Annotated in this window: 59 protein-coding genes, 1 tRNA gene and 3 pseudogenes (2 of these 63 cut by a window edge); 25 read left to right on the top strand and 38 right to left on the bottom strand. The window is 63.7% G+C overall.

Going from position 1 to position 53,270, the window contains the following annotated elements:
- The 3 genes in view from NKH51_RS08565 to NKH51_RS08555 are tightly spaced (at most 42 nt apart) and all read right to left on the bottom strand, a layout consistent with a single transcriptional unit that may run on beyond the window.
- Positions 1 to 523, bottom strand: partial view of a poly(R)-hydroxyalkanoic acid synthase subunit PhaE gene (locus NKH51_RS08565; protein ID WP_254764912.1) — the 5' portion only. It extends 20 nt beyond the left edge of the window; the window shows 523 of its 543 coding nt (coding positions 1-523); the start codon lies at positions 521 to 523; its stop codon lies beyond the left edge, outside the window.
- 42 nt (positions 524 to 565) lie between these two features.
- Positions 566 to 1,051 (bottom strand): hypothetical protein, encoded by a 486-nt coding sequence (locus NKH51_RS08560; RefSeq protein WP_254764911.1) that lies wholly within the window; start codon positions 1,049 to 1,051, stop codon positions 566 to 568.
- Between the two features lie 2 nt (positions 1,052 to 1,053).
- The gene (locus NKH51_RS08555; RefSeq protein ID WP_254764910.1) at positions 1,054 to 1,377 is read right to left on the bottom strand and encodes an AbrB/MazE/SpoVT family DNA-binding domain-containing protein; all 324 of its coding nucleotides are present in this window, start codon (positions 1,375 to 1,377) and stop codon (positions 1,054 to 1,056) included.
- Positions 1,378 to 1,633: 256 nt separating this feature from the next.
- Between NKH51_RS08555 and NKH51_RS08550 the strand changes: the two genes are divergently transcribed.
- From NKH51_RS08550 to cdd, 3 genes are all read left to right on the top strand, one after another.
- Entirely contained in the window at positions 1,634 to 2,272 is a 639-nt protein-coding gene (locus tag NKH51_RS08550; RefSeq protein WP_254764909.1) for a MaoC family dehydratase, read from the top strand.
- A gap of 87 nt (positions 2,273 to 2,359) precedes the next feature.
- A complete protein-coding gene (locus NKH51_RS08545; protein WP_254764907.1) occupies positions 2,360 to 3,790 on the top strand; it encodes a phosphohexomutase domain-containing protein in 1,431 nt (476 codons plus the stop codon).
- Positions 3,791 to 3,831: 41 nt separating this feature from the next.
- Positions 3,832 to 4,224 carry a cytidine deaminase gene (gene cdd / locus NKH51_RS08540; RefSeq protein ID WP_254764906.1) on the top strand — a complete coding sequence of 131 codons (393 nt, stop codon included), beginning with the start codon at positions 3,832 to 3,834 and terminating at the stop codon, positions 4,222 to 4,224.
- Positions 4,225 to 4,256: 32 nt separating this feature from the next.
- Here cdd and NKH51_RS08535 read toward each other — a convergent pair whose 3' ends face one another.
- From NKH51_RS08535 to NKH51_RS08525, 3 genes are all read right to left on the bottom strand, one after another.
- Positions 4,257 to 5,264, bottom strand: coding sequence for a M23 family metallopeptidase (locus tag NKH51_RS08535; RefSeq protein ID WP_254764904.1), 1,008 nt, complete (start codon positions 5,262 to 5,264; stop codon positions 4,257 to 4,259).
- Between the two features lie 285 nt (positions 5,265 to 5,549).
- Positions 5,550 to 6,467, bottom strand: coding sequence for a winged helix-turn-helix domain-containing protein (locus tag NKH51_RS08530; RefSeq protein WP_254764903.1), 918 nt, complete (start codon positions 6,465 to 6,467; stop codon positions 5,550 to 5,552).
- Positions 6,468 to 6,519: 52 nt separating this feature from the next.
- The gene (locus NKH51_RS08525) at positions 6,520 to 6,954 is read right to left on the bottom strand and encodes a DUF488 family protein, N3 subclade (RefSeq protein WP_254764902.1); all 435 of its coding nucleotides are present in this window, start codon (positions 6,952 to 6,954) and stop codon (positions 6,520 to 6,522) included.
- Positions 6,955 to 7,013: 59 nt separating this feature from the next.
- Here NKH51_RS08525 and NKH51_RS08520 point away from each other — a divergent pair, with 59 nt between their 5' ends.
- The gene (locus NKH51_RS08520) at positions 7,014 to 7,835 is read left to right on the top strand and encodes a nucleoside phosphorylase (RefSeq protein WP_254764901.1); all 822 of its coding nucleotides are present in this window, start codon (positions 7,014 to 7,016) and stop codon (positions 7,833 to 7,835) included.
- 20 nt (positions 7,836 to 7,855) lie between these two features.
- Here the strand turns inward: NKH51_RS08520 and NKH51_RS08515 are convergent, their stop codons facing one another.
- From NKH51_RS08515 to NKH51_RS08500, 4 genes are all read right to left on the bottom strand, one after another.
- The gene (locus tag NKH51_RS08515) at positions 7,856 to 8,623 is read right to left on the bottom strand and encodes a mechanosensitive ion channel family protein (RefSeq protein ID WP_254764899.1); all 768 of its coding nucleotides are present in this window, start codon (positions 8,621 to 8,623) and stop codon (positions 7,856 to 7,858) included.
- A 1-nt stretch (position 8,624) separates the two neighbouring features.
- The gene (gene dacZ / locus NKH51_RS08510; RefSeq protein ID WP_254764898.1) at positions 8,625 to 9,437 is read right to left on the bottom strand and encodes a diadenylate cyclase DacZ; all 813 of its coding nucleotides are present in this window, start codon (positions 9,435 to 9,437) and stop codon (positions 8,625 to 8,627) included.
- Between the two features lie 614 nt (positions 9,438 to 10,051).
- Positions 10,052 to 10,136: transfer RNA gene (locus NKH51_RS08505), tRNA-Leu, on the bottom strand.
- A gap of 92 nt (positions 10,137 to 10,228) precedes the next feature.
- Positions 10,229 to 10,399 (bottom strand): hypothetical protein, encoded by a 171-nt coding sequence (locus tag NKH51_RS08500; protein WP_254764896.1) that lies wholly within the window; start codon positions 10,397 to 10,399, stop codon positions 10,229 to 10,231.
- Between the two features lie 251 nt (positions 10,400 to 10,650).
- Here NKH51_RS08500 and NKH51_RS08495 point away from each other — a divergent pair, with 251 nt between their 5' ends.
- Positions 10,651 to 10,959, top strand: a complete 309-nt coding sequence (locus tag NKH51_RS08495; RefSeq protein ID WP_254764894.1) for a transcription initiation factor IIB family protein — start codon at positions 10,651 to 10,653, stop codon at positions 10,957 to 10,959.
- A 181-nt stretch (positions 10,960 to 11,140) separates the two neighbouring features.
- Here the strand turns inward: NKH51_RS08495 and NKH51_RS08490 are convergent, their stop codons facing one another.
- Entirely contained in the window at positions 11,141 to 11,605 is a 465-nt protein-coding gene (locus NKH51_RS08490) for a phosphopantetheine adenylyltransferase (protein ID WP_254764893.1), read from the bottom strand.
- 150 nt (positions 11,606 to 11,755) lie between these two features.
- Here NKH51_RS08490 and NKH51_RS08485 point away from each other — a divergent pair, with 150 nt between their 5' ends.
- The 3 genes from NKH51_RS08485 (at position 11,756) to NKH51_RS08475 (ending at position 16,048) form a co-directional block, all read left to right on the top strand.
- Positions 11,756 to 14,011, top strand: a complete 2,256-nt coding sequence (locus NKH51_RS08485) for an NADP-dependent malic enzyme (protein ID WP_254764892.1) — start codon at positions 11,756 to 11,758, stop codon at positions 14,009 to 14,011.
- A gap of 3 nt (positions 14,012 to 14,014) precedes the next feature.
- Positions 14,015 to 15,532 (top strand): outer membrane protein assembly factor BamB family protein, encoded by a 1,518-nt coding sequence (locus NKH51_RS08480; RefSeq protein WP_254764891.1) that lies wholly within the window; start codon positions 14,015 to 14,017, stop codon positions 15,530 to 15,532.
- Positions 15,533 to 15,676: 144 nt separating this feature from the next.
- Positions 15,677 to 16,048, top strand: a complete 372-nt coding sequence (locus NKH51_RS08475) for a 30S ribosomal protein S8e (RefSeq protein WP_254764890.1) — start codon at positions 15,677 to 15,679, stop codon at positions 16,046 to 16,048.
- Positions 16,049 to 16,086: 38 nt separating this feature from the next.
- On the opposite strand, the gene NKH51_RS08470 is transcribed toward NKH51_RS08475, so the two are convergent.
- The 5 genes from NKH51_RS08470 to NKH51_RS08450 form a co-directional block, all read right to left on the bottom strand.
- Positions 16,087 to 17,289, bottom strand: a complete 1,203-nt coding sequence (locus tag NKH51_RS08470; RefSeq protein WP_254764889.1) for an outer membrane protein assembly factor BamB family protein — start codon at positions 17,287 to 17,289, stop codon at positions 16,087 to 16,089.
- Positions 17,290 to 17,347: 58 nt separating this feature from the next.
- On the bottom strand, positions 17,348 to 18,343 hold the full coding sequence (locus NKH51_RS08465) for a phosphate uptake regulator PhoU (protein ID WP_254764887.1): 996 nt from the start codon (positions 18,341 to 18,343) through the stop codon (positions 17,348 to 17,350).
- 239 nt (positions 18,344 to 18,582) lie between these two features.
- On the bottom strand, positions 18,583 to 18,810 hold the full coding sequence (locus NKH51_RS08460; protein ID WP_254764885.1) for a DUF7511 domain-containing protein: 228 nt from the start codon (positions 18,808 to 18,810) through the stop codon (positions 18,583 to 18,585).
- A gap of 169 nt (positions 18,811 to 18,979) precedes the next feature.
- Positions 18,980 to 21,358 carry a polyphosphate kinase 1 gene (gene ppk1, locus NKH51_RS08455; RefSeq protein WP_254764883.1) on the bottom strand — a complete coding sequence of 793 codons (2,379 nt, stop codon included), beginning with the start codon at positions 21,356 to 21,358 and terminating at the stop codon, positions 18,980 to 18,982.
- A 15-nt stretch (positions 21,359 to 21,373) separates the two neighbouring features.
- Positions 21,374 to 22,063, bottom strand: a complete 690-nt coding sequence (locus tag NKH51_RS08450; protein WP_254764882.1) for a metallophosphoesterase family protein — start codon at positions 22,061 to 22,063, stop codon at positions 21,374 to 21,376.
- A gap of 179 nt (positions 22,064 to 22,242) precedes the next feature.
- Between NKH51_RS08450 and NKH51_RS08445 the strand changes: the two genes are divergently transcribed.
- A complete protein-coding gene (locus NKH51_RS08445; protein ID WP_254764880.1) occupies positions 22,243 to 22,905 on the top strand; it encodes a 2,5-diamino-6-(ribosylamino)-4(3H)-pyrimidinone 5'-phosphate reductase in 663 nt (220 codons plus the stop codon).
- A 6-nt stretch (positions 22,906 to 22,911) separates the two neighbouring features.
- Here the strand turns inward: NKH51_RS08445 and NKH51_RS08440 are convergent, their stop codons facing one another.
- Complete coding sequence (locus tag NKH51_RS08440; protein ID WP_254764879.1) at positions 22,912 to 23,679, bottom strand: enoyl-CoA hydratase/isomerase family protein; 768 nt, start codon at positions 23,677 to 23,679, stop codon at positions 22,912 to 22,914.
- A gap of 116 nt (positions 23,680 to 23,795) precedes the next feature.
- Between NKH51_RS08440 and msrA the strand changes: the two genes are divergently transcribed.
- Positions 23,796 to 24,347 (top strand): peptide-methionine (S)-S-oxide reductase MsrA, encoded by a 552-nt coding sequence (gene msrA / locus NKH51_RS08435; RefSeq protein ID WP_254764878.1) that lies wholly within the window; start codon positions 23,796 to 23,798, stop codon positions 24,345 to 24,347.
- Here the strand turns inward: msrA and NKH51_RS08430 are convergent.
- Complete coding sequence (locus NKH51_RS08430) at positions 24,344 to 25,093, bottom strand: hypothetical protein (RefSeq protein WP_254764877.1); 750 nt, start codon at positions 25,091 to 25,093, stop codon at positions 24,344 to 24,346. The genes msrA and NKH51_RS08430 overlap by 4 nt on opposite strands.
- 555 nt (positions 25,094 to 25,648) lie before the next feature.
- Here NKH51_RS08430 and NKH51_RS08425 point away from each other — a divergent pair.
- The gene (locus tag NKH51_RS08425) at positions 25,649 to 26,182 is read left to right on the top strand and encodes a hypothetical protein (protein ID WP_254764876.1); all 534 of its coding nucleotides are present in this window, start codon (positions 25,649 to 25,651) and stop codon (positions 26,180 to 26,182) included.
- Between the two features lie 265 nt (positions 26,183 to 26,447).
- Here the strand turns inward: NKH51_RS08425 and NKH51_RS08420 are convergent, their stop codons facing one another.
- The 11 genes and pseudogenes from NKH51_RS08420 to NKH51_RS08385 all read right to left on the bottom strand — a co-directional run bounded on the left by NKH51_RS08420 (position 26,448) and on the right by NKH51_RS08385 (position 33,116).
- Positions 26,448 to 27,125, bottom strand: a complete 678-nt coding sequence (locus tag NKH51_RS08420) for a hypothetical protein (RefSeq protein ID WP_254764875.1) — start codon at positions 27,123 to 27,125, stop codon at positions 26,448 to 26,450.
- Between the two features lie 57 nt (positions 27,126 to 27,182).
- A complete protein-coding gene (locus NKH51_RS08415; protein ID WP_254764874.1) occupies positions 27,183 to 27,590 on the bottom strand; it encodes a hypothetical protein in 408 nt (135 codons plus the stop codon).
- Positions 27,583 to 27,831: a DUF7563 family protein gene (locus NKH51_RS18905; protein WP_425606696.1), complete on the bottom strand. Its 249-nt coding sequence runs from the start codon at positions 27,829 to 27,831 to the stop codon at positions 27,583 to 27,585. Before NKH51_RS18905 ends, NKH51_RS08415 begins: the two co-directional genes overlap by 8 nt.
- Positions 27,821 to 28,129 (bottom strand): hypothetical protein, encoded by a 309-nt coding sequence (locus tag NKH51_RS08410; protein WP_254764872.1) that lies wholly within the window; start codon positions 28,127 to 28,129, stop codon positions 27,821 to 27,823. Before NKH51_RS08410 ends, NKH51_RS18905 begins: the two co-directional genes overlap by 11 nt.
- Positions 28,122 to 28,382, bottom strand: a complete 261-nt coding sequence (locus NKH51_RS08405; protein ID WP_254764870.1) for a hypothetical protein — start codon at positions 28,380 to 28,382, stop codon at positions 28,122 to 28,124. The genes NKH51_RS08410 and NKH51_RS08405 overlap by 8 nt, the downstream gene beginning before the upstream one ends.
- Entirely contained in the window at positions 28,379 to 28,681 is a 303-nt protein-coding gene (locus NKH51_RS08400; protein WP_254764869.1) for a DUF8136 domain-containing protein, read from the bottom strand. Before NKH51_RS08400 ends, NKH51_RS08405 begins: the two co-directional genes overlap by 4 nt.
- A gap of 405 nt (positions 28,682 to 29,086) precedes the next feature.
- A complete protein-coding gene (locus NKH51_RS08395; protein WP_425606709.1) occupies positions 29,087 to 30,541 on the bottom strand; it encodes a hypothetical protein in 1,455 nt (484 codons plus the stop codon).
- 3 nt (positions 30,542 to 30,544) lie between these two features.
- Positions 30,545 to 30,754, bottom strand: a pseudogene (locus NKH51_RS18900) (DUF5817 domain-containing protein); the annotation flags it as partial.
- Positions 30,751 to 31,026 carry a hypothetical protein gene (locus tag NKH51_RS08390; RefSeq protein WP_254764866.1) on the bottom strand — a complete coding sequence of 92 codons (276 nt, stop codon included), beginning with the start codon at positions 31,024 to 31,026 and terminating at the stop codon, positions 30,751 to 30,753. The pseudogene NKH51_RS18900 and the gene NKH51_RS08390, both read right to left, overlap by 4 nt.
- A 374-nt stretch (positions 31,027 to 31,400) precedes the next feature.
- On the bottom strand, positions 31,401 to 31,541 hold the full coding sequence (locus NKH51_RS18895; protein ID WP_425606695.1) for an AbrB/MazE/SpoVT family DNA-binding domain-containing protein: 141 nt from the start codon (positions 31,539 to 31,541) through the stop codon (positions 31,401 to 31,403).
- Positions 31,542 to 31,757: 216 nt separating this feature from the next.
- Entirely contained in the window at positions 31,758 to 33,116 is a 1,359-nt protein-coding gene (locus NKH51_RS08385) for a site-specific integrase (RefSeq protein ID WP_254764864.1), read from the bottom strand.
- A gap of 52 nt (positions 33,117 to 33,168) precedes the next feature.
- On the opposite strand from NKH51_RS08385, the pseudogene NKH51_RS08380 reads away from it, so the two are divergent.
- Positions 33,169 to 33,270 (top strand): annotated as a pseudogene (locus tag NKH51_RS08380) (peptide-methionine (S)-S-oxide reductase MsrA); the annotation flags it as partial.
- A 60-nt stretch (positions 33,271 to 33,330) separates the two neighbouring features.
- On the opposite strand, the gene NKH51_RS08375 reads toward NKH51_RS08380, so the two are convergent.
- From NKH51_RS08375 to NKH51_RS08350, 6 genes are all read right to left on the bottom strand, one after another.
- Positions 33,331 to 33,705 (bottom strand): hypothetical protein, encoded by a 375-nt coding sequence (locus NKH51_RS08375; RefSeq protein WP_254764862.1) that lies wholly within the window; start codon positions 33,703 to 33,705, stop codon positions 33,331 to 33,333.
- Positions 33,706 to 34,088: 383 nt separating this feature from the next.
- On the bottom strand, positions 34,089 to 34,415 hold the full coding sequence (locus tag NKH51_RS08370) for a hypothetical protein (protein WP_254764860.1): 327 nt from the start codon (positions 34,413 to 34,415) through the stop codon (positions 34,089 to 34,091).
- A 2-nt stretch (positions 34,416 to 34,417) separates the two neighbouring features.
- Entirely contained in the window at positions 34,418 to 34,990 is a 573-nt protein-coding gene (locus NKH51_RS08365; protein ID WP_254764859.1) for a calcium-binding protein, read from the bottom strand.
- A 777-nt stretch (positions 34,991 to 35,767) separates the two neighbouring features.
- Entirely contained in the window at positions 35,768 to 36,229 is a 462-nt protein-coding gene (lrp, locus tag NKH51_RS08360) for an HTH-type transcriptional regulator Lrp (RefSeq protein ID WP_254764857.1), read from the bottom strand.
- Between the two features lie 180 nt (positions 36,230 to 36,409).
- Positions 36,410 to 36,973: a hypothetical protein gene (locus NKH51_RS08355; RefSeq protein WP_254764856.1), complete on the bottom strand. Its 564-nt coding sequence runs from the start codon at positions 36,971 to 36,973 to the stop codon at positions 36,410 to 36,412.
- A gap of 227 nt (positions 36,974 to 37,200) precedes the next feature.
- Entirely contained in the window at positions 37,201 to 37,560 is a 360-nt protein-coding gene (locus tag NKH51_RS08350) for a transcriptional regulator (RefSeq protein WP_254764855.1), read from the bottom strand.
- A gap of 139 nt (positions 37,561 to 37,699) precedes the next feature.
- Here NKH51_RS08350 and NKH51_RS08345 point away from each other — a divergent pair, with 139 nt between their 5' ends.
- The 6 genes from NKH51_RS08345 (at position 37,700) to NKH51_RS08320 (ending at position 43,134) form a co-directional block, all read left to right on the top strand.
- Positions 37,700 to 38,389, top strand: coding sequence for a cob(I)yrinic acid a,c-diamide adenosyltransferase (locus NKH51_RS08345; RefSeq protein WP_254764854.1), 690 nt, complete (start codon positions 37,700 to 37,702; stop codon positions 38,387 to 38,389).
- 112 nt (positions 38,390 to 38,501) lie between these two features.
- The gene (locus NKH51_RS08340) at positions 38,502 to 39,266 is read left to right on the top strand and encodes an ABC transporter ATP-binding protein (protein ID WP_254764853.1); all 765 of its coding nucleotides are present in this window, start codon (positions 38,502 to 38,504) and stop codon (positions 39,264 to 39,266) included.
- On the top strand, positions 39,263 to 40,747 hold the full coding sequence (locus NKH51_RS08335; RefSeq protein WP_254764852.1) for a hypothetical protein: 1,485 nt from the start codon (positions 39,263 to 39,265) through the stop codon (positions 40,745 to 40,747). The genes NKH51_RS08340 and NKH51_RS08335 overlap by 4 nt, the downstream gene beginning before the upstream one ends.
- A 368-nt stretch (positions 40,748 to 41,115) precedes the next feature.
- Positions 41,116 to 41,772 carry a bacterio-opsin activator domain-containing protein gene (locus tag NKH51_RS08330; protein WP_254764851.1) on the top strand — a complete coding sequence of 219 codons (657 nt, stop codon included), beginning with the start codon at positions 41,116 to 41,118 and terminating at the stop codon, positions 41,770 to 41,772.
- Between the two features lie 775 nt (positions 41,773 to 42,547).
- Entirely contained in the window at positions 42,548 to 42,841 is a 294-nt protein-coding gene (locus tag NKH51_RS08325) for a DUF7344 domain-containing protein (RefSeq protein ID WP_254764850.1), read from the top strand.
- 50 nt (positions 42,842 to 42,891) lie between these two features.
- Positions 42,892 to 43,134 carry a HalOD1 output domain-containing protein gene (locus NKH51_RS08320; RefSeq protein ID WP_254764849.1) on the top strand — a complete coding sequence of 81 codons (243 nt, stop codon included), beginning with the start codon at positions 42,892 to 42,894 and terminating at the stop codon, positions 43,132 to 43,134.
- Positions 43,135 to 43,459: 325 nt separating this feature from the next.
- Here the strand turns inward: NKH51_RS08320 and NKH51_RS08315 are convergent.
- A pseudogene (locus NKH51_RS08315) lies at positions 43,460 to 44,273 on the bottom strand (IS5 family transposase).
- 112 nt (positions 44,274 to 44,385) lie between these two features.
- Between NKH51_RS08315 and NKH51_RS08310 the strand changes: the two are divergent.
- Both NKH51_RS08310 and NKH51_RS08305 read left to right on the top strand, forming a co-directional pair.
- Positions 44,386 to 45,207 carry an IS5 family transposase gene (locus NKH51_RS08310; protein WP_254764848.1) on the top strand — a complete coding sequence of 274 codons (822 nt, stop codon included), beginning with the start codon at positions 44,386 to 44,388 and terminating at the stop codon, positions 45,205 to 45,207.
- A gap of 857 nt (positions 45,208 to 46,064) precedes the next feature.
- Complete coding sequence (locus tag NKH51_RS08305) at positions 46,065 to 47,663, top strand: cobyric acid synthase (RefSeq protein ID WP_254764847.1); 1,599 nt, start codon at positions 46,065 to 46,067, stop codon at positions 47,661 to 47,663.
- A 20-nt stretch (positions 47,664 to 47,683) separates the two neighbouring features.
- On the opposite strand, the gene NKH51_RS08300 is transcribed toward NKH51_RS08305, so the two are convergent.
- On the bottom strand, positions 47,684 to 48,073 hold the full coding sequence (locus NKH51_RS08300; RefSeq protein WP_254764846.1) for a ribbon-helix-helix domain-containing protein: 390 nt from the start codon (positions 48,071 to 48,073) through the stop codon (positions 47,684 to 47,686).
- A 168-nt stretch (positions 48,074 to 48,241) separates the two neighbouring features.
- On the opposite strand from NKH51_RS08300, the gene NKH51_RS08295 reads away from it, so the two are divergent.
- The 5 genes from NKH51_RS08295 (at position 48,242) to NKH51_RS08275 (ending at position 52,983) form a co-directional block, all read left to right on the top strand.
- Positions 48,242 to 48,925 carry a hypothetical protein gene (locus tag NKH51_RS08295; RefSeq protein WP_254764844.1) on the top strand — a complete coding sequence of 228 codons (684 nt, stop codon included), beginning with the start codon at positions 48,242 to 48,244 and terminating at the stop codon, positions 48,923 to 48,925.
- Between the two features lie 84 nt (positions 48,926 to 49,009).
- Positions 49,010 to 49,261, top strand: a complete 252-nt coding sequence (locus tag NKH51_RS08290) for an MTH865 family protein (protein WP_254764843.1) — start codon at positions 49,010 to 49,012, stop codon at positions 49,259 to 49,261.
- 261 nt (positions 49,262 to 49,522) lie between these two features.
- Positions 49,523 to 51,616 (top strand): bacterio-opsin activator domain-containing protein, encoded by a 2,094-nt coding sequence (locus NKH51_RS08285; RefSeq protein ID WP_254764841.1) that lies wholly within the window; start codon positions 49,523 to 49,525, stop codon positions 51,614 to 51,616.
- Between the two features lie 222 nt (positions 51,617 to 51,838).
- On the top strand, positions 51,839 to 52,105 hold the full coding sequence (locus NKH51_RS08280; protein ID WP_254764839.1) for a hypothetical protein: 267 nt from the start codon (positions 51,839 to 51,841) through the stop codon (positions 52,103 to 52,105).
- Between the two features lie 125 nt (positions 52,106 to 52,230).
- On the top strand, positions 52,231 to 52,983 hold the full coding sequence (locus NKH51_RS08275; RefSeq protein ID WP_254764837.1) for a peptidase M10A and M12B matrixin and adamalysin: 753 nt from the start codon (positions 52,231 to 52,233) through the stop codon (positions 52,981 to 52,983).
- A 167-nt stretch (positions 52,984 to 53,150) separates the two neighbouring features.
- Here NKH51_RS08275 and NKH51_RS08270 read toward each other — a convergent pair whose 3' ends face one another.
- Positions 53,151 to 53,270: the final stretch of a winged helix-turn-helix domain-containing protein gene (locus tag NKH51_RS08270; RefSeq protein ID WP_254764836.1), read on the bottom strand. It continues 231 nt past the right edge of the window; the window shows 120 of its 351 coding nt (coding positions 232-351); its start codon lies off the right edge, out of view — the gene reads right to left on this strand; the stop codon is at positions 53,151 to 53,153.

Below are 53,270 nucleotides of genomic sequence, written 5' to 3'. Positions count from 1 at the left end.
GGACGCGGTCGAGTTTCTCCTCGACGGCGTGTTGGCGACGCTCGAGTTCGACGAGGCGGTCACCGACTTCGACGACATCGTCCTCGGTGGCGAAGCCGAGCGACCGGAGCGTCTCCTGGGAGGCCTCGTCGGCCTGCTGCTGGAGTTCGAGCACGTCGCCGACGGTCTCGCCGGTCATCTTCGCGAACGCGGTCGTCGACATGACATCTTTGAACGCCTCGTTGGCCGTGTTGAGCCAGATGTCACGGAACTCCTCGACGTCGACATCCTCGCCCTCGAACTGATCGTTTACTCGCTCGACCATCTGCTGGGAGGCGTTCATCCAGGTCTCGTAGGCGCGGGCGTAGCCCTCGACGCCGTCGGAAATCTCGGAGTCCTCGCTGAGATCGCCGACGGTCTCGGACCAGCTCTCGACGAACCTGGCCTGTGCCTCCATGTTGTCCTCGAGCGCCTCGAGGAACTGCTCGTTCCACTGTTCGACGAACGCGTTCCAGTTTTGCGCCTGGGGTTGTGAATCTGCCATGGGTGAAAATTGACGGTGTACTGTAAAAAGCAGTGCCCCGACTTACGCCGAAACGTCGAGTTCCTCGGCGGCCTCTTCGACGTTCTCGGCGACGGCACTGACGTTCTGTTCGACCTGCTCGTGGGCGTCGAGGTAGGCGTCGAACGACGTGTCGACGACCTCGGCGTAGTTACGAGCGAACTCTTCGTAGGCGACCTCGGATTCCTCGATGGTTTCGAGGACGGCCTCGAGCGACTGGGACTGGGCCTCGGTGGCCGAATCGAAGCCTTCGTCGACGAGCTCGCGGAGTTCGTCGAACTCGGCGCTGCCTTCGGGCATCGACGCCTCGACGGCGTCGAAGTAGGCGTGGATTGCGCCCTTGGTCAGTTCGGCGTTGGACTCGAACATCGCGCCCGAGGTCTCGACGGCGTCGGCGAAGGCGCCGAGTGACGTCTGCTGGGCCTCGAGGGCGTCGTGGGTCATGCGCTGGCTCTGTTCGATGGCGGTACGCTGTGCGTCGAAGACTGCGGTGAATGGGTTCTGGGTCATGGTTACTCGTCTCGGTTGCGTTTGACGGGGACGACGATCGTCTGGACGATATCGCCCTCTTCGATGTCGAGGGCCTCCCGTTCGGGACCGGGAATGCTGATCCGACCGCCGCTTTGCACACGGGCTTTGAACGTCGCGGTACCCATGTTCATCGGGCCGAAGGCCGACGTGTTCTCGAAGGGGTTCGCCGACGTCGCCTGCAGCATCTGCTTTACCATCTCCTGCTGGGATTCGGCGACCTGCTCGCCCGCTTCCTGCATTTCCTGGATCCCTTCGGTAAACATCGCGGGCGGGAACCAGAGCGATCGGTCGGAGTCGTCCGTCATCAACAGCGTATTGGACCGCAGCCACAATAAGCCTTTCCACTCAATACCATCTCTTACCATGAGATGGAGTTTGACCCCGCTCGCTGAACTTGGGCGACACCGGTCATCCTGTTGCGGAGTCGGTAACAAAATCCGGTATCGCCGGAAAATGCGCCTGAGATGGCCTGTAAGTGGTTGTTATGGATCGGTATGGTAAGATATGTGGTATTAAAACAGCCAAAGAAGTCATATACACCCCACACTTACCCGCCCGTAGATGGTATACGAGAACACTCGAGGGGAGAACCTCACCGCGATGACGAGCGCGTGGTCGGCGATGACGCGAGGGTTCTTCCGAACCGCGACTGCAGCAAACCGTGCGGCCGTCTCCGCGATGCTCCCATTGGCCGACGGCGAGAGCGATCCGAGCACCGAACGAGTCGCCCCACCGATTCCGTCGGTCGACTACTCCGATCTCGATTGGCAGTTCGACCGTACGGTCGACGACCCCGACCACATCAGCGTCGGCGACACCGTCACCTTCGAGAAGGCCCTGACGGACGAGGATGTCCGGGCGTTCGCCGCGGTCAGCGGCGACACGAACCGCCTCCACCTCGACGAGGGCTTCGCGGCCGACACTCGCTTCGGCGAGCGCATCGTCCACGGCACGCTCGTCTCCGGACTCATCAGCGCCGCCCTCGCACGCCTCCCCGGACTGACAATCTACCTCTCTCAGGATCTCGAGTTCAGCGGCCCCGTCGGCGTCGGCGACCGCGTCTCCGCTCGCGTCGAGGTCGTCGAGGACCTCGGTAACGACCAGTACCGCCTCGAGACGGTCGTCCGCGACGAGGACGACGATGCGACCGTCATCGACGGCGAGGCCGTCGTCCTGATCGACGACCTGCCCGCCGAGTGAGGCCGGCGCGGATCGACCGCGCTCGACCAGGTCTCCGACGGGAACCGGTGCAGTGTTGCTAAGTAGCTCCTCGCGGAACGACCCCACATGACGCTTTTTGGGACGGCAGGAATCCGCGGTCCGGTCGAGGAGGTGTCGCCGTCGCTCGCGCTCGCCGTCGGCCAGGCGGCGGCCGAACCCGGGAAAACGTTCGTCGTCGGTCGCGACGGTCGGGAGACGGGCCCGGCGCTCGCGGCGGCGATGGAAGCCGGCCTCGCCAGCGCCGGGGCCGACGTTCGCCGTATCGGGCAAGTTCCGACGCCCGCGCTCGCGTTCGCCTCGCAGGGTCGACGCGGGGTCATGCTCACTGCGAGCCACAACCCGCCCGCGGACAACGGGATCAAGCTTTTCGTCGACGGCGTCGAGTACGACAGCGACGCTGAACGAACCATCGACGACCGCGTGGCGAGCGGTCAGTCCCAACTCGCTAAATGGCACGACTGGGGCGACGCCGAACGGCTGGCCGTCCTCGAGCGCTACCGCGACGCCGTCGCCTCCTACGTTCGGGAGCGGTTCGGCGGTCGCGCCGAGGGATCCGACACCGCGGCGTCCGACCCGCTCGCGGGGCTTCGGATCGCCGTCGACTGCGGCAACGGGATGGGCGCGCTCGCGACGCCGCAGGTCCTCGAGCGCCTCGGCGCGTCGGTGATCGGGGTCAACGCCTCGGTCGACGGCCACTTCCCGGGCCGCGGGAGCAAACCGACGCCCGAGACGCTCTCGGAGTTCAGCGACTTCCTCGCCGACGGGAGCGAGGTGAGCCACGCCTCGAGTGAACCCGCGACCGGGTTCGACCTCGGACTCGCACACGACGGCGACGCCGACCGGCTCGTCGTCCTCGGACCCGACGGCGACGTACTCCACGAGGACACGATTCTGGCCGTCGTCGCGGCCCGCTACACGGCCGACAGCGACGCCGACGACCCCGTCGTCGTCACGACGCCCAACGCGTCCGCTCGCATCGACGAGCGGGTCCGTGCAGCCGGCGGTCGCGTCGAACGCGTCCGACTGGGCGCGCTCCACGAGGGTATCGCTCGAGAGCGCGATCGCGGCTCGGCGGGCACCGAGATCGTCTTTGCGGCCGAACCCTGGAAGCACATTCACACCGCGTTCGGCGGCTGGATCGACGGCGTCGTCAGCGCCGCGGCCGTCGCCGCGCTCGTCGCCGAGGCCGGCGACACCGAGACGCTCCGAGAGCCGGTCACCGAACGCCCCTACCGGAAGATCAGCGTCGAGTGCGCGGACGACGCGAAACCGGAGACGATGGCCACGCTCGAGACCGCTCTCCCCGAGGCGTTCCCGGAGGCGTCGGTCGAAACGGAGTACGGCGTCCGCCTCGAGTTCGCCGACGCGTCGTGGCTGCTCGTCCGACCGAGCGGCACCGAACCGTACGTACGCCTCTACGCCGAGAGCGACACCGTCGACGAACTCGTCGACGAAGCGCGAGCGGTCATCGAGACGGCGGTCGCGGAGACCCAGTAGGAGCCGACATCCTTTGGTGGTCGCTGGTCGAACCGCTCCCTATGGACGACCTGATCGCGGCCGCTCGCGACGTACAGCAGCGCGCACACGTCCCCTACTCCGAATACCGCGTCGGCGCCGCCCTCGAGACCGCCGACGGCGAGATCTTCGTCGGCTGCAACCTAGAGAACGCGAACTTCAGTAACAGCCTCCACGCCGAGGAGGTCGCGATCGCCGAGGCGGTCAAGCAGGGCCACCGCGATTTCGCGCGGATCGCGGTCAGCTCCGGCCGCCGCGACGGCGTCACCCCTTGCGGGATGTGCCGACAGACCCTCACCGAGTTCTGCGACGACGACCTCATCGTTCTCTGTGACGAAGGCGACGGGGAGGCCCCGAGCGAGTACTCGCTGGGCGAACTGCTACCGAACACGATCAGTCAGGAGACGCTCGAGTAGCGGCCGTCACCGGATCCCCGTTTTCTGGCCGTTCACTCGGTCGACGCCACGCGTTGTCCCGCGGAGACGAACGCCCGTTCGTGGGTCGTCGCCTCGCCGTCGGGGTCGCGAACGCGCAGGTTCGCGAAGTGCACCGGGAGCCCCATCGCGCGGAAGAACGAGGGGTGGTCCTGAAGCTGGAAGTGGAGGTGGGGCTCCGTCGAGTTCCCGGAGTTGCCACACCGCGCGACCGGCTCTCCGCGCTCGACGCGGTCGCCTTCCGAGACCTCGAGGCTGCCCTCCTGCAGGTGTGCGAGCACGCTGTACTCGCCGGTGGCGTGCTCGATCGTGACGTAGTTCCCGCGGAGGTCCCGTTGACGCGGGTCCATCCACCCACCGGCGCGGTGGTAATCCCGGTGGCCGTCGCTCGCTGCGACCACCACGCCGTCGGCGGGCGCGACGACGGACTCGCCGAAGCAGTGGTAGTCCTCGGGGCGCTCGCCGTCGCCATCGTAACTCCGCCCGCGGTCGTCGGTCACGACCAGATCGTAGGCGTACCGCTGGGCGAGTATCCCCCACGAGTGAGAGGCGTCGCGAGTCGGCCCGCCGTTGACGACGGTCCACTCGCCCTCGACCGGGAGCCGGTACGCTACCTGCTGGTCGAATCGCTCGGGAGCGGGTAACCGAAGGCGATACCGAAGGAAGACCGGCACGTGGCCCGTGAGCTGTTTCACGCCCTGCCACTGGACGAACGGGTTCAGTTGGAGGACCACCATCGAGAGCAGCGGCCGCACCCCTGAGGGCGTCCCCATCGTGATCCAGTCGGTCGGCTTAGGAGCGTCGCTCGGCGACGGCACGACGCCTTTGACCATCGGCCAGAAGGCGAACAGCCCGAACAGGTAGAACGCCTCGAGGCGCTCCAGCGACGGAATCAGCGTGCCGGGAACGCCGAGAAAGAAAAGCAGCGCGAGGTTCGTCGGACTCGGCAGCCGGGAGCGGAGGCCGTTCGACCGATCGGCCGACGGTTGGTCAGCCGGCGCGTTTGCACTCGTGTTCGTCATCGTATCCGACGCCACGGCGCGAAATCGCTTCAACGCTCGGCGAACGATATTTCTCTTAGGATAGTGATACGAATCGAATCGACCCGTCCGGTACCCAGCGTCCTGGGCCGCTCGACGGTACGTGACGGCGGCCGCCGCCGAAACGATCACCGACCGGGCCGTGCCCCACTCCTCCCCGTCGCACTCCGGGTCGGGATCGACGTACATCTCGCTCGAGGAGTGCGCGCGTAGCGGACTTGAGTGTGGGGTGTCGAGGCGCCCGGCGGCCGTCGCTGCCCGTGTCCGTCACTCGTCGCCGCCCGTTTCGACCGCCGTCACGTGCCCGCGCTCGTCGACGGTGGCCGAAAGGGACTTGCCCTCGAGCGAGACCTCGAACGCGAGTCGAACCGGCTCCTCGTCGACGACGCTGATCCCCTCGTCGTCGCGGACGAACGGGAACTCCCAGACGTGGTCGTCTCGCAGCGTGAGCCCGTGGCGGCGACAGAAGGCGACGACGTCGGGATCGACCAGCAGGCAGAAGCTCGCCGGGCCGACGATCCGTGCGCCGCAGGAGTCACAGCCGGCGCGAAAGACCGGCCGTGGCGGGCCGTCGACGACGATCCCCGTCTCGATCGGGTCGTAACACTGCGGACAGACCCCGGCCAGCGCCTGTTCGATGGCCTGAAACGCCAGCAGTTCAGCGAGATCGACGATTTCGGGGAGCGTCGCGTCGGCGGCGGCGCTGGGCGGGACGCTCCACTGAAACAGGGCGTGGTCGTTCTCGCAGGCGACGCGACAGCGGCCGTCCTCGCAGGTCGCGACCGCCGGTCGCTCGCAGATCGGACAGTCGCTCTCGAGTTCGGTCGTCCCCATCGAGACGCCGGCCGTGTAGGTCCCCGCGAGGATCGCCGCCACCACCTGCACGCCGGCGTGGGTGAGCCGGTAGCCGCCGTCGGCCTTCTCGACGAACCGATCGCGGAGTTCGTTGAGGTGGTAGCGAAACCGTCCCGAGTCCCGAACGCCGACGCGCCGCCGCAGGTCGGCGAACCCGATCGCCGCCTCGTCGCTCGTCCGGTGGTGGGCGCTCAGTTCCCGCAGGATCGACACCCGGAGCGGATCGCTGAGCGCCGCGAACGCGTCGGCCGGCGCCCGGTGGTCGTCCGGACCTACGCCGTCGCTCGTCTCGCGCTCGTCGACCGCGTTGTCCCCCTGTGGTTCGGTCACGGGTTCGCCTCCGCTCGGCTTCCGTTCGCACGCTCGCGTTCGATCCTCATGTCTACGGCTCGTCCCCCTCGAGAACCTCGCGCAAAATCGTTCGGTGACACCGCTTTTTCTCCGTATTCTCGTAGCAGATCAGCGTCAGCGACTCGCCCGAGGCCAGCCGCTCCTCGAGCGCGACGATGGCCGCCCGCGCGTCGTCGTCCGTCTCGAGGTGTTCACGGTACGCCTCGCCGAATCCGACTCGGTCCCACGCGGCGTTGTGCGCGCCCTCCTCGCAGAGCCCCTGCATCTTCATGTCTTCCTCGGCGTCGCGCATCGACTCGAGCAGATCCGCGGGCGGACCGAGTTCCGGCCGGTTCTCGTCGACGGCCGCGTGGAACCACGACGTGGGCCGGCGGACGACGCCGACGCGCGTCGCGTTCGCCGGCAGGTCGGCTAAATCGTGCTGGATCGCGGCGACGTAGGTGTCCGCGAGCGTCCCCCGTTCCATACCCACAGGACGATCGCCCCGCATTTATATACGGTGGCGAATCGAACCGCCGGTGATCGATGACTCGCGACAGCGAAGACCCCAACGCCGACGTCCAGTACCACCTCGAGATCGGCCCCGACGACGTTGCCGACACCGTGTTGCTGCCGGGAAACCCCGAACGGCTCGAGAAGATCGTCGCGTTCTGGGACGACCACGAGATCCGGGGCCACCATCGGGAGTATCGGACCGCGACGGGTACGTACGAGGAGACGCCGCTCTCGGTCACCTCGACGGGGATCGGCAGTCCCTCCGCCGCGATCGCGGTCGAGGAACTGGCACGGGTGGGGGTCGAGAACTACATCCGGGTGGGGTCCTGCGGGGCGATCCAGCCCGAGATGGCCGTCGGCGACCTGGTGATCACGACCGGGGCGGTCCGCCAGGAGGGAACCACCGACGAGTACGTCCGTGAGGACTATCCGGCCGCGGCGGACGGGGAGGTCGTCTCCGCGCTCGTCGCGGCCGCCGAGCGACTGGGGTACGACTACCACACCGGGGTCACGATGAGTTCGGACTCCTTCTACGCCGGCCAGGGCCGGCCCGGCTTCGACGGCTTCGAGGCGGCCGGGGCGGACGATCTGGTCGACGAGCTCAAAGCGGCGAACGTCAAAAACATCGAGATGGAGGCGAGCGCCGTGTTGACGCTCGCGAACCTCTACGGGCTCCGGGCCGGCGCGGTCTGTACCGTCTACGCCAACCGCGAGACCGGCGAATTCAGAACCGAGGGCGAGTCGCGTGCCGCCGAGACCGCGACGCTTGCGACGCACCTCCTCGCGAAGATGGACGCCGTCAAACGCGAGGCCGGCGTCGACCGCTGGCACGCCGGGCTCTCGCTCGAGTAACGCGGCGATTTCGAGCGCGCTCAATCCCGCATCCGGACGATCCCGTTCTCGAAGACCTTCCGGTTGGGGACGATGTACTCCTCCGAGTCGTCTTCGATCTTGGTGACGAAGAGATCGACCTCCTGGACGATCCCCGTCTGCTCGCCGATCCGGATCTCGTCGCCGATCCCGTAGGGCTGGTTGAGCAGCAGGTAGATGCCGGCGGCGCTCGAGACCAGGAAATCCTTGAACGCGACGGTACCGACGATGACGACGCCGATGGCGTACACCGTCAGGAGGATCAAGAGCGCGAGGACGTGGACGCCGACCTGGCCCAGTGCGATGATGAAGGTGACGTAGAGAACGGAGTACTTGACCAGCTTCGGGATGACCGACACCTCGGGGAGCTTGACGCCCCGCAGGTACTCGCTGACGATCAGTTCGGATTTGTCCGCGACGATAAAGCCGAGGATGAGCACGAGGACGGCGATGAACAGCTGCGGGATGAACTCCGTGACGCGCAGCCAGAAGGCGTCCGTGTCGAGCAGCTGGGCGATGTGGATCGCCGTGAGGACCGCGATGCCGTAGATGAACCACGAACTCAGTCGGGCGACGATCTCGACCGTCGAGGTACCGATCGACTGGGCGGTCCGCTCGAACGGCGTCCCCTCGACGGCTTCGGGCACGCCCGAGGCGGCCAGCAGTTCCTCGTTGAGCCGGCCGACGAGGTAGCCGACGACGAGACCCAGCGCGAGCACCGCCGCCGCTATGACGGCCGGTTCGTTGAGGAACGTCTGCCAGTCCACCATATCAGTACGCCTCCGGATCGACCTCCAAAATGAGTTCTCCGCCCTTGAACGCCCGGACGAGCCCGTCGCTCTCCGAGAGTACGATCGTGATCGCGTTGGTGTCCCGCGTGATCGCACCGCCGGCCATGTGGCGCGCGCCCAACCCCTTCGGGATGTCGACGCCCTCCGCCGACGGCTCGAGGTAGCGGTACGCGGAGACGATCTTGCCGGCGTCCGAAATGACGAACGCGCCGTCGAGCCGCGAGAACTCCTTGAGCATGACGTTCACGATCGGATCGCCGACGTGGACGTGGGACTTCTCGAAGGGGTTGTACGAAAGCGGGCGGGACTTGTTCATCACCTTCCCCGCGTCGCCGACGACGAACAGCGCGCCGACCGGCTTCCCCTTCTGGCCTTTCTGTCCCAGTTCGATCGCCAACTCGAGGACCGCCTTGATAACCTCCGGATCGGCCCGGGACTTGACGAACAGGTCGTAGATCCCGGTGTGAGTCTCCGCGTCGGCGCGGACCCGAGAGACGGTATCGATCCCGTCGCCGAAGACGCTCGTCGCGCAGGCGAGTTCGTCCCCGTCCTCGATCACGCCCTGCTCTAGGGCCCCCTCGAGGCCGAAGCGAATCCGTTCGGACACGTCTTCGAACGCCAGCGGCAGTTCGACGAACGTCTCCGCGCCAACGGCGTTTTCGGTCCCGACGACGAGCACGTCGACGTCGTCGACGGCCGAGAACCGTTCGTAGTACGAGCCACTGGGTGAGAAGAGCACGACGGCATCGACGCTCGCAAAGAGGTCCCCGAACACGTCGTCTAACCCGGCCATTGGTCATACAAGTCCCCCCTGCGTGAATAAGCGTTTTGGAGCGTCTGACGCGCGTCTTTCGAACCCGTATACGCGACGAAACACCACCGCTATCGATCGATTCGATCCGTCGGTCATCGATCGGGCCCGTTGTCGGTCCGACGAGCGGATGCTTCCATCGACCGCTACAACCAGTGTGGTCGGACGTAGTCGGCGGTCGCGAGGTCCGTGGGACAGTGACCTCTTGGATGCCGCCGTCGGTTTCCTGCTACTGGCAGACAACCGACCTCGAGTAGCTGTCGTCGGCCGGTTCGTAGACGCGACCGTGGAGGTACTCATCGCTCTTCCAGTACTCGCTGATCCCGTCGTCCTCGTGCGTTCGATCGCCTCGAGGAATTCGGGGCGGCGATGCACGTGGCCGGATTCGCGGCCCAGCGGACGAGCGACGTCCTCGCGATTCAAATTCGGCACCGGGTGGTCGCCGCTCACGGACCTGTCCGCGGAAAACGCGCGAGACCGGATTCGAACCGAAGCAAGACGGTCGCTCTCGCTTCGCTCGAGCGCTGCGACTTGCAGGGTTCGAATCCGGCCTGCTCTCTCACTCGTTATCTCGCTCCGCTCGAAAACTCGTTCAGTGCGCGGGACCGGATTCGAACCGGCGGACCCCTACGGGACAGCGTCCTAAGCGCTGCGCCGTTGGCCTAGCTTGGCTACCCGCGCGCATCCTCGAGTTTTCACGATTCGAGTAAGAACCTGTCGGTCCGTGCGAGGGCCTCGCTCTGAGTCGTCGATCGACGCTCGAGCGGGTCCGGTCAGTGCTTCACCGGCTCCTCGGGCGACCAGTCCGGCGGGACGATGAACGTCACGTGTTCCGAGTCCCGGAGCTGGTGGAGTTCCGCAGCCTGTTCGGCCAGCGACCGCTCACGATAGGGCATCTCGAGCCCGCAGCCGGTACAGACGAGTTTGCAGGTTGGCTCTTTCATGGCGAGGGTGGCGAACCGACATCGAACGATGGCATCGCATGGTCCTTCGGTCGACGGCGGGTTTAGTAGTCGTCTCCTAGTGAAATCGACCGAGAACGGCCACCTCGCCGACTCGTTCGTATCGAAACGTTGCCCGTCGTAGTACGCCATTGGCGACCGCCGACGCGCACCTGGGAGTCCACTGCCTGTCGGCCCGACCGACACGGTGTCGCGACCGTACGTTTATGCCGACCGATCCGATATCGGAAGGTATGCACAGCGCCCGGGATCGCGTCGAGTACGAACCGTGGCTCGAGGAACTCGAGACCGTCGCCGACCGGCTCGAACTGTCGTCCGAGGCGCGGTCGTGTGCGGTCGATCTCTTCCTCGCCGACGTTCCGTCGTCCGATCGCTCGAAGCGGGCGGTTCTCGCGGCGAGCCTCTATGCCGGCTCGCTCGTCGCCGGCGACGGCCGCACGCAGGGGGCCGTCGCCGACGCCGCGGATGTCTCTCGACTGTCGATTCAGTCGCGCTGGAAGGACCTCCTCGAGTCGGCGGGACTCGAGCCCCCGCGCTGGTAACGATCTCGTACGACCGACCGTTTCAGCCGATAGTGCCGCGCTTATTGCGTGTAAGATGGAACTATGCGATGAAAATGGCGACTCTCGAGTCGTTGGAAATATCCGGTCGCAACGGCCGTTGGTCGGGTACGCCGACCGCGTGCCGGCCGGTCGCTCGGTCACGCCGCCGGTCCTGCGTCGGTCACCCGTCGACGACGTTCCCGTGTTCGTCGATCTCGCCGTTGACGATACGCGTACTCGAGATGATGTCGTCGTCCTCGGCCAGCACGTGCGGGACGACGACGACCTCCAGCGGATCGTGACCGTTCTCGCGGCGAATCTCGTTGATCCGCTTGCCCCCGCCGCGCGTCTCCGGCGAGACGACGAGGTAGTCGAACTGCGGTTCGGTAGCGATCCCCGTCGGTTTCTCGAGCTTTCGAACCTCGAATTCGCGGTCGTGGTCGACCGCGATCGACGCGAGTTCGTCCTCGAGGTCCGCCTTTCGGTCGTCGAACGATCGAACGTGCCGTTCGACGGCGCGCGTTTTCGGCGCGAGCTCGTCGCTGGTCAAGCCGACGGTCACGTCTCCGAGTTCGAACGCCCGTTCGAACAGCCGTCGGTGGCCGTCATGTACGGGGTCGAAGGTCCCACCAAGCGCGACGTCCATACCCCACGTCACATGCGCGGTGCGTATAAAAGGGTCGAATCGATATATTTTCTCGCCGGGCGGCGGTGCACGCTATCCGAACTCTGTTGTCGACGATCGTCGAAACTCCCCTTCGCATTGTTTTTAGTAGTCGCCCGCAGTGTCCCCGATATGGGATTAGACGAGGACGCATTGGAGTACCACCGGACGGATCCACCCGGAAAGATCGAGATATCGACGACGAAGCCGACGAACACGCAGCGCGACCTCTCGCTCGCGTACTCACCCGGCGTCGCCGCGCCGTGTCTCGAGATCGACGAGGACGAGACCGACGCCTACACCTACACCGCGAAAGGGAACCTCGTGGGCGTCGTCTCGAACGGCTCGGCCGTTCTCGGGCTCGGCGACATCGGCGCGCAGGCATCGAAACCCGTCATGGAGGGGAAGGGCGTCCTGTTCAAGCGCTTCGCCGACATCGACGTCTTCGACATCGAACTTGACGAAGCAGACCCCGACAAACTCGTCGAGGCGGTCAAGATGATGGAACCGACCTTCGGCGGGGTCAATCTCGAGGACATCAAAGCGCCCGAGTGTTTCACCGTCGAGGAGCGCCTGCGCGAGGAGATCGACATCCCCGTTTTCCACGACGACCAGCACGGTACCGCGATCATCTCCGGTGCGGCGCTGTTGAACGCCGCCGATATCGCCGGCAAGAGCCTAGAGGAGCTCGAAATCGCCTTCTCCGGGGCTGGCGCGAGTGCCATCGCGACGGCCCGGTTCTACGTCTCGTTGGGTTGCAAGAAGGAGAACATCACGATGTGTGACTCCTCGGGGATCATCACCGAGGCCCGCGCGGCGGAGGGCGATGTCAACGAGTACAAACAGCAGTTCGCCCGCGACGTGCCCGAGGGCGGTCTCGCGGACGCGATGGAGGGCGCGGACGTCTTCGTCGGCCTCTCGATCGGCGGCATCGTCAGCCAGGAGATGGTGCAGTCGATGGCCGCCAACCCGATCGTCTTCGCGATGGCCAACCCCGACCCCGAGATCGACTACGAGGCGGCCAAAGACGCCCGCGACGACACGGTCATCATGGCCACGGGTCGCTCTGACTACCCCAATCAGGTCAACAACGTCCTCGGGTTCCCGTTCATCTTCCGCGGCGCGCTCGACGTTCGGGCTACCGAGATCAACGAGGAGATGAAGGTTGCCTGTGCCGAGGCGCTGGCCGAACTCGCCCGCCAGGACGTGCCCGACGCGGTCGTCAAAGCCTACGGCGACGAGCCGATCCAGTACGGTCCCGACTACATTATTCCCAAGCCAGTCGATCCCCGCGTCCTCTTCCGCGTCGCGCCGTCGATCGCCGAGGCCGCGATGGAGTCCGGTGCCGCCCGAACCGAGATCGACTTAGAGGCCTACGAGGAGGAACTCGAGGCCCGCCTGGGCAAGTCCCGCGAGATGATGCGTGTCGTCCTCAACAAGGCCAAGAGCGACCCCAAGACGGTCGCGCTCGCGGAGGGCGAAAACGAGAAGATGATCCGCGCGGCCTACCAGATTCAAGAGCAGGGGATCGCCCTGCCGGTGCTGATCGGCGACGAGGACGAGATCCGACAGACCTCGGCGAACCTCGGCTTCGATTTCGATCCGACCGTCGCGGACCCCTCGGTCGGCGACTACGAGGAGTACGCGGAGCGACTCCACGAACTCCGCGCCCGCAAGGGGATCACACGAAGCGAGGCCGGCGAACTCGTCGAGCGCGACTCGAACTACTTCGGCAGCGTCATGGTCGAACAGGGCGACGCGGACGCGCTTCTGACGGGGCTCTCGCATCATTATCCGTCGGCGCTGCGGCCGCCCCTGCAGGTGATCGGCACCGACGAGGATGTCGACTACGCGGCGGGTGTCTACATGCTCACCTTCAAGAACCGCGTCATCTTCGTCGCCGACGCGACGGTCAACCAGGCCCCTGATGAAGACGTGCTCGCGGAAGTCACCAAACAGACCGGCAAACTCGCGCGCCGGTTCAACATCGAACCCCGCGCCGCACTCCTCTCGTACTCGAACTTCGGCAGCGTCAACAACGAAGGTACCCGCAAGCCGCGCAAAGCGGCTGCCATGCTGCAGGACGACCCCGAGGTCGACTTCACCGTCGACGGCGAGATGCAGGCCGACACCGCCGTCGTCGAGGACATCCTCGAGGGCACCTACGGCTTCTCGGAGCTCGATGAGCCCGCGAACGTGCTGGTCTTCCCGAACCTCGAGTCGGGGAACATCGGCTACAAACTGCTCCAGCGCCTCGGCGGGGCCGACGCCATCGGCCCGATGCTGGTCGGGATGGACAAGCCGGTCCACGTCCTCCAGCGCGGCGACGAGGTCAAGGATATCGTCAACCTGGCCGGCGTCGCCGTCGTCGACGCCCAGCAGGAGTAACGCGTGAGCGAGCCCGCCGCTCCTCGAGACGGTGACGCCGGTCGGGACGCGCGATCGGATCGGCATGCCGACGACGCGGCAGCCAATCGTGTCCGCTCCGAATCCGATCGGGACCGCTCCGGAGCCGGCGGTGCTCGAGTCACCAGGCGGACGCTTCTCGGGGCTGCAGCGACGGGCGGAGCCGTTGGTCTCGCCGGTTGCACCGCCCGTCAGTACCGAGCGCCGCCGGACTGCGGACCCGTCGCGACCGCAGCCGAAACCGCGGCCGGCTACGTCCCGCTCCCGGCCGACGACGAGATCTCGATGTTCCGCCGGGGCTTGCGACGGTACGGCTACTACCCCGACGAGACCGTTCCCGACGCGGTCCGCAAGGCGTGGTCGTTCCCGGTCAACCGCATCGGCCACACCGCGGCCAAGTCGACGCCCCGGCCGACGCCCGACGGCGAGACGATCCTCATCGCCGGCGATACGGGGATCATCCACGCCGTCACGCCGACCGGCGAGCACAGGTGGCGACTCGAGACGGGTGCCGGCCGGAGCCTCGGCTTCCACGGAACGCCGGCGATCGTCGGCGACACCGCTTACATCGGCGGCTACGACGGCGAACTCTACGCCGTCGATATCCCGACCGGCGACATCGTCTGGCACACCCGGACCCGCGATTTCGGCGACGCGATCGCGATCGGCTCGAGTCCGGCGTACGTCGATGGCTCGCTGTACGTGCTCACCGAGCACAAGAACCCCGCCAGCGGCGTGCTCTGGGAGGTCGACGCCGCCACCGGAAACCCGACCTGGAGCGACGACCGCCTCTGGGGAATGCCCCACCCCTCGCCCGCGATCGACTGCGAGACCGGCCGGCTCGTCACCGGCTCGAACGACGGCGTCGTCTACTGCTGGGAGTTCCCGAGCCTCGAGTTCGCGTGGTCGTTTCAGGCGGGCGGCGAGGGCGGTCCCGACGGCGACCCGATGGCGGGCGGCCGCTTTCGCCTCGGCGCGCAGATCAAGGGGACGATCCCGGTCTACGACGGCGCGGCGTTCGTCGGCTCGTGGGACGGCCGATTCTACCGGCTCGACCTCTCGGACGGCAGCGAGGAGTGGTCGCTCGACACGGGTAACGTCGTCATGTCGAATCCGGCGATCGACCCCGACTCGGGAATCGTTTACATGGGCGGCGACGACCACTACGTTCGTGCGTTAGACGCCGCGAGCGGCGACGTGCTGTGGGCGACCGATGTCGGTGGGCGCGTCATCGGCTCGATCACGGCTACCGCCGAGTCGATCCTCGTCGGTTCCTACGATGCCCACCTCTACGCCCTCGACAGGGAGACCGGCGACCGGCGCTGGCGTGTCGAAAACCGCGGCCACGTCACGGGCGGTGCGATCCCGCGCGGCGATCGGATCTACTACGCCGAACGCGGCGTCTTCTCGAACTACTACGACGAGGACGAGGAGACGGTGCTCGAGGAACCCGGCCAGGCCTACTGTTTAGTGCCGGACGAACGAGCCGATTCGGAGCGCTAGGGAACGCCGATCCGGGCCTCGAGCGTGGTGCCACGATCGACCCCACCAGTGACGGCTCGCTCGAGTTCGGTGCGTTGCTCGTGGACATGAAACACGCCGCTCGGAAAGAGTGCATTCAAGTACGCGCCGGCAGTGTGGTCGGATATGCAAGATCAGGGACGCTCTACGCGCAAGCGAACCGGTGGTCGATTGAAGAACGTTCGAAAGCGCCGCAAGGACGAACTCGGCCGACTGCCGACGGAGACTGAGGTCGGCGAGCCGCGCTTCCGGACCGTCGACGTTCGGGGCAACGGCACGAAGACCCGCGCGCTCTCGACGGACGTCGCGAGCGTCAACAAGGGCGACGAAACGGTCTCCGCGGAGATCGAAGACGTCGTCGAGAACGACGCCAACCCGAACTACGTCCGCCGGAACATCATCACGAAGGGCGCCGTCATCGAGACCTCCGAAGGGCAGGCTCGCGTCACGTCTCGTCCCGGCCAGACCGGGCAGGTCAACGCCGTCCTCGTCGAGTAACTGGTTTCGACCGCGGTTTCGTTTTCACTCGTCGCTAGTTACGACCCCCCGAGCACGACGATGTTACCGTAGTCGTCGCCGTAGACGAGCGTCCCGTCGGCCACAGCCACCGACCTCGAGACCTCGTACTCGGCGTCGTGCGTCCAGCGGTTCGAGCCGTCTTCGATGTCGAGCGCGTGGACCATCGCGTCCCAGGTGCCGACGTAGAGGACGCCGTCCGCGACGGTCGGCGACCCGCCGACGCGGCCGACGTCCGCCTGCCAGCGGCGTTCGCCGGTCGCTGCGTCGAACGCTCGGATCAGGCTCCCCCGCGTGTAGACGGTGTCGCCGACGACGGCCGGCGTCCGAACGGTCGCGGTGGCCGTCGCGGTCCACAGCTCGTCGCCGGTCGCGGCCTCGAGTGCGTAGAGCGTGCCGTTGTTGTCCCCGACGTAGACCGTGCCGTCGACCACCGTCGGTGCGTTCGGCCCGCCGCCGTTCTCGACCCGGAATTTCCAGCGCTCGGATCGATCGGCGGTGTCGATCGCGTAAACGTAGTCGTCGTGACTCTGGATGTAGACGGTCCCGTCGGCGACCGTCGGCCCTCCTGCCACCGGCCCCGCGGTTCGGAACGACCACAGTTCGGAGCCATCGGTCGATGACCGCGCGTACAGCCGGTCGTCGCCACAGCCGACGTACAGCGTCCCGTCGGCGAGCACGGGACCCGCTCGAGTTGGCGCTGGTAGCTCGACCATCCACACGGGATCACCGGTGATCGCGTCGACCGCCTGGAGCGATCCGGCTCCGGTTCCGACGAAGACCGTTCCGTCGACGACTGCCGGCGGCGTCGAGATCCCGCCGCCGGTGTCGACGGACCACTCGAGGCTCCCGTCCGCGAGCGAGATAGCGTAGAGCGAGCCGTCCAGGCTCCCGACGTACGCGACGCCGTCGCCGATAGCCGGTTCGGCGGCGATCTCGTCTCCGGCGGTGTGCGAGCCGCGGACTGTCGCGGAAGCGCGGGGGCCTCCGCCGGTACCGGCGGTGCCCGTGTTCGCCGCGTCGTACTGGACTGTCGGCCACTCGGTGGCGGTCCTATCGACGCCCGTGCCTTCCGTCTCGCCGTCGTCAGGTCCGTCGCCGGGACCGCTTTCGACGACCGGATCATCGGAACCCGTCAGCGTCGTGCAGCCGGCGATCGATACTGTAACGCTGCCCCCTACCAGCCCGAGGACGGACCGTCTGTTCGTCCGTTCGCTAGTCACAGCGGCCGTCTCGAGCGGAAGTACTTAGCTTGTCTGAACGTTCGGGAGCAGCGGAAGATCAGGGACGGGGAGCGGCCTTCTGCAACGCCGTCTCGGCGATGTTCCCGCCGTAGTCGGCGCTCCGGGACAGCGAGTCGACGATCAGCCCCAGCGATTGTGCCTGTGCCGGCTCTAAGTCGCGGAGTATGTCGTCGATCCGTCGGGTGTGTTCGTCGATCTCGAGGACGGCTGCAAGGGCGTCGTGGCCGAGTCGGTTGGCCTCGTCGGCGTCGTCGGCGAACAGCGCGTCCATCGAGCCCTCGAAGACGGTCGCGGCTTCGGCGTGGAGTCCGTGGATAGCGTCTGCGACATCGGCGGGGAGGTCGTCGAGTTTGAGCGCGATATCGCTGATCTTGACGGCGTGGTCGGCGATCCGCTCGAGCTGGCGGGCACTGGAGTGAAAGTCGAAACAGTCCTCGCGGGAGACGCCCAACTCTTCGACGGCCCGCGGTGAGCGCAACGTCGCGCGGAAGATCCGCGAGACGACGAGCCAGAGGCGGTCGACGTCGTCGTCGCGCTCGATCACGTCTTGTGCGATGTCGTCGTCGTTCTCGATCAGCGCCGTCACCGCGTCCTCGAGCATCGATTGGGCGATCAGGCGCATGCGCGTGACGGCGTTGACGATCGACAGCTCGGAAGAGTCGAGTAAGTCCTGAATGACCACGCTGTCGCTGGTCTCCTCTAACACCTCGACGCCGACGAGCCGCTGGGTCGCATCGCGAATGGCGCTGCGTTGCTCGGTCGTGATACGACCGGCCTCGAGGCGGATGATGTCGAAGCCGCTGACGTACATCGTCATCACAGCCCGTGTCAGCTGTTCGTCCGCGAGTCCCGAGACGTCCAGCGTTCCCTTCTGGCGTCGCGTATCGCGCTCGGGTGTCAGGAGAAGTTCGTCCCCTTCTGGATAGAATTCGACCGTCGTCCCGCTGCTGACGTCGTTTTCGGTCGCCCACGTCTTCGGGAGCGAGACAGTAAACGTCGACCCGCCCGTCACCTGAACCTTTCGCGTCTCCATGCGCCCCGATTCCTACTGCAACAATATAAATCCACTAGTCTATAGAGAGATACAGATCGTCCTCCTTGGTACCCCTATGTCCGTTTTATGGGCATTTTCGGTATCCATCTGTTCGTAATGCTCAATCGATAACTGTTACCAAACATATATCTATATAGTTGGCGAAAGTCTCTGTCTCTACCGCAGCGTCGACCAGCGATCGGACGACAGCCACCGCCTGGTCGGACCGTCGAACCCGCCTATCGAGCGTCCTCGAGATCGACGAACGCGCCCACGTCAGCCGACAGCCAGGTAGTCACCCGCTCCGCTTCGGAGCACTCTCGGGGGACGACCGTACAGCGGTCGGGCCGGTTCTCGTACTGCACCACGACCGACTCGAGGGCGACGTCGTCGCCTGCGTACTGCGTGGCCGCTGCCAGTCGTTGTCGGGTGGACCGATCGTCGTAACCGCCGGTGGATCCGTTCATGAGTTTCGGGTCGCGTACGTGGAGCCACCCACGACGCGTACTAAGCCGCTGCTAATTGTGATATTGAGCGATCCATACCAGTGCTGGGGCCTCCGTACGAGGGGGTCGCCGGTCGGACGTTTCCTGCCGAACGATGGGGTATCAATCGGGACGGCGGTCGACCGCCCGCTCACCCCCAGAGATCGCTGTCGCTCAGCGCGGCCCGCATCAGCGTCTCGTGAACGTCGGTCGACGAGCCGCCTTCCGCTCGACACCGGTCGTACGTTCCGTCCGACCGCATCACCCACCTGTTCCGATCGTCGGCGAGCAGCGTCTCGAGGATCCCCTCGAGGCGGCGCTGGAGTCGCGGCTCCTCGATCGGCGCGATCGCTTCGACCCGATTGTCGAGGTTACGGGTCATCCAGTCGGCAGACCCGATGTAGTAGCGGTCCTCGCCGCCCGCCCGGAAGTAGAAGATCCGCGAGTGCTCGAGGAAGCGACCGACGACGCTGTAGACATCGATCGTCTCGCTGACACCCTCGAGGCCGGGCCGGAGTCGGCAGATGTCCCGCACGACGAGGTCGATGTCGACGCCGGCCATCGACGCCTCGTAGAGTTCGCGGACGATCGCGGGGTCCTCGAGCCGGTTCATCTTGGCGACGATACGCGCCTCCTCGCCGTTTCGCGCACGCTCTGCTTCGGCGCGGATGAGTTCGACGAACCGATCGCGCATGTTCCCCGGCGCGATGAGCAGCTTTCGATAGTCGCGGTACATCGAGTGGCCCGTGAAGTAGTTGAATAGCCTGACGAGGTCCTGACCGACATCGCTGTCGGCGGTCAGTAAACCGAGATCCTCGTAGCGCTTCGCGGTCTCGGAGTGGTAGTTGCCGGTTCCCACGTGCGAGTAAAGTTGGACGCCGTCGTCTTCTTCGCGGACGACCAGCGAGGTCTTCGTGTGGGTCTTGTAGCCGATCGTCCCGTAGGCGACGTGGATCCCCTCCTCTTCGAGTTTTTTCGCCCACTCGAGGTTGTTCTCCTCGTCGAAGCGAGCTTTGAGTTCGACCATGACGGCGACCTGTTTGCCGTTTCGTGCGGCCTCGAGCAAGCTCTCGATGACCTGTGAGTCGCTTGCGGTCCGGTAGATCGCCGCCTTGATCGCGAGCACGTCCGGATCGTTCGCCGCGGCGTCGAGAAAGCGCTGGACGGTCCCGTCGAAGGAGTGATAGGGGTGGTGGACGAGCACGTCGCCCTCGCTGATCACGTCGAACACGTTCCGGCCGTCCGCATCACGCCGGCCCAGCCGCGGGTGGGGCTGTGGGGACCACTCGGGGAGCTTGAGTTCGGGCCGATCGAGGTCGGTCAGGTCGGCGAAGTCGCGGTAATCGAGCGGCCCGCCGAGGCGGAATACCTCTCTGTCGTCGAGGTCGAGTTCGCGCATGAGGATCTCGAGGATCTTCTCGGGTGCGTCGGGTTCGATCTCGAGGCGGACGGCGGTCGCGAACCGTCGCTCCTCGATGACCTCCTCGATCATCTCGATCAGGTCCTCGGCGACCTCCTCGTTGCGCCGGACCTCGGCGTTGCGCGTCACCCGGAACAGGGCGGTGTCGACCACCTCGACATCGGGAAAGAGCAGATCGAGGTTCGCCCGGACGACGTCCTCGAGGAGGACGTACCGCGTGTCGTCGCCCAGTTGGACGAACCGGAGCTGGTTGCGCGGGATCTTCACCCGCGAGAAGGTCAGCTCCGCGCCGGGCCGCTCTCGGGTGAGGACCGCGAGCGAGAGGCTCTGGTTCGAAATGAATGGGAACGGATGGGCTGGGTCGAACGTCAGCGGAGTCAGCGTCGGCAGAACGGAGTTCTCGAAGTACTCGCGGAGCTTCCGGCACTCTGTGTCCGCGAGATCGTCGTAGTCGACGATCTCGATCCCGGCGTCGGACAGTGCCGGTCTGATCTCCTCGCGGTAACACTCGGCCTGGCGCTCGAGCAGCGGACGGGCCTCCTCCAGAACTTCCTCCCACTGCTCGCGGGGCGTGCGGCCGTCCGGCGTCTCCTCGGTGACGCCGGCCGCGATCCCCTGTTTCAACCCGCCGACGCGCTTGCGGAAGAACTCGTCTACGTTCGTCGTGACGATCGCGAGGAACTTCACGCGCTCCAGGAGCGGGTTCTCCTCGTCCAGTACCTCGTGGAGGACGCGCCGCTGGAAGGCGAGTTCGCTGAGTTCGCGGTTCAGATAGTACGACGGATCCGAAAGGTCGATCTCGTCCGTCGCCGGGCGCGAGTCGTCCGCGGCGACGACCGGCAGATCGATCGTCTCGGGGTCCGCCACCGCGTCGACCGGAGGATCAAACTCGCTCTCGTCGAGTCCGTCGGACCGTCCGGTGCGAGCGGCAGCGTCGGCGTCCGTCGTGGCTGGCCGCTCGGTCGCGCCGTCTCGGCCTTCGGGGCTGGACTCGTCGTCGGACCCGGACTGGAACGCGAACGTCGCCTCCTCGTCGGCCGCCACGTCGTCTTCTCCGTCGTCCGGTACCACTGGCTCCTCGTCGGTCGCTGTCGAGTCTCGTTCGTCCATTCGGAATCCCCCGATTCAGTCCTCGAGCGCGACGATCTTCTCCGACGAGCGTTCCTCGTGGTCGGCACCCGGAACGCTCAGGAACCGATCCCGGCGAACGTCGTAGGCCGTGAGACGGCCGCCGTAGACGCAGCCGGTGTCGAGGCCGACCGCCCACTCCCGATCGACCGGTTCGGCGAGCACGGTGTGACCGAAGAAGACCCGCGGCGGTCCCTCGTAGCTCTCGAACCAGAACGGGCCGTCGTAGCCGTCCCCGTTCGGCGAGCGCATCGTGAGCACCTCGTCGTCAGCGTGAGCCGACAGCGGCCGGCTCGGATCGACGCCGCCGTGGACGACGAGCCCGCCATCCCAGGCGATCGCCGTCGGCAGCGACTCGAGGTACTGTAAGTCCACCGCGTCGAGCGCCGGCAGCGAGGCCTCGCCCTCGATCAGCTTCCGCTCGTTGTTTCCGCGGACCGAAATCAGCCGCGACGACCGCCTGACGCGGTCGAGCACGGCCTTGCTGTCGGGCCCCTTTCGCACCAGATCGCCGACGAACACGACGAGATCGTTCCCGCCGAGATCGAGCCGGTCGAGCAGCGCCTCGAGGGCGTCGGGACAGCCGTGGACGTCGCCGACCACGTAGACGTCGCCTCGGCTCTCGAGGGAGAGCTGCCGATGGTCGAGCGGTACCGGATCGTCGGACGCGGGGGTATCGATCGTCACGTGTTATGCGTCGGGACTATTTGGGAAGACGGGATAAGTCGTTTATATGTTCGCTATACCGTCCTATATAGCAGCGTATAGTCCGCGGAACCGGCTACGCGATCCGGCCGGCGCGCAATACTCGGCTCGCACGCACCGAGACACCGGAGTTCTTTAGGGCAGGCGACCCAGGCAGAGGTATGCACGTCGTCGTCAACGCCGCCGCGAGCGCGGACGGCAAACTCTCCTCGCGTCGGCGCGAGCAGATCGCCATCAGCGGCGCGGAGGACTTCGCGCGGGTCGATCGGCTCCGGGCCGACAGCGACGCCGTCGTCGTCGGCGTCGGCACCGTCCTCGCCGACGATCCCCACCTGACGGTCAAAGACGAGACACTGCGTGCCAAGCGCCGCAAGAACGATCGGCCCGAAAATCCGGCGCGGGTCGTCGTCGACTCGAGCGGCCGCACGCCGACCGACGCCGCCGTCCTCGACGACGCGGCGACGACGTACCTCTGTCTGAGCGAGGCCGCATCCGTCGACCGACGCGCGGCCCTCGCCGACCGCGCGGCACTGATCACGGCGGGCGACGAGCGGGTCGACCTCCTCCCGGCGTTCGCGGCGCTGCAAGAACAGGGCCTCGAGCGGATCATGGTCGAAGGCGGCGGCGAACTCATCTTCTCGCTGTTCGAGGCCGGGCTGGTCGACGAACTGCGCGTCTTCGTCGGCCCGAAACTCATCGGCGGCCGCGACGCGCCGACGCTGGCCGACGGCGACGGATTCGTCGCGGAGTTCCCGTCGCTCGAACTCGCGGAGGTCGACCGGCTCGACGGCGGCGTCCTCCTGACGTGGCGCGTCGCCGACTAACGCTTTCTACTCGAAGTCGGGTTCCCGGTCCTCGACGAACGCCGCCATTCCCTCGCGCTGGTCGTGCGTGCCAAAGAGGCTCGCGAAGGCGCGCTTCTCGTAGTCCAGTCCGCTCGTCTGCGAGCCCTCGAGGCCCTGGTTGATCGCCCGTTTCGCCGTCTGCATCGCGAAGGCCGGCTGCGCGGCGATTCGGTCGGCCAGTTCGGCGGCGACCTCCGCTAGGTCCTCGTCGGGGACGACCTCGCCGAACAGGCCGGCCTCCGCGGCCGACTCGGCGTCGAGCCGTTCGCCGAGGAAGATCATCCGGCGGGCGGTTTCGTCGCCGACCAGGCGCGGCAGCCGCTGGGTCGCTCCCCAGCCGGGGATGATGCCCAGGTCGATCTCGGTGTTGCCGATCAGCGCGGACTCGCTCGCGACTCGCAGATCGCAAGCCAGCGCCATCTCGCAGCCGCCGCCGAACGCGTAGCCGTTGACCGCCGCGATCGTCGGCGCGGGGAACGCCTCGAGCGCGTCGGCCACGTCGTGGCCGAGTTCGCCCCAGTCCTGTGCCGCTTCGGCCGAGAGATCTTGCATATACTTGATATCCGCACCGGCGATGAACGCGTCGCCGGCACCCGTCAGAACGAGCGCGCGGGCGTCGTCTGCGGCTTCCGCGAGCGCTTCGCCCATCGCCTCGAGCGTTTCGACGTTCAACGCGTTGAGCGCGTCGGGGCGGTCGACAGTCAGCGTCGCTACGTCGTCGTTCCACTCGAGTCGGACTGTGTCCCAGGACATGTGCCGGCGTTCAGCGGCCACGGTGAAAGGGGTTCGGACCCCGGTAGTCGGGGCCGATCGGCGGCCACGGGTACCCACCCGTCACACCTTTCCTCGCGCGCGGCCTACGAACGGCCATGGAACGAGCAACGTTCGGCGGCGGCTGTTTCTGGTGCGTCGAGGCGGCCTTCGAGGAACTCGCGGGCGTCGAATCGGTGATCTCGGGGTATGCCGGCGGCCATACCGAAGATCCCAGCTATCGGGCGGTCTGTTCCGGCAAAACTGGTCACGCCGAAGTCGTCCAACTCGAGTACGATCCCGACGACGTCGCCTACGAGGACCTCCTCGAGGTGTTCTTCACGATCCACGACCCGACGACGAAAGACCGCGAGGGCCCAGACGTGGGCTCGCAGTACCGGTCGGCGATCTACGCCCACAGCGACGACCAACTCGAGACTGCCCGGGCGTTCGCCGCGGAACTCGAGGCAGAGGGCCTCTACGACGGGATCGTCACCGAGATAGAGCCCCTCGAGACGTTCTACGAGGCCGAGGAGTACCACCAGAACTACTTCGAGAAACAAAGAGCGGCAGATGGAACTATTGAGGACGCCTACTGCGCGATGCACGCGGCCCCGAAAGTCGAGAAGGTCCGAGAGAAGTTCAAGGAGAAGGTGACAGCCGAGAACTAACCATCTCCTTCACGGATTTTCGCTGCGTCCTCGTCGTTTTCTTCACTTTCCTCTGTTTCTTCTTCCGTATCATCGCCTTCGAACTCCCGCTTATGGACTAATTCCTCCATACATACATCGAAGAACCGCTTTAGTCCCTCACTCTTAGACCAGCCCGAACTCGATAACGCCGGGATGAAAACTTCATCCAGCCAGCGCTCATAAACACGATTGTTCAGGTCATTCATAAGTCGTAACGTGATTAGGCTTCCTGTGACGTTTTTCCCATCAAGGACGCTTCCGTTCCACGCGGCTTCCGCGAACAGCTGTTCGCGTGGTGCTTTAGGGTCTGGGTCCGTATACGCCAGAACTTCGACTGCAGTTAACCGGACGGACACTGAGATAGCGAGTAAAACCGCGAGAGCCATCGCTACCAGTGGTGGTGCAAGAAGTCCCGCTCCGGCGACCGCGAGCGCCAAGACAGACTCTCCATCGGAAAAGTGAGATTCGGTCTGCCGCCAGTTCTCCTCAACTTCCGCCACGAGATCCTCGTGAGATGCTTCAATCTCAATGTTCTCGGAAACGTATTCGGCTATCCGTCCTACGTGGTCCTCGCGCCACTTCCTCGCATCCTCTACGCCGATGATTCTGTCGAATATCCACCAATAGGCCCGGTGTATAGGTGCGTATCTTCCGATACTCCCAACGAGGCCCGCGAGCCGCGAGAGCGGCCCAAGAATCAAAGACGCGATAACATTTCTTATCATGTTGTAGTATTATTACTATTATTGGCGAAGTCTTCTACTGTCCTTCCGGCAGAAAGAAAAATCCATAACTGCTGTGGCGAATTTTTTCGGAAATCATTTGATACCGGCTTTCTCGGATAGGTTCGCTGTTGTTCGCTCATGTTCATCTACACATGACTGTCTTCTACACTGAACAAAGTTTGATGGCTTGCCATCGAAAGGTAGGAAAGGTGTATCCGTTTCCTTAGCCGCCCGCTCAACGGCTATAGAGTCCGGTTCCCCATCATTAATCCATCTTATGGATTAGACACGTACTGTATGTGATACGGAGAGACGATGGCGAGCCGAATAAGATCGACGACCGCCGAGATGGATCTGGTCGCGGCCGATACCTAAGCCAAAAAGGACGACAGCGACGCTGACGACGATAGCGATGACTGACGCCGGTCGACTGCGAGTTCATCATGGAGAGAAATGTTATTTATATCAAAATTTCTCCCGTCCCATGAGATGGTTTCACAATCGGGGTCAAGGATAGATCAAACGGCGGAGACTTAACAGTGAGGCCGATATGAGATGACCAACGCAACATCAGACCGGTTCCCCACCGCCGGGGAGCGACTCCCCGAGATCATCCGCGAAGTCAACCACGCCGACGACGTTGAGATCCCCCCAGACGCCATCGACGCCGCCCAACAGCTGGCCGATGTCGTCGGTGGCGAACACGTTGAGTGGCCGCTCACGTCGCGTGGGGGCGGTCCCGGCGTCGTCGCGACCAGTTGCATCTACGTCGCCGATTACGCCGTCCGCGGCGAAGGGCGGGTCACACAGGAACGCCTCTGCGAACTCGCGCCGGGGTCGCACCCAACCGTCCGGAAATACTACCGCGACGTACCCGCGGTGTTCTTCGAGCACTCGACCACCTCCGATCGCCGCCACCTCGATCGCATCCCGATCGACTATAACGGCCCAGACGTGAGCGTCCTCGACGTGCTCCGCGTCTTCAACGCCGCCGAACGCGCCGGCATCGGCATCCGGAATATCGACCTCGGCGCCGAACCAGCCGCCATGCGCAAACTCGCCAACGCACTCGAGGAGGTGCAAGTGTGATGGAGGTTGGCAAACCGGTGATGTTCGACCCCGCCCCGCTTTAGATGTGGTTACAACGGCCCCTCCCCCGCCGACGAAACTGAATCCGGCTGGTTCTGCTGACCTAGTCACATTATATTCAATATTCCGGTGATAGATATCAACGCCGTCGATCACTGGAGTCCGCTCGTGCCCGGAACAGCGACGACGACGAAGACGATGGCGAGTCGGACGAGATCGACGAGGGCTAACCGCGAGCCCCAGTCGAGCGTGATCTAATTCCGGGTTAGACAAGCCGCGGATCGCTCGGGATCTCGTCGCTTTCGAGCAGTTCGTCGACAGCCGATTCGTCGTCGAGCCCAAGCCGGCGGCTCGCTTGCCGCCTGAGCGCGTTGCTATGCTCCGGCAGCCGGTCCGATACCGTCCGGGATTTGGCCAGCGTCTTCCGAACTTCTCTCGCGGCGGCGGGATCGTCACGCTCGAGATCGGCCAGCGCGTCGGCGGCCGACGCCGGCTCGTCGTCACCGTCGCCGGCCTTAAGCTCATCCTGCGTCGGACGCGTCGTCTCCGGGTTTTGCACGAGTGCATCGGGCTCCGAATCTGATTCGGCGAGCTGCATCGCTAACTGCTGGACGCTGAGGACCGACGCATCACGCACGCCCGTCGAGGACACGGCGGGCTCGAGCACGTCGCGAATCGCGTCGAGCGTCTCCGCAGCGACTACGCGTGGTTCGCCGTCGCACCGCTCCGCCGCGACGAGAAGGTCATACTGCTGTTCTGTAAGCGTCAATGAATCTTCAGACATGTCTGGTTGAAGTGAAACCGCAGATAGTTCGCGAGCAATACGAGAGAAACGCGTCGCCGAACGCGGGGGTCCTGCCCGCGATCGGAGCGCGTCTATGACTTCCGAATCGAAGACTGGCCGCTTGCGGCCGCGGTCTCGAGACCGCGCTTGAGCAGTCACTGCTCGTAGGGACCTGACCGTCTCGAACGTGGCCGCTCGAGGTCATCGGTCGCGTGGTCATTTCTCGGCTCCCGTCGCCGCCACGAACGCCTGCACTCGCTCGAGGTCGTCCATTTGCTCGAGTTCGGAGATCGGAACCCGCTCGACCCGCCGGAGATAGCGCGTCGCCAGTTCGGCGACTTCCGCGATCGATTCTCTCTCTCGGCGGTACGTCTCCGCCGGGACGATCTCGACGCCGTCGTCGCTCGGCAGGATGACGACGTTCTCGGGATCGTGGCCGCGAGCCAACAGGAGACCCTTCGCGTAGATCGCCCAGTCGTCCGCGTCGAACGCGTCCGTGCCGTTGCCGTCGGAGATCGTCTCGACCAGCGCCGCGTTGAGGTCACGCTCGTCCTCCGATACCGACGATACGTCGGCCGGCTCGATTCGCGGCCGGTCCGGTCGGAGTGGCTCGTCGTCAGTCATCCGCGGTCCTCCCGTCGTCGGCGATCGCCGCCTCCGATCGCGACGTGAACGTCGACGCTCCCGTGGTTGACCGCTCGATTCGAGCGCGTCGGGCCGGATCCGCCGCCGCACCGGCTGATAAGTCGGCGAGCGTCATATCGGGGCAGTCGATACACGAGCGAACCCGGCCCGCGTCGTCGCCGAAGACACGGGCGAACTGGTCAGAGACGTGATTTCCGCAGTTCTCGCATTCACGGGTCATCGTCGTCACCTTCGTCGTCGCGCTCGAGATAGCGCGCCCGGAATCGCCGGGCGAGAAGCGTCCGGCTCGCTGGCTTCGCAAATCTCAGCCGTTTCGCGGCGTCATCGGTCCCATCGATCTCTGCCGCCGCGAGATCCGCGTACGTTCGCGCTACCTCCGCCCGATTCGCCGATCGAAGATCGTCGGAGGTCGGTTTCGCGCAGTCCCACTCCCGCGGCTCGTCTCGCTCCCGAGAGCGCCGCCGGACGTTTCGCGTTCGCCGACGGCCGGTCACGTCGTCCGAGTCGGCGTCACTCATCGTCATCGTCACCGTCGGTCACGTCGTTCGAGTCTCCCGCGGTCGCGTCGGGGATCGCTCGCCGAATCGTGATCGTGCCGCCGCCCGACCCGAACGCCGATTCGTTAAGGATCTCGTAGTCGGCAATCTCCGGCCTGTTACCCGCGTCGTCGACGCAGATATGCGATACCGTGATATTCCAGTCGCGTTCGGTCTGCTCCAGTTCACGGATCCGCTTCTCGAGCGACCGCGTGCTCGTGCTCCGTCGCGTCATTCGCCACCACCTTCGATCGCGGAGAGGCGCTCGTCGAGTTCTTCGAGTTTCTTATCATTTAAGCACTGACGACGAACGTTCACGGCGTAGGCCAGCGTCTTGACCCACCCCTGCCGGACGCGCTCGTTTTCCGGCGATCGAACACGTCCGCTCTCGATCTTCCGACGGGCTTCCGCGATCGCTACGTCCAGATCGTCGAGAATCGCATCGTAGTTGTCGGCGTCCGTCGCGTCGATCGCCGAGCCTCCCGCGGTCGCGTCTGCGTCGGCGTCCGTCGCGTCGTCGGCGTCGGCGCTCATCGCCGCCCACCCCGTGGGTCGGCAACGTCGCTCTCGGTGGTTCCGGCCGTTTCCGACCGCGTCGTGGCCGATCGCCGCTCGTCTATCTCCCGCTTATCCGCGGGGGCGTCGCCGCTCGGCTCGTTCGCGTCGGTTTCCGTCTCGCCGACGGCGTCCGTGGCGATTTCGAGAGTCCGAGCATATGACCGAACGTCGTCGGCGATACTGTCCGGCACGAGAATAACGCGGTGAGGATCTCGGTGAGGATCGTCAGATGGCATAGATATACAGATTGGGTCGCTGTATCGCGGTTCTTGAACGTGTCGTATCTCGAACCGGACGGTCAAAAGGGTTTGGTTCTCACATATATGGGCTCGCGTAGCGGGCGATCTTGCCAACGGCCGCGTCGGCCCGCCGGGCGCGCCATTATGACCGGAGTTCCGCCGAGCCGTTCGTCGCTGCTCGCGTATTCGTGCTAAAGTACCACGACGCGATCCGTATCGCGTCCGGGTTCGCCATCACCGTCTCCGGCACGTCCAGCGTCGACGGCTCGAGATCGTCGGTCGACTCGTCGGCGTCGCGGTAGGCGTCGGCGATCACGAGTATGTCGTCGGCGTCCGTCCGCGCCGCCGTCTCGAGCGCTCGAGCCCCTTCCTTCAGATACGCCGCCGGAGGGCACCCCGCGTCGTCCGGCCCGTCGCCGAGCCAGTACCACGAGCCCGTCTCGTCTACCGCGATCGGCTCGACCGTGACTTGGTGGCCCCGTCCCACGGTTTCTTCTTCCTGCCAATACGTTTTCACGTCTTCTATTGGTATGTCGGCAGCGTCGACGCCGAACAACGCCGAATGCGGATGTCCCACGCCGTGTTTCGTCGGCTCGAAACACGTTATCGACGGCGGGATCCCGCCGTCGAGCCGCCGCCCCAGCCATTTCCGGAGGTTCGTCACGTCGTCGGTTAGCTCCGCCGCCCCGTCCGCGATGCTCGGGAATCGCGACGGCTTCGTCGTCCCCGTCAGTATCACGCCCCGCTCGTATTTCTCACCCGCCCGATCGAACGCTTCCGACAGTCGTGCTCCCGGCTTTCGCGCCCGAGCCCGATCCGTGAACCGCGTCGGATCCGGCTCCTCCAGATCACCGATCCCGGCTCGGTACGCCCCGAGCGAACCGATTAGGCACGCCCACGTCGTCGTCTCGATCGTCTGGCGACGCGATACCATTCCTGCCGCTCTCGATTTCGCCGTTGAGCGCGACGCCGTCGACTGCGGAAGCTTTTGCACACTAACGGTATCAAGCGACGAATGCAGTGCGGATTCGTCGATCGACGCCCACACGAGATCCGCCGCCGTCTCGCGGTTTTCGAACGTCGGTTCGTCACCGTCGTCATCGACGACGACCGAGTGTGTCGCCGTCGGACGGACCACATCGACTCCCGACAGCCGCTCACATTCGCGTCGAGTCCACCGCCAGTCGGCGTCGCCCGACTCTACGTCCCGCCCGAAGACCACACGGGCGAGCCAGACGATCGGCTTGCCGTCTCCCGATCTCTCGTCTCGGAGGAGCCGCTCGAGTCGCGCCGACTCATCGCCACGGGGTTGCTCGGCAAATCCGGAACTTCGTGATAGGGCGGGACCCTGACATCGTTCGGATGGCTGATACGCTTCCGCGAAGTCGTCGAGCCGATCTTCGACCGGCCCCTTCCACAGATCGGAGAGGATCGGGCGGTCGCCGACGCGGTCGGCTCCCCAGCGCCAGTCTGTGAACTCGGTGTCCACGAGATGCTCGTACCGATCCACCCAGAGCATCTCGTATCGATCTCCGAGATCCAAGAACGAGTCGAGCACCGCGAATGCGTCGTCTTCGCCCCAGCGAGCCGCGAGCATCGACGCCCGGATCTCGCAAGCGTACTCGAGATCGTCCGTCTCAAGGATTTTTCTACGTTTTTCGTAGAGTTTGCTGGTGCCGCAGCGGGGACACTCCGTTTTCTCCGGGTGGGCACGTTGGATGTCAATGAGCCAAAACCATTCACAGTCGGAACAGCTGACAACCGCGACCCGTTCGTGTTTATCGCTTGCTCTCGTCGTCGCCGCGGTCATCGCCGCTCACCGTTCTGTTCAACCGAGTCTTTGAGTCGATCAGCCGTTTCGATCGCAAACTCGGCGAAACCAGCCAACGTCGTTACATCGATCTCCCGGTCGAACTCGCGATCGAAATCAACGTCCTCTGCGATCCTTCCCGTTGCGTCGAAGAACACACTCCACGGGATCGGCCGCAGTCCCGTCGCGCGCTCGTAGGCCGCCTTCGCTTCTTCGAGTTGCTCGTAACTGATCTCCTGTTCGTCGGCCGTGCTATCGACCGCTTCCGCCATGTCAATTGAAATATCCATTATAGATAGTATGTACTGACCCGTTCCACGTCGGAACAGGCGATTCACGGCCCGACAGATCAGAAAGCAGACGTGCGTTCTGTCCTCCACACCGATCGATTTACGTCGATAGGTGACGATGAAAGAATCGCACGACCACTGGTCTTAGTCGGATCGTGGCTTAGCGTAACTGCCGTTGCCGCAGAAGCTGGTCCCTTCTGCGGCGTTCATTCGGATTAGCTTATATCAGATATATCATTTATCCTTGAGTTCCAAGAGATGGTGCGCGATCCATTCACAAGGGAGGTCGCTCTCAGTGAGTTGCTCGAGAGCCTCGACCTCGGCGTCCGAAAGATCGAGCTCCGTCGCTAACCCGATCACGACGTATCGACCTCCTCGAGCGGATGGATTTTAAGAACGATCCAGTCTCCATGCTCGAGTCCGAATTCTTCCCGGATGTCCTTCGGTATCGTAACTCGACCGCGATCTCGTAGACGAGTCGGCGTCGTGCGACCCATATCTGGGTTCGGGCGGAACTGTCTATAAAGCCGCTGATTCTTCCAACTATTTTCCGTTCTCCCACTTATGAGGCGAAATATTAGTTGAAGTAGGTGATGGTATAGGTGTTCTATAGTGGAACCCCTAGAATCCCACGACCAGAGACTGCCCTACCACGGGGGTTGTAGCGGTGGCGGTGGCAGGGGATATAGATTCGACTGCCGAGCCAGATTTCCCTACGCGGATTCGGATTTCTCGAGCAACGCCTTCTTGACTTCGGGATCGTCGAGCAGTTCATCGACGATCTGGAGTTTCTCGACCGTCTCGGCATCGTCTGCGTCGACTTGCTGATAGGAGTTACGTACGTCCTCGTTGGCCCGTTCCATCATCTTCTCCGCGTCGGGGGTATATTCGAGTCCGCAATACGGACAGAGCCGTGCGTCCGCGGGTGGATTTTCTCCGCAGCGGGGACATACTTCCGGCGTGAGCTCGCTCTCCGCTTCGTCGACTTCGAGGTCGAACGCTTCGCGCGCTTCGCGGATATGATCGCTGTCCTTGAGATGTGCGTACGTGGACTCCATAACGGTACTCTCGTGTTTATGTCCGATCTGGTGCTTGATTGCCGACTCGTCCATCCCACGACGGAGCGCGATTGTTACGAAGTTATGACGAAGGGCGTGAGGATGCGTAGGCTTAGATTCAATTGCGGGGTAATCTTCGGCTGCGCGTTCGGATAATCGTCCGACGATCGCGCCGATGGTCGTTGGATCGAGCATGGTTTTCGGATCCGGTCCGGCGTACTTCGGCCGCCCCACGAATACGTAGGCCTCTGGATCATCGGGTGCTGGATGTTCGGTACTAAGATACTGCTTGAGGGTCGCCGAGGATAATAGGAGGTCGCGCCATTTGCCGTTCTTCTCGGCCTCTTTTAATCCAGTCGCGTCCCCGTTTAACCGGAACCGGTCGTTCTCGAGCTCGAGATCCTTGATTCGGAGCGTTCGAGTGGCTGTGTTCCGTTGACCGGTGTAGATCAAGAAGTCGAAGAGTGCGCGGTCCCGCATACAGTCGGCCGCGTCGCGCATCGCTTGGATTTCCTCGCGAGTCAGCATATCGGCTGGATCGACCGCCTTATCGTCGATCTGGAATAGCGTAATGTCCTCGGAAGCAACGCTGACATCTGAGAACACGTAGTAGAACTGGCGGAGCGCGTTCTGATAGATACGAATAGTTCCTTTTGAGAGTCCATCGTCTTTCACGTTCTCGAGCGTCCCGTCGTGAAAGCCCTGCATGACCGTGTTTAGTTCGGTCGCGCTTGTATCGGTTAGCGCAACGTGTGGGGCGGTTTTCTTTAATCCCGAGAGGTAGTTCTTCAGGGTCGTTTCCGATTTCGTCTTCTGTCCATCAGGCGTATCTTCGACGAGATTTTCTTCGTCGTAGGCGTCGGCCATCTGTAACATTCGCTCGGCATCTTCGGGATCTTCGTAGGCTGGAAATTCCTTCGTTCGTCCGTTGGTGATCTCGAACTCGCCGCCATGCCGATGTTCACGGACTCGCTCTCGGGTGTCCTCGTACTGCTGTGAATAGCTCCGGGCCATGCGAACAAGACGCGCGCTGGCCGAGAAAGTATTTCGGTCGGTCACACGCGGATTCTTCGAGAAGAATCCGAACGACGCCTACTGTACGATGCACGCGGCCCCGAAAGTCGAGAAGGTCCGCGAGAAATTCCGCGAGCGCGTCGCCACGCAGTAGCCACGAGAACGGCGGGATGCACGGACCGCTCGAGTCGCTGACCGTCGTCCGAGCGATCGGTTACCGTTCGTACCGCCTGACGCGTCGTGATGGACTCTGAGGAGGCGTGTTGCAACTACCGCCGGCCGACGCGATGCGGCGAACCGTCGTCTCGAAGAGATGCAGCCGCGTACTGAACACCTGTCCATCGGTGCTGAACAGGTAACACTCGTCGCGCTCGAGCGACCCGCGCGTGAACACGATTATCGTCGATCGAACGCGGTTCGGCCCGAGTTCGGCGCGGACGACGTACCCGCCGTACTCGTCGGGCCGCGTTAGTTCCGGAATCGTCCTGCCGTTGGGTAGCCGCAGCAGCTGGACGGTGATCGGTGCCGGGAGCCGGTCGACGACTCGAACGGTCAGCCCCGGCCGGTACTCGTGAATGGGTACTAGCACGGGTTGCTCCGGTTCGGGTTCGTTCCCTCCCTCCGAAGTGGAACCGTCGGACAGGCGTGTCTCGGTGGTGGCCTCTCTCCTCTGGTGTGCTTCACGCGGAGCGCCATCGGCCGTACCGCTGGTTCTCGGACGACGGTTCGGTACCACGCTCGAGGAATCGATGTCGGCCGCTGGACCGTCCGGCTCGTCCGATCCGCTCGATTTCTCGTGTGTCATGCGTCAGTAATATGGCGGTATTCGCTTTCGTCGGCTCCTCCCTCGACGATCGCTGTTCCGCTCGTCGACACGGTACGTCCGCAAGCAACAACGACGCGCCGTTCGAGCCGCCGGCGACGGCGATCGGAGCTATCGACTGCGAGTGTGATAAAAATAGGTTCGAGACGCTACTCTATCGACGTGGAGATGAGATTCAGCTGGGTGCTGAACATCTGTGCGTCTTCCCCAAGCGTCGCGGAGTCGCCGCTACTGTAGCTCTGATCGCGGGTGAACAGGAGGACGGACGGTGCCTGGGGCCCGTCGTCGGTCGAGTACCGGACCACGTGACCGGTGTACTCGTCCGGTTGAGAGATCTCCGGAACGGTCTCCCCGTCTGCGGTCTGAAGAATGCTCACCGTCGTGCTCGTTTCGAGTTGCGAGACGACGTCGAAGCTCTCCCCGGCTTCGTAGTTGTACGTGAACACCAACACTTGTCCGTCGTCATCTTGTACCATCGTTATTCACCTCCGTTTCCAGCGGCCGTCTCGTTGCCGTTGCCGGTATCGTTTCCGCCGTTCATATCGCCGCCACCGTTACCGCCGCCACCGTTACCGCCGCCACCGTTACCGCCGCCGCCACCGTTACCGCCGCCGTTACCGCCGCCACCGCCCAGCGACGTGTTCATGAGGTTTAGATCGGCGCTCAGCACCGACGCATCGTCGCCGAGCGTTCCGCTGTCACCGGAACTCAGACTCGTCCCGCGCGCGAACAGGAACGACGTGATACCCGATTGCTGGCCGATATCGTATCGGATGATGTGTCCGTTCCACTCGTCGGGCTGGGAGATCTCTGGCACCGTTTCCCCGTCCAACTGTAGCACATCGACTGTCGTGCTCGCCTGAAGTTGGGCGAGAACGTCGAAATCCGCACCCGGATAGAGTTCGCTCGCGAATACCGCTACTTGATCTTCCTGTGCACCGACTGTGGCCGTGCCGAATGCGCCCGTCCCCAGCGTCAGCGCGCCCGTCGCGAGGGCGCCCTTCGCCATGAACGACCGCCTCGAGTCGCCTGTCGTTTCTTGTTCACTCATTATTCTCTCATGCCCCATCAGGGACGCTAAGACGTTAGCTGAGGTGTCGAATAAACGCCAGCGACTGTTCCTTTCCGTATCAGTTAATTTAGCAGGACGGGGACGCACTGCGAGTGGTTACTTTCGATAAAGCTTCAGCAGCCTCTGTTTACGGTCTGGAGGCGACTTCGGTTGCAGATCCTTCCATACTCGAAAGAACTTATTGATACGGATATAACATGATTGCCGCAGTACCGACATTCCTGCCGGTCTGACTCGCCGAGAGAAGTATCGAATTGCGTCGACGGTTCGGAGCGATAATAACTGAGGTGAGTAACAAGCACGGACGGGGGTTAGCGTGGCCTCACGGCTGCTTGACATGCGACGGCGAGATAGTCCGCTTGTACCCGTTCGCAACAGTCAGTAATCGTAACCGGTCGACCGGCGCGATCTGCTTCGTCTAAACCGATCGTATCGCCTACCGAACCGGTCGCAACGGTCGGCTGCGACTCGAGCGAAAAGAACGTCTTTCGGACGACCGGTCGAAACGGAAACGAGCGAAAATACTGCTTGATCGGAGCGTGCGTTCCGACAACAGTCAGGCGGGCTGAGAGGCGACCGTCGGACGACCGGTAATCTCGCCTATCGTTCGATGCGTTCTTACCGGACTCTCACGGGTGACGAAAGCTATGCTTGTGTTGGAACTCACCGTAACACGGCGGCCCGTTCGCTGTCCGAACCGGCACACGACTCGCGAACGCGGCGACGGGAATCCTCGTTTCCGATCGTGTTCGGTTACTAGCTCGTTTCGGATTCGAGTTCGAACTGATTGTTTTCGGAGACCGTGTTGAGGACGATACTCGTGTTCGACTGGTTGATGTCGGGATCGGTGATCAGACTCTTGATCTGATCGTTCATGTCATCCGTATCGGTGAACTTCCCGATAGCGATCACGTCGTAGTCACCGGTCACCTCGTAGACCGAGATCATCTGGCTGTGATCTTTCAGCGTCTCGGTGATCTCGGGCAAGGCGCTCCCCTCGGCTTTGAGTTGCATGATCGCGGTCACGTCGTAGCCGACGGCATCGTAGTCGATCTTCGGCGTGTAGCCGTTGATCACGCCCGATTCCTCGAGATCGGAAAGGTGGTTAGAGACGGTGGTGACGGAGACATCGAGTTCTTCCGCGAGGCTGCGAAGGCTCGTTCGACCGTTGTCGATCAACTCGTTTACGAGATCATCATCCAAGTTTTCGTAGGTCATTGTGTACTATATATCGCTCGCCGTATTAGGAGGTTACGAATATCCAATTATGGCTCGATCAACTGCGAGGTTTGTATCGAACGTCGGTGGTGGCCTACTGCTCGATCCGAAAGTGAACCGGTGCAGTCGCCTCCCGGACCCGGTGTCGACCTCGCCGCGGCCCGTTCGACGATCGGTCGCTCAGCCCCCTAGCAGGGCCCTGAGTCCGCCGATGACCAGCTTGTCGACCGACCGCGCCGCGATCTCGAACGACACGAAAAAGACGAGCAGGAGGCCGACCTCGGTGGGCACGAGCACGTCGATGTCGGCCACCTCGACGACGCGAATCAGCGAGACGACGGCCTCGAGCGCCGGATCGTACGTCCACGCGGCGATGAGACCCCCGACGGTTGCGACCGCCAGCGACAGGAGCAGTCGGCCCACGGACGGCCTCGAGCGTCCCGACCGTCGGGGGCGGACGGCCGCGTGGGTGACGATCCCGAGCGCGGCGAGTTGTCGCCGGAGCTGGTCGAGAACGGTCACGAGCAGGACGACCCAGAGGAGCATCGCCAGTCCCAGCCCGATCAGCGACGGCGACACGTCGGGAAGCACTTCCGTGAAGACGGCCACGATCGTCGGCGTCGCCCGGTCGACGACGAGATAGAACAGTCCGTAGCCGAGGGCGGCGTCGATCGGGCCGTAGGCCGGAAAGGCGAGTTCGCTCCCGGTGTCGGAGCGGTGACTCGAGTCGTTGGCGGCGCTCATACCATCCGGGAGACTACACGCGACCATCAAGGCGTGTGCCGTGTCTCGAACTGCGAGAGACCGCTTCAGCCACGCGAGGCAAGCGGACGCGGCGGGTTCGTTCGGGGGTTCGAGGGACGAGAGCCGACGGACGCCGATGTCGTGGCCGGTAGCGTACTCGCTCTTTTCGGAACTGCTGGTGTTGTCGGCGTCTGAAACCGGACGAGGCGACGCCGTCGCAGGGGCCGTCAGAACTCCCGAGTGATGTCCGACCAGAGACTCAGCCCAGGCGCGTGGTCAACATCGACGCGCAGCTCGTTGGCGTCATCGAAACCGATCGAGATTCGCTCGAGGTTGGCGACGTACCGGGCCTTCTGATGGCGATCGCGCTGGACGCCGGCGGCCTCCTCGACTAATCCGGCTTCGGACAGCCGATCGAGTTTGCGGTAGGTCGTCGAGAGCGGCCGGTCGGTCGCCTCGGCGACCTCGTGGACCGTCATCGGCTCCTCGAGCACCGCGATGATCTCACGACAGTCGCCGTCGTCGAGTGCGGCGACCACGCACTCGAGATCGGGCGCGTCGTCCGACGAGGGGAACTCGAGTGACATCAGGTGTAGCGACGTTGGGAGCGAAGCCTAAAGACACGTTTGGTTACAAGTGTCACTGGAACGGCACCGATCGGTACGACGGCGCGCGCCGGCGGTCGAGTGGGGCAACTACATGTACGATCGAGCCGACTGCCCGCGTATGAGCGACGATCGGACGCCGGAGTCCACGATCGAGAGCACGCCCGGTCAGGGGCGGACACCGGAGGCAGAGCGCATCGAGCCGGCCGCACCCGAGGAATTCGGCCTCGTTCAGGTCTGGTGGGGCGACGGCAAGGGGAAGACGACCGCGACGCTCGGCATGGGGATGCGCGCCGCCGGCCACGGCTACCGGGTCCACATGCTTCAGTTCATGAAAGGTGGTGCCGCGAGCGTCGAGGCCGTCCGCGGCGAGTACAACGCGATCGCCGCCCTGCCGGGGATTAGCTACGAGAACCTCGGCCACTACGGCTGGCACGGCATGGCCGACGGCAGCGACGAGGCCGACCACGAAGCGCAGGCCCAGGCGGGCCTCGAGCGCGCACGGGACCTCCTCGAGGCGGCCGACGAGGCCGATCTCGGCGAACCGATCGATCTCGACGCCGAGCCCGAAGCGGGGATGCACATGCTGATCCTCGACGAGGTCCTCTACGCCGCCGATCGCGGCCTGCTCTCGGCGGACGACGTGCTCGATCTCGTCGACGCGAAGCCCGACGACCTCGAGTTGATCCTTTCGGGGAGCCACGCCGAGCCCGACTACCTCGCGGACCGCGCCGATCTAATTACAAACGTACGGAAAGTGAAACATCCGATAGACGACGGCCAACGGGCGCGCCGCGGGACCGAGTTCTGATTACCGCACCCATCGTGGCCGCTAGGCCCCGGACTCGAGAATCGCTGCTGCGTTGTCACTACTATCCTACCAACACAGTTATTATCAGCTTCTGAGAACGGTTCGACGTTCAATGGGTGTCATTCGGGTCGACGGACTGCGGAAGTCCTACGGAGCCGTCGAGGCAGTCGCCGGAATGGATTTCACCGTCGAGCGCGGGGAGCTCTACGGGTTCCTCGGGCCGAACGGTGCCGGGAAGACCACGACGATTCGGACGCTGACCGGCCAGATCCGGCCGGACGCGGGCGAGGTTCGCGTCCTCGAGACCGATCCGGTCGCCGAACCGATCGAGACGCGCCGGAAGGTCGGAATCCTGCCGGAGCAGGGGTCACCGCCGAGTTTCCTCACGCCGCGGGAGTACTTCGAGTTCGTCGGCGAGGTACGGGACCTGCCGGCCGAACGGGTCGCCGACCGGACTGACGACTGGGCGCAGCGCCTCGGCTTCGAGAGCAAGCTCGATACGCTCCACACCGACCTATCGCGCGGGCAACAACAGAAGGTGATGATCACGCAGGCGTTCCTCCACCAGCCGGACGTGGTCTTCATCGACGAGCCGCTGGCGAATCTCGACCCGCTCGTCCAAGAGCAAGTCAAACGGTTCCTCGTCTCCTACGCGGCCGGCGACAACGCCGTCTTCGTCTCGACGCACAACATCGACGTCGCCGAGGAGATCTGCACCCGCGTGGGGATCGTCGCCGACGGACAACTCGTCACCGAGCGGGCGCTTTCCGATGACCGGAGCGACGAATCGCTGCTCGAGCTGTTCCTCGAGCGCGTCGAGGGCGAGGCCGCGCGGGACATGCCGACGCTCGAGGCGACCGACGGGACGGGTCCATGACTGGGACGACGGACCCGACGGGGCCTGCCGGCACGACCCGTTCCGGATCGGGAGCCGGGCTCTCGACGCCGCGGCTGCTCGCGATCCTCTTTCGCGAGGAGTGGCGGATGCACACCGAGCTGTTCGGCGGCTGGCGCTTCGCGGCCTTTCCGCTCGTCATCGCCGTCCTCGCGGTGAGCGCCACCGTCGCGCTGGTCGAGACCGGCACCGCGCCGGAGACGGTCGTCGGCGGCCTCCACGCGCTGGCGCTCGGGTTCGGGCTCTACAGCGGCACCGCGGGCTTCGCCGGCTCGGACATGCTCGAGAACGTCTTCGGGAAGCTCTCCTTGCTACTCTCCTCGTCTACCACGCTGCCGCTCTCGCGGCGGCGCTTGCTCGGCGTGTTCCTCCTGAAGGACGCGCTGTTCTACGGCGTCGCCTTCGTCTTGCCGATGGCGCTGGCGAGCGCCGCGCTCGAGCCCCTCTCCGCGTCGACGCCGCTCTCGGTCCTCCTGTTCTGGCTGTCGCTCTGTCTCGTCTTCGCGGCCGGGATGGCGACCACCGTCGCGCTGATCGCCGTCCGAACCCGGGGCGCGCCGCCGTGGGCCATCGGGCTGGCGGTCGGGACCGCCGTCGTCGCTGGCTGGGCGACCGGGAGCCTTGGCCTCGTTCAGGCCGTCCTCGTCCCGATCGACGGTCCTGTGACCGCCGCCGTCGGGCTGGCACTCGGCACCGTCGCCGTCGCGACGGCGTCGCTGGCGGCCTACGATCCGACGTACGGCCGTCCCTCGCGGACGGCGACCGATCGCTTCGCCCGGCTCAGTGGAGCGCTCCCGCTCGAGAACGCACCCCTCGTCACGAAGACGTTGCTGGACCTCGCCCGGTCCTCGGGCGGCGTCTGGAAGCCGTTCGTCTCGGCGACGATCCTGCTCGCGCTGGTCGCCGCGCTCGTCGGCGTCGTCGACTCGATCACCGGCATCGCGCCAGCGCCGGGGATCTTCTTCGGCGGCGTCCTCGGCCTCTCGGCGTTTACGACCTACAACTGGCTGACCCAGTTCGACTCGCTCGAGGCCTACCTCACCTACCCCGTCTCGGTCGAGGACGTCTTCCGGGCCAAGCGGATCGCGTTCGTCCTCGTCGGCGCGCCGGCGGTCGCCCTCCCCTACCTCGCGGCCGTGGTCTGGTTCGACGCGACGCTCGCGGACGCCGCCGTCGGCGCGGTGTTGCTCGCCGGCTACGCGCTGTACTACTACGGCCTCACGGTCTACATCGCCGGCTTCGATCCCAACGAGTTCCTCTTCGACGCCGTTCGGTTCGCGACCTTCACCGTCGGCGTCGCCGTCGCGCTCGTCCCGACGCTGGTCGCCGGCTTCGTCGTGGTGCCTCCGCCGCTCGAACTCGTCGCTGCGCTCGGACTCGGCGGGGTCGTCATGGGGACCGTCGGGATTGTCCTCTCGAGTCGCGCCGGGCCGCGCTGGGACGCGCGGTACAGAACGGAGTAACGTCTTCGGGGACGCCGAATTTGTCCGAACCTATCGATCGGGTCGCGGTGCGGTTTCGTATCGCACGATCTCGTCCGTTTTCTTGACTCGATCGTAGAGGCCCTGTTGAAATCCTCAAACGGTGATAGGTTTCAGCACCCGCGCTGAATAGAGGAAGGCGTATCGGACATTTGACTTTCCGGCATTCGGTGTTACGTACAGCGGGTGCTGGTACCGACGTCGGATACCGTATCGGTGAACCCACTGGTTGGGCCAGGATAGACCTTGTACCGAATACTGGGCCGAGAGATGATGCGTCCGCGAACGGTGGTCGAGAACGCGAGACAATCAGTAGCAGGCCTTTTCAGCTGGAAGCCCATGGGATGGACATGGCTACTGAAGCGACGTTCACGGTTCCGTCAGACGAGTTCCCGCTGGGGACAGTGTTCAAGCAATTGCCGAACGTGACGGTCGAGCTGGAGCGACTCGTCCCCGCACAGGGGGTGGTGATTCCCTACTTCTGGGTGCGGGGTACCGAAGTCGACGACATTGTGGGTGCGTTCACCGAACACCCCGGCGTGAAGGAGATTCGGGTCATCGACTCTGTCGAGGACGAGTACCTGTTACGCGTTGAGTGGACGATAGACTACGACGACGTGCTAACGGTACTGGCGGAGACAGGAGTTCCACTGATCGAGGCCACCGGGACAGACCAACAGTGGACGTTCGAAATCCGCGGCGATGCTCGAAGTGACATCGCTGCCTTTCAACGACGCTGTCGAGAGCTGGACATCCCGGTCTCGCTAACGGAGCTGCACGCACTCACGCCCGTCGAGAAGCCGACCGAAGCTATCCTCACTGACACTCAGCTAGAGGCGCTGGTGCTTGCCTACGACCGGGGGTACTTCGAGTCCCCCCGCGAGGTCACGTTGGAAGCTCTCGGTGAGGAACTCGGCATCTCACAGCAGGCCGTCGGCTCCCGTCTCCGTGGAGGGGTCAAGCAGGTTCTCGGCAACACGCTCTCCGCCACCACAGTCCGACCTTAAGTGGATACAGAACCGGGCTGTATATGAAAAGGGTAGAAGGTCGGTTTGTATATGAAAAGGGTAGAAGGTCGGTTTGTATATGAAAAGGGTAGAAGGTCGGTTTGTATATGAAAAGGGTAGAAGGTCGGTTTGTATATGAAAAGGGTAGAAGGTCGGTTTGTATATGAAAAGGGTAGAAGGTCGGTTTGTATATGAAAAGGGTAGAAGGTCGGTTTGTATATGAAAAGGGTAGAAGGTCGGTTTGTATATGAAAAGGGTAGAAGGTCGGTTTGTATATGAAAAGGGTAGAAGGTCGGTTTGTATATGAAAAGGGTAGAAGGTCGGTTTGTATATGAAAAGGGTAGAAGGTCGGTTTGTATATGAAAAGGGTAGAAGGTCGGTTTGTATATGAAAAGGGTAGAAGGTCGGTTTGTATATGAAAAGGGTAGAAGGTCGGTTTGTATATGAAAAGGGTAGTAAGGTCGGTTTGTATATGAAAAGGGTGTTAAGAAGGTCGGTTTGTATATGAAAAGGGTAGAAGGTCGGTTTGTATATGAAAAGGGTAGAAGGTCGGTTTTGTATATGAAAAGGGTAGAAGGTCGGTTTGTATATGAAAAGGGTAGAAGGTCGGTTTGTATATGAAAAGGGTAGAAGGTCGGTTTGTATATGAAAAGGGTAGAAGGTCGGTTTGTATATGAAAAGGGTAGAAGGTCGGTTTGTATATGAAAAGGGTAGAAGGTCGGTTTGTATATGAAAAGGGTAGCCTGATTGTCTCCCCGGCATTTGTGTGATGATAATGAATACAGATTCGGCATTCGAGGCACTCGCGCACGAACAGCGTCGTACACTCTTGCTCGCCCTTCTCCAATCGAATCCGCAGGACGCAGGGTTTGAATCCCCCACAGGACACTCAGTGCTGACCGACGCCGAGCAGCGAGTGCAGACCGAACTGTATCACGTCCACTTGCCAACGCTCGAAGACGACGGCTACATCGAGTGGAACGAAAAGACAGATCAAATCATCAAGGGGCCGCAGTTCGACGAGATTCGGCCATTGCTCGAATGTATCGCGTCCGACGGCGCGGAGTGACGACCGAGAGATGATTGCTTTCGTACGCGTAGTCGCATACCATACTATACATGAGTCCGTCATCACCCACTTCATCGGCCAATGCGTGGAGCCACGCCGTAATCGAGGCTGTCGCCAAGGAGATGAATATTCACCCCACTGAACTGCCCGAGAAACTATACGACGTGATCGACCCCGGCTCATTAGATTCGTTGTTCGCAAACAAAAATCCGACAGGCGGCACTGTGACGTTCACGTACTGCGACTACACAGTCACTGTCACCGCAAACGGCGACGTGAGTCTCGAAAAATAGCGGGTCATCCGGCGCTACGACGCCTCCCGAGACGGACACCCGCCCCATACGCCACACACGCCCTCGATGCCGTCGTCCGTCTCGCATTCGTTACGCAGCTACGTCTTCGCACTGGCAATCTCGGTATCTCATCCTGGTTGGCAAGTAGGCATATCCCGGGGTTCTTGTCCTGTTCGTCCATATCCCGCGTATTCGTCGCCGCAGTCTGAAACAACTGGTAGGGTCACAAGCCCATTCTAACAGTTGCTCAACGGTGAAGTTGAGCTTGGATCACTGAGTCCTGCAGAGTACACCTTCTCTATTCAGCAGTCCGCTCCTCTCAGAATCACAGACGCTCGTACTCATCGCGTGAAATTTCGAGGGCGTGTTCCACGTTGTGAACAACGCATTTGATGACGAGTTCACGGAACTGCTTCCACCAGAGTCGTGAACGGACGAAGGCACCGTACTTGCGTTTGAGCCGACAGTTCACTGTCTCATTCTGACTACGCTACCCGTAGAGATTGGCGTCGAGCCGAGCGTTCCACGCCTTGTGGAGCGACGAAAACGTGCGGTGCTTGATGAGCGGACGAACACCTTCCTCATGGGATAGTGTGCGAATCTTCTGATCGTCGTACCCCTTGCATCGAGGAGAACCTCTACCCCACCAGTGTTCCGCTTAATGAGCGACGGCGCAATCTGCGAGTCGTGCTTCCTGGTCGTCGTCACGTGCACATCGAGGATCGCATTCACTCTCGTGTCCACGAGAAGTGTGACTTTCAACTGCTGAATCGTCAACTTCGTTCGCTTTGTGTAGTGCTTCGAGGCGTGACTGCAGTCGAAGCCGGAGGCGTCAATCCCGACGACACCGTTGGTCGGGAGAAGCGTAACGGAGAGGTTGAGGAGAACCCGCCAGACAGCCATATTGAGCCGGTTGAACGCTTTACACAACGTCGAATCCGAGGCATCTCGATGAGTTCGTCGAGAAGCATCCGATACGTCGTGTTCTTCCGCACTTTGAGGCAGGGCAAAACGATGTGTTGGTGGAGTGTGTACCGTCGTTTCGAGAACTTCGAAGAGTATCGAGCGGTTGCTTGACGAGCAAAGTGATACGCCTGCTCAACGAACTGAAGCAACTGCGACTTTGTGAGGACCTGCATTCAGTCAAACTACTGGTCAATCCTGTAACTCCCTGAGGATTTCAACAGAGTCAAAATGCTGGCTCTGTTGAAATCCTCAGAGAGATACAGGTTCGTCTAGTAGTCTGACCGGATGGAAGCCCTCCCGAAGTTGCGGCTACTCCGGTTCGTTGAGCAAGCGATGCACTTGGCTCGGCGATCCGTTGCTCGCTACTCCTCGAAGTTCTCGAAACGACGATACACACTTCATCAACACATCGTTTTGCTCTGTCTCAAGGTGCGGAAGAATACGACGTACCGAACCCTGCTTGACGAACTCATCGAGATGCCTCGGATTTGGAGCGCCCTCGATCTTCAGGAACTCCCCTCTCCTTCGACGTTGTGTAAGGCGTTCAGCCGGCTCGATATGGCGGTTTGGCGCGTTCTGCTCAACCTTTCGGTCACACTGCTCCCGACCAGCGGTGTCGTCGGGATCGACGCTTCCGGGTTTGACCGTAGTCACGCCTCAAAACACTATACGAAGCGAACGAAGTTGACGATTCAGCACTTGAAAGTCACGCTTCTCGTAGACACGAGGTCGAACGCGATTATCGACGTACACGTGACGACGACACGAAAACACGACTCGCAAATCGCACCGTCACTCATCAAGCGAAATACCGGGGAAGTAGCGGTTCTCCTCGGCGACAAGGGATACGATGACCAGAAGATTCGCGCATTAGCCCGTGAAACTGGTGTTCGTCCGCTCATTAAGCACCGCGAGTTCTCGTCTCTTCACAAAGCGTGGAATGCTCGGTTGGATGCCGATCTCTACGGACAGCGCAGTCAAAACGAGACGGTAAACTCTCGCCTCAAACGCAAGTACGGTGTGTTCGTCCGCTCACGGCACTGGTGGAAGCAGTTCCGTGAACTCGTTGTCGGCTGTCTCACTCACAACATCGACAAGGCACTCTGAACGTTAGATATAGAGTCTACCGGTCACATTTCATCGAACGACCACTTTCCCTTAACGCTGTGTATTGAGAGGCCAGCGTTGGTGGTTTTAGAGGCGGTCACGCGGTCGTGGACTTGAACGCGGTTGAAATCTTCTCGACCTGCACTCGCATTGTAACAGCCTGTCGTCTCCTCGTCCTCACCCCATGATGGGCTACAAACTCCGACGACATAGCGTACCTCTTCGTATACTTGTTGGAGCTCATTATGTAACGATTCAGAAACTACGGGGGTAGAAGGGGATTCAAATCGGTTCTGCCAATCATCGTGTAGCCAGTTGATTTGAGGCGAGTCGGAGCCGGGTGGATTGCTGAGGGTGACGGTCATAACCGATTCACTATGCAATTGGTTCCCTTCTCGGTATCTTGCCTCGATCGATTTTTCTTGGACATATCCTGTTGCGGGAGTTAACCACAACCAAGCACCGAGTCCACCCAAAGCGGCAACTCCAAGTGACCCAATGACAGTACGGCGGGAGGGCATATTTGTACCGTATTTTCTATAGACAGTTGTGGATTCTGATCGACAACTCTGATGAATACGCACACCTACCTAACGGCGATTCCAGCGAGACAAATGTTGGAACGACAGGATTTCAACAGAGCCAAAATGCTCTATATCCGAATTCAAACGGCTGTTTTCAATATTCTCGCAGACGCGGATCGACTCTTTACTTGGCATACTGAGAACGAACTCCGAGACTGTGTCGATCCGCTTCCGTAATGGGCGAGTACGGCGTCCTGCACGAACGGAACGCCAGCAGGGCGACCAAACCGATAGGACGATACCACCGGCCGCGCGAACACTCTCCCAACGCGGATGACCAGAACGCTTCTCGTCGCCGGAACCGCGAGCCACGTCGGCAAATCGACGGTCGCGGCCGGCCTCTGCCGACTGCTCGCCGACCGCGGGATCGACGTCGCCCCGTTCAAGGGCCAGAACATGAGCAACAACGCCCGTGTCGTCGTGCGGCCGGACATCGAGGGCCAACAGCCTGTCGAATCGGACGACAGCGATAGCGGCCAGTGGGGCGAGATCGGCGTCTCGCAGTTCGTCCAAGCTCGAGCGGCCCGCACGACTCCAACCACCGACTGTAATCCAGTCCTGCTCAAACCGCGCGGCGACGGCGAGAGCCAGCTGGTGGTACAGGGAACAGCGCACGACCACGTGCCCGCAGGATCCTACTACGAGGAGTACTGGGAGCGAGCGCGCGAGGCGGCCGCGGAATCGTACCGCAGACTGGCCGCGGACAACGACGTGATCGTCGCCGAGGGCGCGGGGAGCATCGGCGAGATCAACCTCCACGATCGGGACCTCGCGAACGTCGAGACCGCCGAATTCGCCGACGCGGATATCATTCTGCTGGTGGACATCGAGCGCGGCGGCGCCTTTGCCAGCCTCTACGGCACCATCGAACTCGTCCCCGATGCGCTTCGCGAGCGGATCGTCGGCGCGCTCATCACGAAGTTCCGGGGCGATCCCTCGCTGCTCGAGCCCGGTATCGAGGAGATCGAGTCCCGAACGGGCGTGCCGATTCTGGGCGTGTTGCCCTACGACGATCCCGGTCTCCCGGCGGAGGACAGCGTCGGCCTCCCCGGCAGCGAAGAACGGGGCGTCGTCGGCGACGACGACGGCGTTCCTGCGGATCGGCAGATTCGGATCGCCGTGCCCCGACTCCCCCGCATCTCGAACGCAACCGACCTCGAGGCGCTGGCGGCCGAGCCGGGCGTCTCGGTGGTCTACGTGCCGGTCGACGGCAATTCCGCTTCGCCGCTCGCGGGCGTCGACGCCGACGCGGTCGTCCTGCCGGGCACGAAGAACACCGTCGACGACCTGCTGGCGCTACACGAGGCCGGCTTCTCCGAGTCGCTCGCAGCCTTCGACGGGCCGATCGTCGGCGTCTGCGGCGGCTATCAACTGCTCGGCGAGCGGATCACCAACGCCGCGCTCGAGGGAACCGGCGACGCCGACGTCGTCGAGGGGCTGGGACTGCTGCCGGTCGAGACTCGGTTCGATGACGACAAACGCCTCGAGCAGACCACCGTCCCGGTCGACGGCTCGGCCTCGCCGCTCCTGTCGGGGGCCGACGGGACCGCGTCGGGCTACGAGATCCACGCCGGCCGGACCCGGGCGCTCGAGGACGTAACGCGGCCGCTGGGTGACTCGAGCACGGCCAGCGGACAAGTCTTGGGAACCTACCTGCACGGCCTATTCGACAACGAATCGGTGCGGACGGCGTTTCTCGAGGCCGTCGCGGCGAGCGCGGGGATCGATCGGCCGGCGCAGGACGACGCCGAGCCGTCGGCGGCGCCCGAGACGGACGGCAATCGCGGGACACCCTACGACCGAGCGGCGCGGCTGGTTCGCGAGAACGTCGATCTGGCGGCGCTGGGCGAACCGTTCGGGCGACTCGAGTAGCGGACCCGAAAGGGAGAGCGCTATGCCGGTCCGTCGCGGTAGGTACCGAGCAGTTCCTCGAGGATGATACACTCCTGGTCGGTCTCGTCGTAGTGGGTGTCGATGAACCGTTCGGCGGCCTCGTAGTCACCGCGCAGGCCGTGTTTGCGGACGTTGATCACCGCGTCGAGAAAGAGGGTCCCGCCGTCGGCCCCGAGCGCTTCGGCGTGGTCGTGCTCGCTGATGTCGAGTTCGGTCTTGATCTCGTCGAAGTTGAAGGTCTTTACCTCGTGATCGGAATCGAGTAAGGTGAGAACGTACTCCGCGGAGAACCGATAGAACTCGGATTTGCTTTCGAACATACCGTCGTCGACGAGCTGGTCGATCTTTGCGACCACGTCGTCAGGGTACCTGACGGTATCCTTCGCCATGCCGAGGTATTTCGGCCGCTCGTTAATTACTGTTACGGAGACCTGTCCGGAGAGCTACGTATCGGGCGCGTCCCATCGCAGTGCGCTCGGTCGGTCTCGAGGCGTATCGAGTCTCGAAACGGAACGAACGTTAAAGGGACCGGACCGGATTCACTCACACGAGTCACCGTGATCGATGCGTACTGGGGTGTTATCCTCACTTCCCTCCCGTGGTGGATCGCAGCGCCGCTGGTCCAGCTTGCGGTCCTCGTCGCCGGGATGGCCCTGGACGAGACCTACGTCAATCGAACGACGGTGTTTACCGCCGCGATCGCGGTACACGTCCACGGACTGGTCGCCGGCGATGTCGGTCTCTTGGTGGGCCTCTACGCCGACCTCGGGCTGATCGTGGGCGCGTACGGGCTCTACACGTACGTCGTCGACGCGTACGTGGGTGCCGCCTTTCGACTGGTCGCGTTCTTCCTCTACTCGCCGCTGTCGGCGTTTCTCGTCATCCTGACAGCCGGGCCGACGCTGTTCGGGATCGAGCCGCTGTTCGTCCCGGCGCTCGCACTGGCCGGCTACGCGAATCTGCAACTTCGGGAGTATCTCGCGCCGAGCGACCCCTACTACTTCGGCCCCGAATCCGAGGCAGCGTTCGAAGCGGCCGTCGAAGCAGCGTCCGAGGCCGGCGCGGACGGCGATGCTGACCGGAGAGCCGATGAAACGACGGGAGACGGGACCGCTGCGAGCACCGACGGCTCGGCCGTCGCGCGCGACGACGGGGAGATCGACCCGCCGGGTGCCGAGCCGGCCGCGGCTGGCGACTCGAGCGAGCGCGGTATCCTGCCCGAGTTCATGCGTCGGTTGTAGCGGCCGGTCGCAATGGGCGGCCCGACCGACGAACCGCCAACTCCCTGCAGATTTATTATTTCCGTTGCCGAATCGGTGACCGGCATGGTCGACGAAGCCGAACTCCGTGAGCAGCTGACCGACGCGTTCGAAGACGCCGACTACCCGGTCTCGGGGCCGATGGAGCTTGTGCCGGCGCTTCCCGACGGACCGAGTACGACGTTCGAGTCCGGCGAGTTCTCGATGACGGCGATGGAATTAAACGCCAAGACCTCCGGCGGCGAGTTCCCGTACGACGACGTCGAGACCCTCGTTGACGACCTGCTCGCGGAACTCCGCGAACGCGGCGAGCTGTGACCGATAGTCGCCGGCGGTGAGCCGTGAGTTCAGTACGCCCGTGGGGGATTCGATCGTCGGACGCAGTCGTCGACCGAAACGCTGACCGGCGGACAGTATCTCTCGATCGATCTGCCGGTTTCGGCGGGTGTGGGAACGATTCGATCCCGAACGATGTGTTACCGCACAACCAGCAGGCTTTTATTCTGTGGCAGTGTCACGACACAAAAGGAGCGACTGCGGACGGGCCTGAGAAACCGTGCGGAGGGGGAACGAAGACGGATGACTACACCACACCGAGCGAAACCGATCGTCATCGTGATCGACGCAGCGGCAGATCAGAGCTATCTCCGGACGCGACTCGAGGGTGCGATCGATCGCGACGTTCGGACCGTTCCCGCGCCCGAGGTGCTCGAGACCATCGGTCGACCGACGGACGACGGACCCGGGGCGTCGACCGACGGTGCATCGCCTCGTGGGGAGCCCGACGAGACGGCGGCGTCCGCCGACCGCTCGCCGCCGGCTCCGGCGTCCGGCGAGGATCCGGATACGATCGTACCCGGCGCCGTCGTCGTCGAACTCGACTGCCCGGGCGAAATCCAGACGATTTTGCAACGCGTTCACGCCCGCATGCCGGCGGTGCCGACGATCGTCGCCCCGCGAGAGGGAAGCGAGCGGCTCGCGACGGTCGCGCTTCGGGCCGATGCGACCGAATACGTTCCGACGGAACGCGACGAGGACCCGATCGACCGCATCGTCTCGACGATCCGCTCGCGGCCGGCGTCGGACGGCGACGGCGGACAGTACCACCGGATCCTTGCGAACGAACTCCCCGACGAGGCGTTCGTCATCGGCGAAGACGGGACCTACCTCGAGGCGAAGGTGCGGCCCGATTCGGCCGACCTCTACTCCGTCTCCGCCGACGAGTTGCCCGGGACCACGCTGGCTGACGCCTTCCCCGATCAGGTGGCCGCGAAGCTTCAGGACTGTATCGATCGAGCGATCCGGACCGAGGACGTGCAGTCCGTCGAATACGAGGTAGCGACGACCGACGGCTGCCGGCAGTTCGAGGGTCGCGTCGTTCCGATCGAACAGCGGATCCGCGGCCGACGGGCGGTCGTCTGGCTCGCCCGCGATATCACCGAGCGGGTCCAGCGAGAACGCAAGCTCCGATCGCGGCAGGATCAACTCGAGACGCTCAATCGGATCAACGCCGTCGTTCGGCAGGTGATCGAGACACTGGTCGAGGCGCCGGCGCGGGACGCCGTCGAGCAGGAGGTCTGCGAGCAACTCGTCGACTCGGAGCTATACTGTGGCTCGTGGATCGCCGAACGAACGGGCGACGGACGGCTCGCCTATCGCACCGGTGCGGGCGAAGCCACCGCCTCACTGGACCTCGTCGGCGACAGCACCGTCGGCTGTGAGTGTCCGGCCACGGAAGCGGCACGAACCGGCGAACTCCGCACGACCAACCGGATCCTCGACGACGAGTTCGTTCCCGAACCGGTCAGGGAGGCGGCCCGCGAAGACGACGTGCGATCCGCGATCGCCGTGCCGATCACGCACGAGGACGCGACCTACGGCGTGCTCACCGTCCTCGCGAGCCGCGACGACGCCTTCAGCGAGCGCGAGCGAGCGGGCTTTCGCCTGCTCGGGGAGACGATCGGCTTCACCATCATGGCGGTGAAGAACCGACAGCTGCTCTTTGCAGACACCGTCGTCGAACTCGAGTTCCGGATCGACGACGGCGCAACGTTCTCGTTCGATCTGTCGGCGGAGTACGGCTGTACCTGCGAGCTCGAGTGGGCCGGCAAAACCGCCGAGGGTCGCAGCTTTCAGTACGTGACTATCGAGGACCTCGACGGCGAGACGGTCCTCGAGGAGGCGATGGCCCACGATTCCGTCGAGGAGTGTCGGCTCATCTACGACGGGGAGGAGGGCTGTACGATCGAGATGCGCCTCTCGGAGTCTGGCGTCCGAACGCTCGCGAACCACGGGGCGACGATCCGTGACGTGACGGTCGAAGACGGCGTCGGGAACTGTCTCGTCGAGGTGCCACAGAGCGCCGACGTGCGAGAGATCGCGGAGGCGCTGACCCACGTCTACGAGAACACGCAACTGATCGCCCGGCGCGAGGTCGACCGCCCGGTTCGGACGGCCGCCGAGCGCCGAAACCGGATTCTCGACCGGCTCACGGACCGCCAGCTGACGACGTTGCGACTCGCGTACTACGGCGGCTTCTTCGACTGGCCGCGCGAGAGCACCGGCGAGGAGGTCGCTGACGCCATGGATATCTCGCCGCCGACGATGCACCAGCACCTCCGAAAGGGGCTCAAAGCCGTGCTCGGCGAGTTCTTCGAGACCGACGAGTATTGAGCTCGACACGGGAACGGACAGCTGCAAGGGCCCGATATCGATCGCCGGCGGCCGTCACTACTCCGACCGCTGGCGAATTCACGTCGGCCTGATGGTCACGATTTCTTAAAATTCATCCATATGAACCCGAGCGACGATGGCGGTGTCGCGTCCGCTTTCACCGACGATGACGATGAGCGTTCGGACGCCGCCGTTAGACCGGGTATCCCGCCCGGATGTCGCATGGTAACCCGCCCGTTCGAGACCCTCTACGTCGGGTCCGACGGCCGGTATTACACCGACTGGCAGGTCCGGGAGCGCCACCGAACGGGCGAGTGGCGGCTCTGTGTCCGGCAGCGACGACCCGACCGACGGCTGGTCGAGACCGGCGACGGTGCGCTCGTGTTGCTCACGCCGACGGACGCCGACACGCTGCCGGCTGGCGTCGAGATTCGCGTAGCCGACGGCCGTGCGCGCGTCGTCGATACTCGCCGTCGGTCATCGGAGTAGCGCGATCGCGTGCTGGCGTCGGTATCTCGATGCCGGCCGCGGTCAAGCCACCGAACCGGTGGGCGATTTAACGCCCGTCCATGTTCACCCGCAGGCTCTGGGAACGGACGTGAGACTCCCCGTGCATGAAGCGACGCGTGTTTCTCGGGACGCTCGGCTCGGCGGCCTCGCTCGGCACGCTGGCGTACACTTCCCGTCGCTCCGCCGAGACGCTCGCGGTCCGAGTCTGGCTCTCCGAGCGAGCCGCGGTCTACGACGGGGTCGCCGCCCGCATCCGTGCGTATCTCGAGGCGATGCTCTCGCTCGAGCACTGGTCGCTCGAGGTCTCGATCGGCGGCGCCGTCGCCGTGTCGACCGAAGATGCCGCACGCGTCACCAGCCGCGGCGAGTGGCCGATGGCCGTCGCGTCGGGTGCGCTGGGTCGGCGCGATATCGAGCCCGTTTCAGACGTTAATCTATTGGTAACCGACGGCAGCATGGAACACGCGCCGACGGGATACGGGTTGCCCCACGTCGCCTCGGTCGGCGGTGCCCGACACATCGCCGACCTCGAGCCGTTCGACGAACTAGTGACCGACCGCGACCGCTCGGTCGTGCCGAACACGACGCCGGCGCGAACGATGCAGGTGCTCGTCCACGAGGTCGGGCACGCACTCGGCCTGAACCACCGCCACGGCGTCGCCTTCCTGTACGACGGTGCCGTCGTCGCGACGCCGATGCTCAGCGCCTACGCGTGGGACCCCGCGTACGACCGCGACCGGTTGCACTGCGGGACCCCCATTCCGTCGGCGGCGGATCGGCCCCGCAAATTCAGCCTGGCCTTTTCGTCGTGCGCTCGCCGCGAACTAGCGGCCTACGACGGCGGTCTCTCCGTCTAAGGGCGACGCCTCGTTCGTCGGAGACCGGCCGTCGATACGAATTCGGCTCGACTCGAGAGCCGTCACTACTGGGCGGTCGTGGTGGAGGGCAAAATCGGCTCACGTCGCATCGCCGTCGAGGGACGCGGAGCGAACGCGGGCGGAGTCCAATCTTGGCGTCGGTGCGGTTACTCCGTGTCTTCGGTTTCGTTCTCGCCGCGGGCGAAACTCGCCTGCGCCTCCCCCTCTTGTTCGGCGCTGGCGGTTGGCCCTTCGATAAGCGACTCGAAGTCGTCGGCTTCGTCGTA

The sequence above is a fragment of the Natrinema marinum genome (assembly GCF_024296685.1).
Taxonomy (GTDB): Archaea; Halobacteriota; Halobacteria; order Halobacteriales; family Natrialbaceae; genus Natrinema; species Natrinema marinum.
Note: the sequence above shows the minus strand (reverse complement) of the source record. Positions and strands in the feature narration are given on the sequence as shown.

What these genes read in the sequence shown, in the direction of transcription:
- NKH51_RS08320 (WP_254764849.1), top strand. Translation starts at nt 42,892, where the DNA reads ATGAGTCCGTCATCACCCACTTCATCGGCCAATGCGTGGAGCCACGCC.
- lrp (WP_254764857.1), bottom strand. Translation starts at nt 36,229, where the DNA reads ATGACCTACGAAAACTTGGATGATGATCTCGTAAACGAGTTGATCGAC.
- NKH51_RS08560 (WP_254764911.1), bottom strand. Translation starts at nt 1,051, where the DNA reads ATGACCCAGAACCCATTCACCGCAGTCTTCGACGCACAGCGTACCGCC.
- NKH51_RS08325 (WP_254764850.1), top strand. Translation starts at nt 42,548, where the DNA reads ATGAATACAGATTCGGCATTCGAGGCACTCGCGCACGAACAGCGTCGT.
- NKH51_RS08490 (WP_254764893.1), bottom strand. Translation starts at nt 11,605, where the DNA reads ATGGACGTCGCGCTTGGTGGGACCTTCGACCCCGTACATGACGGCCAC.
- NKH51_RS08300 (WP_254764846.1), bottom strand. Translation starts at nt 48,073, where the DNA reads ATGGCGAAGGATACCGTCAGGTACCCTGACGACGTGGTCGCAAAGATC.
- NKH51_RS08425 (WP_254764876.1), top strand. Translation starts at nt 25,649, where the DNA reads ATGACCAACGCAACATCAGACCGGTTCCCCACCGCCGGGGAGCGACTC.
- NKH51_RS08350 (WP_254764855.1), bottom strand. Translation starts at nt 37,560, where the DNA reads ATGTCACTCGAGTTCCCCTCGTCGGACGACGCGCCCGATCTCGAGTGC.
- NKH51_RS08525 (WP_254764902.1), bottom strand. Translation starts at nt 6,954, where the DNA reads ATGGAACGGGGGACGCTCGCGGACACCTACGTCGCCGCGATCCAGCAC.
- NKH51_RS08475 (WP_254764890.1), top strand. Translation starts at nt 15,677, where the DNA reads ATGCAAGATCAGGGACGCTCTACGCGCAAGCGAACCGGTGGTCGATTG.
- NKH51_RS08550 (WP_254764909.1), top strand. Translation starts at nt 1,634, where the DNA reads ATGGTATACGAGAACACTCGAGGGGAGAACCTCACCGCGATGACGAGC.
- NKH51_RS08335 (WP_254764852.1), top strand. Translation starts at nt 39,263, where the DNA reads ATGACTGGGACGACGGACCCGACGGGGCCTGCCGGCACGACCCGTTCC.
- NKH51_RS08285 (WP_254764841.1), top strand. Translation starts at nt 49,523, where the DNA reads ATGACTACACCACACCGAGCGAAACCGATCGTCATCGTGATCGACGCA.
- NKH51_RS18895 (WP_425606695.1), bottom strand. Translation starts at nt 31,541, where the DNA reads ATGGGTCGCACGACGCCGACTCGTCTACGAGATCGCGGTCGAGTTACG.
- NKH51_RS08485 (WP_254764892.1), top strand. Translation starts at nt 11,756, where the DNA reads ATGGGATTAGACGAGGACGCATTGGAGTACCACCGGACGGATCCACCC.
- NKH51_RS08440 (WP_254764879.1), bottom strand. Translation starts at nt 23,679, where the DNA reads ATGTCCTGGGACACAGTCCGACTCGAGTGGAACGACGACGTAGCGACG.
- NKH51_RS08400 (WP_254764869.1), bottom strand. Translation starts at nt 28,681, where the DNA reads ATGAGCGCCGACGCCGACGACGCGACGGACGCCGACGCAGACGCGACC.
- NKH51_RS08555 (WP_254764910.1), bottom strand. Translation starts at nt 1,377, where the DNA reads ATGACGGACGACTCCGACCGATCGCTCTGGTTCCCGCCCGCGATGTTT.
- NKH51_RS18905 (WP_425606696.1), bottom strand. Translation starts at nt 27,831, where the DNA reads ATGACCCGTGAATGCGAGAACTGCGGAAATCACGTCTCTGACCAGTTC.
- NKH51_RS08415 (WP_254764874.1), bottom strand. Translation starts at nt 27,590, where the DNA reads ATGACTGACGACGAGCCACTCCGACCGGACCGGCCGCGAATCGAGCCG.
- cdd (WP_254764906.1), top strand. Translation starts at nt 3,832, where the DNA reads ATGGACGACCTGATCGCGGCCGCTCGCGACGTACAGCAGCGCGCACAC.
- NKH51_RS08385 (WP_254764864.1), bottom strand. Translation starts at nt 33,116, where the DNA reads ATGGCCCGGAGCTATTCACAGCAGTACGAGGACACCCGAGAGCGAGTC.
- NKH51_RS08465 (WP_254764887.1), bottom strand. Translation starts at nt 18,343, where the DNA reads ATGGAGACGCGAAAGGTTCAGGTGACGGGCGGGTCGACGTTTACTGTC.
- NKH51_RS08500 (WP_254764896.1), bottom strand. Translation starts at nt 10,399, where the DNA reads ATGAAAGAGCCAACCTGCAAACTCGTCTGTACCGGCTGCGGGCTCGAG.
- NKH51_RS08365 (WP_254764859.1), bottom strand. Translation starts at nt 34,990, where the DNA reads ATGAGTGAACAAGAAACGACAGGCGACTCGAGGCGGTCGTTCATGGCG.
- NKH51_RS08405 (WP_254764870.1), bottom strand. Translation starts at nt 28,382, where the DNA reads ATGACGCGACGGAGCACGAGCACGCGGTCGCTCGAGAAGCGGATCCGT.
- NKH51_RS08515 (WP_254764899.1), bottom strand. Translation starts at nt 8,623, where the DNA reads ATGGTGGACTGGCAGACGTTCCTCAACGAACCGGCCGTCATAGCGGCG.
- NKH51_RS08430 (WP_254764877.1), bottom strand. Translation starts at nt 25,093, where the DNA reads ATGATAAGAAATGTTATCGCGTCTTTGATTCTTGGGCCGCTCTCGCGG.
- dacZ (WP_254764898.1), bottom strand. Translation starts at nt 9,437, where the DNA reads ATGGCCGGGTTAGACGACGTGTTCGGGGACCTCTTTGCGAGCGTCGAT.
- NKH51_RS08535 (WP_254764904.1), bottom strand. Translation starts at nt 5,264, where the DNA reads ATGACGAACACGAGTGCAAACGCGCCGGCTGACCAACCGTCGGCCGAT.
- NKH51_RS08310 (WP_254764848.1), top strand. Translation starts at nt 44,386, where the DNA reads ATGGAAGCCCTCCCGAAGTTGCGGCTACTCCGGTTCGTTGAGCAAGCG.
- NKH51_RS08445 (WP_254764880.1), top strand. Translation starts at nt 22,243, where the DNA reads ATGCACGTCGTCGTCAACGCCGCCGCGAGCGCGGACGGCAAACTCTCC.
- NKH51_RS08370 (WP_254764860.1), bottom strand. Translation starts at nt 34,415, where the DNA reads ATGGTACAAGATGACGACGGACAAGTGTTGGTGTTCACGTACAACTAC.
- NKH51_RS08340 (WP_254764853.1), top strand. Translation starts at nt 38,502, where the DNA reads ATGGGTGTCATTCGGGTCGACGGACTGCGGAAGTCCTACGGAGCCGTC.
- NKH51_RS08410 (WP_254764872.1), bottom strand. Translation starts at nt 28,129, where the DNA reads ATGAGTGACGCCGACTCGGACGACGTGACCGGCCGTCGGCGAACGCGA.
- NKH51_RS08275 (WP_254764837.1), top strand. Translation starts at nt 52,231, where the DNA reads ATGAAGCGACGCGTGTTTCTCGGGACGCTCGGCTCGGCGGCCTCGCTC.
- NKH51_RS08330 (WP_254764851.1), top strand. Translation starts at nt 41,116, where the DNA reads ATGGCTACTGAAGCGACGTTCACGGTTCCGTCAGACGAGTTCCCGCTG.
- NKH51_RS08280 (WP_254764839.1), top strand. Translation starts at nt 51,839, where the DNA reads ATGGTAACCCGCCCGTTCGAGACCCTCTACGTCGGGTCCGACGGCCGG.
- ppk1 (WP_254764883.1), bottom strand. Translation starts at nt 21,358, where the DNA reads ATGGACGAACGAGACTCGACAGCGACCGACGAGGAGCCAGTGGTACCG.
- msrA (WP_254764878.1), top strand. Translation starts at nt 23,796, where the DNA reads ATGGAACGAGCAACGTTCGGCGGCGGCTGTTTCTGGTGCGTCGAGGCG.
- NKH51_RS08390 (WP_254764866.1), bottom strand. Translation starts at nt 31,026, where the DNA reads ATGGCGGAAGCGGTCGATAGCACGGCCGACGAACAGGAGATCAGTTAC.
- NKH51_RS08495 (WP_254764894.1), top strand. Translation starts at nt 10,651, where the DNA reads ATGCACAGCGCCCGGGATCGCGTCGAGTACGAACCGTGGCTCGAGGAA.
- NKH51_RS08395 (WP_425606709.1), bottom strand. Translation starts at nt 30,541, where the DNA reads ATGCTCGCGGCTCGCTGGGGCGAAGACGACGCATTCGCGGTGCTCGAC.
- NKH51_RS08290 (WP_254764843.1), top strand. Translation starts at nt 49,010, where the DNA reads ATGGTCGACGAAGCCGAACTCCGTGAGCAGCTGACCGACGCGTTCGAA.
- NKH51_RS08355 (WP_254764856.1), bottom strand. Translation starts at nt 36,973, where the DNA reads ATGAGCGCCGCCAACGACTCGAGTCACCGCTCCGACACCGGGAGCGAA.
- NKH51_RS08460 (WP_254764885.1), bottom strand. Translation starts at nt 18,810, where the DNA reads ATGAACGGATCCACCGGCGGTTACGACGATCGGTCCACCCGACAACGA.
- NKH51_RS08345 (WP_254764854.1), top strand. Translation starts at nt 37,700, where the DNA reads ATGAGCGACGATCGGACGCCGGAGTCCACGATCGAGAGCACGCCCGGT.
- NKH51_RS08545 (WP_254764907.1), top strand. Translation starts at nt 2,360, where the DNA reads ATGACGCTTTTTGGGACGGCAGGAATCCGCGGTCCGGTCGAGGAGGTG.
- NKH51_RS08520 (WP_254764901.1), top strand. Translation starts at nt 7,014, where the DNA reads ATGACTCGCGACAGCGAAGACCCCAACGCCGACGTCCAGTACCACCTC.
- NKH51_RS08305 (WP_254764847.1), top strand. Translation starts at nt 46,065, where the DNA reads ATGACCAGAACGCTTCTCGTCGCCGGAACCGCGAGCCACGTCGGCAAA.